The 57671-nt window shown below is 63.2% G+C and carries 50 protein-coding genes, 1 tRNA gene and 1 pseudogene (2 of these 52 cut by a window edge); 26 read left to right on the top strand and 26 right to left on the bottom strand.

Annotated elements, in window-relative coordinates:
- Both X730_RS146055 and X730_RS146060 read right to left on the bottom strand, forming a co-directional pair.
- Nucleotides 1–694, bottom strand: partial view of a peptidoglycan-binding protein gene (locus tag X730_RS146055; RefSeq protein WP_023826777.1) — the 5' portion only. It extends 95 nt beyond the left edge of the window; 694 of the gene's 789 nt are visible here — the first part of the coding sequence; it begins with the start codon at nucleotides 692–694; its stop codon lies off the left edge, out of view.
- Nucleotides 669–2414, bottom strand: a complete 1746-nt coding sequence (locus X730_RS146060) for a HAMP domain-containing sensor histidine kinase (RefSeq protein WP_023709816.1) — start codon at nucleotides 2412–2414, stop codon at nucleotides 669–671. Before X730_RS146060 ends, X730_RS146055 begins: the two co-directional genes overlap by 26 nt.
- A 532-nt stretch (nucleotides 2415–2946) precedes the next feature.
- Here X730_RS146060 and X730_RS146065 point away from each other — a divergent pair.
- Entirely contained in the window at nucleotides 2947–3315 is a 369-nt protein-coding gene (locus X730_RS146065; protein ID WP_023684546.1) for a DUF5330 domain-containing protein, read from the top strand.
- Nucleotides 3316–3431: 116 nt separating this feature from the next.
- A complete protein-coding gene (locus X730_RS146070) occupies nucleotides 3432–3860 on the top strand; it encodes a SufE family protein (protein WP_023673679.1) in 429 nt (142 codons plus the stop codon).
- A 126-nt stretch (nucleotides 3861–3986) separates the two neighbouring features.
- Here the strand turns inward: X730_RS146070 and X730_RS146075 are convergent, their stop codons facing one another.
- Nucleotides 3987–4412, bottom strand: a complete 426-nt coding sequence (locus X730_RS146075; RefSeq protein WP_023673680.1) for a MucR family transcriptional regulator — start codon at nucleotides 4410–4412, stop codon at nucleotides 3987–3989.
- Nucleotides 4413–4824: 412 nt separating this feature from the next.
- Nucleotides 4825–5199, bottom strand: a complete 375-nt coding sequence (locus X730_RS146080) for an SH3 domain-containing protein (RefSeq protein ID WP_023702200.1) — start codon at nucleotides 5197–5199, stop codon at nucleotides 4825–4827.
- Nucleotides 5200–5313: 114 nt separating this feature from the next.
- On the opposite strand from X730_RS146080, the gene X730_RS146085 reads away from it, so the two are divergent.
- From X730_RS146085 to X730_RS146095, 3 genes are all read left to right on the top strand, one after another.
- Nucleotides 5314–7461, top strand: a complete 2148-nt coding sequence (locus tag X730_RS146085; protein ID WP_023826776.1) for a S9 family peptidase — start codon at nucleotides 5314–5316, stop codon at nucleotides 7459–7461.
- Nucleotides 7458–8084: a LysE family translocator gene (locus X730_RS146090; protein WP_023702202.1), complete on the top strand. Its 627-nt coding sequence runs from the start codon at nucleotides 7458–7460 to the stop codon at nucleotides 8082–8084. Before X730_RS146085 ends, X730_RS146090 begins: the two co-directional genes overlap by 4 nt.
- 146 nt (nucleotides 8085–8230) lie before the next feature.
- Nucleotides 8231–8620, top strand: a complete 390-nt coding sequence (locus X730_RS146095) for an SET domain-containing protein-lysine N-methyltransferase (RefSeq protein ID WP_023673684.1) — start codon at nucleotides 8231–8233, stop codon at nucleotides 8618–8620.
- A gap of 6 nt (nucleotides 8621–8626) precedes the next feature.
- On the opposite strand, the gene X730_RS146100 is transcribed toward X730_RS146095, so the two are convergent.
- From X730_RS146100 to X730_RS146115, 4 genes are all read right to left on the bottom strand, one after another.
- A complete protein-coding gene (locus X730_RS146100) occupies nucleotides 8627–9577 on the bottom strand; it encodes a cytochrome c (protein WP_023705447.1) in 951 nt (316 codons plus the stop codon).
- A 9-nt stretch (nucleotides 9578–9586) separates the two neighbouring features.
- A complete protein-coding gene (locus X730_RS146105; RefSeq protein WP_023684552.1) occupies nucleotides 9587–10024 on the bottom strand; it encodes a cytochrome c in 438 nt (145 codons plus the stop codon).
- Between the two features lie 159 nt (nucleotides 10025–10183).
- The gene (locus X730_RS146110) at nucleotides 10184–10786 is read right to left on the bottom strand and encodes a superoxide dismutase (RefSeq protein ID WP_023673687.1); all 603 of its coding nucleotides are present in this window, start codon (nucleotides 10784–10786) and stop codon (nucleotides 10184–10186) included.
- 105 nt (nucleotides 10787–10891) lie between these two features.
- Nucleotides 10892–11770 carry a branched-chain amino acid aminotransferase gene (locus X730_RS146115; protein WP_023732041.1) on the bottom strand — a complete coding sequence of 293 codons (879 nt, stop codon included), beginning with the start codon at nucleotides 11768–11770 and terminating at the stop codon, nucleotides 10892–10894.
- A 168-nt stretch (nucleotides 11771–11938) separates the two neighbouring features.
- Here X730_RS146115 and X730_RS146120 point away from each other — a divergent pair, with 168 nt between their 5' ends.
- The 9 genes and pseudogenes from X730_RS146120 to X730_RS146150 all read left to right on the top strand — a co-directional run bounded on the left by X730_RS146120 (nucleotide 11939) and on the right by X730_RS146150 (nucleotide 23238).
- On the top strand, nucleotides 11939–12601 hold the full coding sequence (locus tag X730_RS146120; RefSeq protein WP_023743721.1) for a haloacid dehalogenase type II: 663 nt from the start codon (nucleotides 11939–11941) through the stop codon (nucleotides 12599–12601).
- 175 nt (nucleotides 12602–12776) lie between these two features.
- Nucleotides 12777–13586, top strand: a complete 810-nt coding sequence (locus X730_RS146125; protein ID WP_023692792.1) for a L,D-transpeptidase — start codon at nucleotides 12777–12779, stop codon at nucleotides 13584–13586.
- A 289-nt stretch (nucleotides 13587–13875) separates the two neighbouring features.
- Nucleotides 13876–14076 carry a hypothetical protein gene (locus X730_RS146130; protein ID WP_023684556.1) on the top strand — a complete coding sequence of 67 codons (201 nt, stop codon included), beginning with the start codon at nucleotides 13876–13878 and terminating at the stop codon, nucleotides 14074–14076.
- An 809-nt stretch (nucleotides 14077–14885) separates the two neighbouring features.
- Nucleotides 14886–15821: an AraC family transcriptional regulator gene (locus tag X730_RS01000000164600; RefSeq protein ID WP_023826775.1), complete on the top strand. Its 936-nt coding sequence runs from the start codon at nucleotides 14886–14888 to the stop codon at nucleotides 15819–15821.
- Between the two features lie 233 nt (nucleotides 15822–16054).
- Nucleotides 16055–16474, top strand: a complete 420-nt coding sequence (locus tag X730_RS146135) for a hypothetical protein (protein ID WP_023687221.1) — start codon at nucleotides 16055–16057, stop codon at nucleotides 16472–16474.
- A gap of 1 nt (nucleotide 16475) precedes the next feature.
- A pseudogene (locus X730_RS1000000169240) lies at nucleotides 16476–21471 on the top strand (YadA-like family protein).
- 9 nt (nucleotides 21472–21480) lie between these two features.
- A complete protein-coding gene (locus tag X730_RS146140) occupies nucleotides 21481–22056 on the top strand; it encodes an invasion associated locus B family protein (RefSeq protein WP_023670757.1) in 576 nt (191 codons plus the stop codon).
- Nucleotides 22057–22069: 13 nt separating this feature from the next.
- The gene (locus X730_RS146145) at nucleotides 22070–22765 is read left to right on the top strand and encodes a hypothetical protein (protein WP_023826772.1); all 696 of its coding nucleotides are present in this window, start codon (nucleotides 22070–22072) and stop codon (nucleotides 22763–22765) included.
- Nucleotides 22762–23238: a DUF4189 domain-containing protein gene (locus tag X730_RS146150; protein ID WP_023687219.1), complete on the top strand. Its 477-nt coding sequence runs from the start codon at nucleotides 22762–22764 to the stop codon at nucleotides 23236–23238. Before X730_RS146145 ends, X730_RS146150 begins: the two co-directional genes overlap by 4 nt.
- A gap of 4 nt (nucleotides 23239–23242) precedes the next feature.
- Here the strand turns inward: X730_RS146150 and X730_RS146155 are convergent, their stop codons facing one another.
- The 7 genes from X730_RS146155 to X730_RS146185 form a co-directional block, all read right to left on the bottom strand.
- Nucleotides 23243–24112, bottom strand: a complete 870-nt coding sequence (locus X730_RS146155; RefSeq protein ID WP_023702211.1) for an aldose 1-epimerase — start codon at nucleotides 24110–24112, stop codon at nucleotides 23243–23245.
- A gap of 3 nt (nucleotides 24113–24115) precedes the next feature.
- Nucleotides 24116–24871 carry an SDR family oxidoreductase gene (locus X730_RS146160; RefSeq protein WP_023747504.1) on the bottom strand — a complete coding sequence of 252 codons (756 nt, stop codon included), beginning with the start codon at nucleotides 24869–24871 and terminating at the stop codon, nucleotides 24116–24118.
- A 12-nt stretch (nucleotides 24872–24883) separates the two neighbouring features.
- Complete coding sequence (locus X730_RS146165) at nucleotides 24884–25615, bottom strand: ATP-binding cassette domain-containing protein (RefSeq protein ID WP_023702212.1); 732 nt, start codon at nucleotides 25613–25615, stop codon at nucleotides 24884–24886.
- Nucleotides 25616–25618: 3 nt separating this feature from the next.
- Nucleotides 25619–26596 carry an ABC transporter permease gene (locus tag X730_RS146170; protein ID WP_023702213.1) on the bottom strand — a complete coding sequence of 326 codons (978 nt, stop codon included), beginning with the start codon at nucleotides 26594–26596 and terminating at the stop codon, nucleotides 25619–25621.
- Between the two features lie 87 nt (nucleotides 26597–26683).
- Nucleotides 26684–27661, bottom strand: coding sequence for a sugar ABC transporter substrate-binding protein (locus X730_RS146175; protein ID WP_023692778.1), 978 nt, complete (start codon nucleotides 27659–27661; stop codon nucleotides 26684–26686).
- Nucleotides 27662–27684: 23 nt separating this feature from the next.
- Complete coding sequence (locus tag X730_RS146180) at nucleotides 27685–28887, bottom strand: mandelate racemase/muconate lactonizing enzyme family protein (RefSeq protein ID WP_023702214.1); 1203 nt, start codon at nucleotides 28885–28887, stop codon at nucleotides 27685–27687.
- Nucleotide 28888: 1 nt separating this feature from the next.
- The gene (locus tag X730_RS146185; RefSeq protein ID WP_023747506.1) at nucleotides 28889–29608 is read right to left on the bottom strand and encodes a FadR/GntR family transcriptional regulator; all 720 of its coding nucleotides are present in this window, start codon (nucleotides 29606–29608) and stop codon (nucleotides 28889–28891) included.
- 104 nt (nucleotides 29609–29712) lie between these two features.
- Between X730_RS146185 and X730_RS146190 the strand changes: the two genes are divergently transcribed.
- Nucleotides 29713–30612 carry an SMP-30/gluconolactonase/LRE family protein gene (locus tag X730_RS146190; protein WP_023702216.1) on the top strand — a complete coding sequence of 300 codons (900 nt, stop codon included), beginning with the start codon at nucleotides 29713–29715 and terminating at the stop codon, nucleotides 30610–30612.
- Between the two features lie 37 nt (nucleotides 30613–30649).
- Here X730_RS146190 and X730_RS146195 read toward each other — a convergent pair whose 3' ends face one another.
- Nucleotides 30650–32194: a helicase HerA-like C-terminal domain-containing protein gene (locus X730_RS146195; protein ID WP_023702217.1), complete on the bottom strand. Its 1545-nt coding sequence runs from the start codon at nucleotides 32192–32194 to the stop codon at nucleotides 30650–30652.
- Nucleotides 32195–32543: 349 nt separating this feature from the next.
- Here X730_RS146195 and X730_RS146200 point away from each other — a divergent pair, with 349 nt between their 5' ends.
- The 3 genes from X730_RS146200 to X730_RS146210 all read left to right on the top strand — a co-directional run bounded on the left by X730_RS146200 (nucleotide 32544) and on the right by X730_RS146210 (nucleotide 36404).
- Nucleotides 32544–33986, top strand: a complete 1443-nt coding sequence (locus X730_RS146200; RefSeq protein ID WP_023709822.1) for a methylmalonyl-CoA mutase subunit beta — start codon at nucleotides 32544–32546, stop codon at nucleotides 33984–33986.
- Nucleotides 33983–36103 (top strand): methylmalonyl-CoA mutase, encoded by a 2121-nt coding sequence (scpA, locus tag X730_RS146205; RefSeq protein ID WP_023684565.1) that lies wholly within the window; start codon nucleotides 33983–33985, stop codon nucleotides 36101–36103. The genes X730_RS146200 and scpA overlap by 4 nt, the downstream gene beginning before the upstream one ends.
- Nucleotides 36104–36167: 64 nt before the next feature.
- Entirely contained in the window at nucleotides 36168–36404 is a 237-nt protein-coding gene (locus X730_RS146210; RefSeq protein WP_023702219.1) for an AbrB/MazE/SpoVT family DNA-binding domain-containing protein, read from the top strand.
- Nucleotides 36405–36411: 7 nt separating this feature from the next.
- On the opposite strand, the gene greA is transcribed toward X730_RS146210, so the two are convergent.
- Nucleotides 36412–36885 (bottom strand): transcription elongation factor GreA, encoded by a 474-nt coding sequence (gene greA, locus X730_RS146215; RefSeq protein ID WP_023702220.1) that lies wholly within the window; start codon nucleotides 36883–36885, stop codon nucleotides 36412–36414.
- 138 nt (nucleotides 36886–37023) lie between these two features.
- Here greA and X730_RS146220 point away from each other — a divergent pair, with 138 nt between their 5' ends.
- Nucleotides 37024–38379 (top strand): TIGR03808 family TAT-translocated repetitive protein, encoded by a 1356-nt coding sequence (locus tag X730_RS146220; RefSeq protein WP_023826771.1) that lies wholly within the window; start codon nucleotides 37024–37026, stop codon nucleotides 38377–38379.
- On the opposite strand, the gene X730_RS146225 is transcribed toward X730_RS146220, so the two are convergent.
- On the bottom strand, nucleotides 38372–39376 hold the full coding sequence (locus tag X730_RS146225; protein WP_023826770.1) for an asparaginase: 1005 nt from the start codon (nucleotides 39374–39376) through the stop codon (nucleotides 38372–38374). The genes X730_RS146220 and X730_RS146225 overlap by 8 nt on opposite strands.
- Before the next feature lie 28 nt (nucleotides 39377–39404).
- Nucleotides 39405–40571, bottom strand: coding sequence for an acetyl-CoA acetyltransferase (locus X730_RS146230; RefSeq protein ID WP_023698158.1), 1167 nt, complete (start codon nucleotides 40569–40571; stop codon nucleotides 39405–39407).
- A 189-nt stretch (nucleotides 40572–40760) separates the two neighbouring features.
- Between X730_RS146230 and betI the strand changes: the two genes are divergently transcribed.
- From betI to betB, 5 genes are read left to right on the top strand one after another with little or no spacing between them, the layout of a single operon-like run.
- On the top strand, nucleotides 40761–41351 hold the full coding sequence (gene betI, locus X730_RS146235; RefSeq protein ID WP_023670745.1) for a transcriptional regulator BetI: 591 nt from the start codon (nucleotides 40761–40763) through the stop codon (nucleotides 41349–41351).
- Between the two features lie 8 nt (nucleotides 41352–41359).
- Nucleotides 41360–42889: a choline-sulfatase gene (gene betC, locus X730_RS146240; protein WP_023826769.1), complete on the top strand. Its 1530-nt coding sequence runs from the start codon at nucleotides 41360–41362 to the stop codon at nucleotides 42887–42889.
- Nucleotides 42886–43890 carry a threonine/serine dehydratase gene (locus tag X730_RS146245; protein ID WP_023754820.1) on the top strand — a complete coding sequence of 335 codons (1005 nt, stop codon included), beginning with the start codon at nucleotides 42886–42888 and terminating at the stop codon, nucleotides 43888–43890. Before betC ends, X730_RS146245 begins: the two co-directional genes overlap by 4 nt.
- 3 nt (nucleotides 43891–43893) lie before the next feature.
- Nucleotides 43894–45546 (top strand): choline dehydrogenase, encoded by a 1653-nt coding sequence (gene betA / locus X730_RS146250; protein ID WP_023826768.1) that lies wholly within the window; start codon nucleotides 43894–43896, stop codon nucleotides 45544–45546.
- Nucleotides 45547–45580: 34 nt separating this feature from the next.
- Nucleotides 45581–47044: a betaine-aldehyde dehydrogenase gene (betB, locus tag X730_RS146255; protein WP_023826767.1), complete on the top strand. Its 1464-nt coding sequence runs from the start codon at nucleotides 45581–45583 to the stop codon at nucleotides 47042–47044.
- 73 nt (nucleotides 47045–47117) lie between these two features.
- Here the strand turns inward: betB and X730_RS146260 are convergent, their stop codons facing one another.
- Nucleotides 47118–49355: a mannose-1-phosphate guanylyltransferase/mannose-6-phosphate isomerase gene (locus X730_RS146260; protein WP_023742685.1), complete on the bottom strand. Its 2238-nt coding sequence runs from the start codon at nucleotides 49353–49355 to the stop codon at nucleotides 47118–47120.
- A gap of 11 nt (nucleotides 49356–49366) precedes the next feature.
- Nucleotides 49367–50887, bottom strand: coding sequence for a phosphomannomutase/phosphoglucomutase (locus tag X730_RS146265; RefSeq protein WP_023826766.1), 1521 nt, complete (start codon nucleotides 50885–50887; stop codon nucleotides 49367–49369).
- Nucleotides 50888–51087: 200 nt separating this feature from the next.
- Here X730_RS146265 and X730_RS146270 point away from each other — a divergent pair.
- Together X730_RS146270 and X730_RS146275 are read left to right on the top strand one after the other, a co-directional pair.
- Nucleotides 51088–51164 (top strand) — tRNA-Pro (locus tag X730_RS146270).
- A 168-nt stretch (nucleotides 51165–51332) separates the two neighbouring features.
- Nucleotides 51333–51671, top strand: coding sequence for a hypothetical protein (locus X730_RS146275; protein ID WP_023684572.1), 339 nt, complete (start codon nucleotides 51333–51335; stop codon nucleotides 51669–51671).
- A 41-nt stretch (nucleotides 51672–51712) separates the two neighbouring features.
- Here the strand turns inward: X730_RS146275 and X730_RS146280 are convergent, their stop codons facing one another.
- From X730_RS146280 to X730_RS146300, 5 genes are all read right to left on the bottom strand, one after another.
- Nucleotides 51713–53332 carry an ABC transporter ATP-binding protein gene (locus X730_RS146280; protein WP_023754824.1) on the bottom strand — a complete coding sequence of 540 codons (1620 nt, stop codon included), beginning with the start codon at nucleotides 53330–53332 and terminating at the stop codon, nucleotides 51713–51715.
- A 32-nt stretch (nucleotides 53333–53364) separates the two neighbouring features.
- Nucleotides 53365–54492: an ABC transporter permease subunit gene (locus X730_RS146285; RefSeq protein ID WP_023670736.1), complete on the bottom strand. Its 1128-nt coding sequence runs from the start codon at nucleotides 54490–54492 to the stop codon at nucleotides 53365–53367.
- A gap of 9 nt (nucleotides 54493–54501) precedes the next feature.
- Entirely contained in the window at nucleotides 54502–55425 is a 924-nt protein-coding gene (locus X730_RS146290) for an ABC transporter permease subunit (RefSeq protein WP_023684574.1), read from the bottom strand.
- A 174-nt stretch (nucleotides 55426–55599) separates the two neighbouring features.
- Nucleotides 55600–57192, bottom strand: coding sequence for a peptide ABC transporter substrate-binding protein (locus tag X730_RS146295; RefSeq protein ID WP_023670734.1), 1593 nt, complete (start codon nucleotides 57190–57192; stop codon nucleotides 55600–55602).
- 447 nt (nucleotides 57193–57639) lie between these two features.
- Nucleotides 57640–57671 carry the 3' end of an alpha-glucosidase family protein gene (locus X730_RS146300; RefSeq protein WP_023754825.1) on the bottom strand. The gene runs 1618 nt beyond the window's last position, so only the last 32 of its 1650 coding nucleotides appear in the window; the start codon falls outside the window, past its right edge; the stop codon is at nucleotides 57640–57642.

Genomic DNA, 57671 nt, shown 5'->3' with positions numbered 1-57671 from the left:
TCGCCGCCTTGGTGCGGGCGCCGACGACGCCGTCGAGCTGCATGTCGTCATTGCCGAATGCCTTCAGGCCGGCCTGGATCTTGACGATGCGGGCATCGGGCGCCTGGGCGGATACCGGCGCGGAAACCGGGATGGGCGCAGGCGCGGCCTCGGGCGCGGCGACGGGAGCAGCGGCCATATCCACGGGCCTCGGCACAGGATGCGGGATGCCAGCCGTGGTCTGCTTGGCGCCGAGCTGGTCGAGCAGCACAGCATCGATCTCACCGGAGGCCGGCAGGCCAACTTTCTGCTGGTATGCCTGGATCGCCTTTTGGGTATTCGGCCCGGAAATGCCGTCGACCGTTCCCGTGTAGAAATCGAGATCCTTCAGGATGCCCTGGACCTGCTCGACGGTCGGATCGCTTTTGACCGGAGCCGGGCCGGGCCGCAGGATGTTGATGGTGGTTTCGGGTTCGTCCGCGCCGGGGTGCGGAAAACCCTCGATGCTGCGGGTGGCGAAGAAGGCGCCGGCATGCGGAAACGGCTGGTACCACAGCGCGTTGGCGGAAACGTAGAACAGCGTCACCAGGAAGGCGGTCGAGCCGCCGACCAGGACCGGATTGCGCGAGATCGCGCCGCCCAGCGCAATCGCGCCGGCCTCGAACGCGCCGCTGCGGCGCTTGACCGCCTTAGGCTGTTTTGCGGAGCGAGCCATTCCTGTCCCCTTTCGCGTCGCCTTTCGTCCTGGTCGCGGGCATCGGCAGCACCCCGTTCCTGTCGGTCGCGCTCCTCTTCGGCCCGTTCACCGGCAGGCTGATCGTGACCGTCGTCCCCTCGCCCGGCATGCTTTCGATCGACATCGTGCCGTCGTGCAGCGCCACCAGGCCCTTGACCAGCGACAGGCCGAGCCCGGTGCCCTCGAAGCGGCGCGTATAGTCGTTCTGGATCTGCATGAACGGCTTGCCGAGATTGACAAAATCTTCCTCGGCGATGCCGATGCCGGTGTCCCTGACCCAGAAATGCAGCCGCGAGCCGATCCGCTTGGCGCCGACGACGACATTGCCGCCATCGGGCGTGAACTTGACCGCATTGGAGACGAGGTTGATCAGGATCTGCTGCACGGCACGACGGTCGGCATTGATCTCCCCGGCGTCCGGCGCAATCTGCGCCTGGAGATCGATGTTCTTGGCATTCGCCTGCAGCTGCATCATCGACTGGCACATCTCGACCGCTTCGATGAATCGGAACGGTTCGGGCTCGGTCGCGTAGGCGCCGGCCTCGATCCTCGAGACATCAAGGATGGAGGTGACGACGGCAAGCAGATGCTGGCCCGACTCCTTCACCAGGCTGACATACTCCTTCTGGCGCGGGTCCTTGAAGCCGCCGAACATCTCATGCAGCAGCATGTCGGAAAAACCGATGATGGCGTTGAGCGGCGTCCGAAGCTCATGGCTGACGACCGCCAGGAAGCGGCCCTTTGCCACCTCGGCCGACGCTGCGGCCTCATTGGCGGCAGCAAGCTCGTCGCGCAATTCGGCAGTCTCGTCGTTCTCGCGCAGCAGCAGAGTGAAGGTCTCCTGCTGCTCTTCGGCGCGCATCAGTTCGAGCTGAAATGGCCGGTAATTGTCGGCCGTCGAGGCGCTGCCGTCCTGCGGCAGCCTTACCCGAAGATCGAGCCGGCGCGCCAGGGCGCCATCGCGCATGTCGGCAAGCGCGCTGAGATAAGCGACGCGATCGGACAGGTGGATGCGGTCGAACAGCCCGGCGCCGAAAAGCAGTTCCGGCGGCAGCTTCAGGATGGTGCGCGCCTTGGCCGAGGCATCCAGGACCTCGCCATGCCGGGCGACATGCAGGACAACGGCGTCGATCATGTCTTCAAGGCGGTCGTTTGGAAGCAGCGCGGGCTGCGCGCGTGCGGCATCGCCTAGGGCTGCGAGCCGGGGAACCAGCGTCAGGCCCCAGGCGAGCGGCAGCAGCCAGTGCCACGCCGCGACTTGCGCCCCGCCGAGCGGGACGACAGAGGCGACAAAGGGCTGCAGCAGCATTGCGGCCAAGGCCGAGAGGCCGCCCCAAAGTGCCGCGCGCTTTGAACCGCCGATCCACCAGGCCTCGAATGGCAGTGCCAGGGCCAGCAGCGCAACCGGCGACGCCAGGCCGCCTGCTGCCGCGACGGCGCCGGCAAGCGCAAGACCGCCGGCGGCAAGGGCAACCTGGGCTGCCAGCGCCATCTTGCCTGACGCCGCCACCAGCAAGGCGGCGAACCAGCAAAGACCGAAGGCGGCGAAAATGGCTGCGACGGTGACGGCGGCGCCCATGCCCGAGGTGACCAGTGTCACCGCCGCACCGGCGGCGAAGAACGGAGCGGCAAGCATGATGCCGATGAACCGGCGCTGGCGCAGGCGATCGCCCTGGCCGATGATGGCCGGATGGACCATGCGTTCGCAACCGGCCGCCAGCGCGCCAGGCAGTTCAATATATCTGGCAGTTGTCAAACTCAACGCACTCGCACCCGGTCGTGACTGCCCCTGCTTTGCAGGTCGCTTTTGCTTGTTTGAAACTCGCATCCAGCGTTTAAGGAATGAATAAGGCTGACCGGAACAACGAGCGCGCTGCGGCAAAAATTGGAGCGCCGGCACCGGAATGCACCGCCATTTGTGGCCATAGTAAACGGAGCGTTATGTGCAAAGGGCGTGCCCGTGGCTGCGAAACCCTGAGCCGGCATGCCTGCTCTTCTGAAGATATCCATGCGCAACAATCGCTTAGATGGTTACTGCAAGGTTAAGAAAATTGCCGGCATTTGAGGCTAATGCACTGCAAAACGCCTCGCTTCGAATTTGCCTAAAATTTGAGGAAAATTTTCACTGAGCAGGAAAGCCGTCCTTTGCGCCTCATGTGCCATTGTCGCTGATATAAAGAGGTCATTGCGCATGGACGCATGATCCGGTCATTGGACGAGAGGGCAGATCGATGGGCTTTTTGATAAGAATGGCGTTCTGGTTTTCGCTGGTGTTGCTGGCGCTGCCGCTGACCGTCGGCCCCGACGAGGATGGCCGCGAGAGCGTCGGGCCGTTCCAGGCGCTTTTTGCGGCGCGCGAAGCGGTCGGCGACATCGCCGGCATTTGCGAGCGTAAGCCGGACGTCTGCGAAACCGGCAAGTCGGCGATGCATACGATCAGCGCCCGGGCCAAGGAAACCGCCAAGATCGCCGCCGCCATGCTGGACGACAAGAGCGCCGAGACCTCGCCCGATACATCGCTGGCCACCGGCAGCGTCGCCAAGGACATCGTGCTGCCGGCGACAGTCAACATACCTGCCAAGCTGGTGGCGAAGAACTAAACACCGTTTCAGCTGTATCTACAGCGACACCGCAGGCCGGTCGGACCTCTCGATGCCTGCGGTGCTTTTCTTCTTTTTCCGTGACGCCGCAGCCGCGGATGACTATATCCCGAGCAATGGCCACGACGATCCAGACGATCCGCGACGACTTCTCCCTGCTCGACGAGTGGGAAGACCGCTATCGCTATGTCATCGAGCTCGGCGAAGCGCTGCCGCCATTTCCCGACGCCGAACGCAACGCCGCCAACAAGGTGCCGGGCTGCGTCAGCCAGGTCTGGCTGACCACGAGCCGAGCGCCGGGCGCCGATCCGGTCATCACCTTCACAGGCGATTCAGACGCTCATATCGTGCGCGGTCTGGTCGCCATCATGCTGGCGCTGTTTTCGGGACGGACTGCCAGCCAGATCCTTGAAACGGACGCAGAGGCGACGCTGAGGTCGCTTGGCCTCGACGAACATCTGTCGCCGCAGCGGGCCAATGGCCTGCGCTCGATGGTCAAGCGCGTCAAGCGGGACGCCGAGATGGCTCTCAAGCAGACTGCTTGATTGCTCTATCTTCTCTTCTTTCGACGCAATTCCAAGGGAAAGCGCTCGGCAGTTTTCCTGGAATTGTTCTAGAAACAAAAACGGCGCCGTAAGGGGCGCCGTTGATCTTGTCCATTGGAGCCGGTGTTACCGCCCCTTGCGCTTGCGGCCGAGGCCCATCTTCTTGGCCAGCTGCGAACGGGCAGCGGCATAGTTAGGGGCAACCATCGGATAGCTGGCGTCGAGATTCCACTTCTCGCGGTATTCATCGGGCGTCAGACCGTAATGGGTCATCAGGTGGCGCTTCAGCGACTTGAACTTCTTGCCATCTTCAAGGCAGACGATGTAATCGTCATGAACAGAGCGCTTCGGGTTTACCGCAGGCTTCTGCTTGTCGGCCGGAGGCTGTTCGCTTGCTCCGCCCACGCGCCCGAGAGCGGCATGGACATCAGCGATAAGGTTCGGCAATTCGCCGACCGGCACGGGATTGTTGCTGACATAGGCTGCCACCACATCGGCGGTCAGCTCGATCAGCGCATCGCTATTTCTGGAAGGTGTTTCGACGATATCCATGGTTTAGGCCCCAACGAAGGATGTTTCTGTTTGCGCCCTTTTTGGAAGATCGGGCATGGCGCGAATTTCACGCGGGAAGAGCTTCATGGATTCGCGTCCGGGCATCTTAATGAGCCCACAGACAAAGTAAGTCAATTCGCATCTTGCGCTATATTCAACGATATTCATCGAATAGTCGCTCTTCAGCTTCAATCTTTCGTGCACTCTGTAACTTCGCGATATTTTCTGGTCGGACCAGGACTAGCATGACGTAAGGTCACGCCATCGCTAAATCAGCAGGGACTCATAAAGTGGGCAGCGATGCTTGATCTATGCTTCAAGGTTTGGGCAGCTGATTGTCGGATTCGTACCAAACCGCAAGTTGCAAAGCGTTGGCGAAACCCGCCGAAGAAGATCTTCGGTCTGACCGGATTCAATACGGCGTGAGGTATTTTCCATAGACCCAGCCACTAACAAAACCACCATTTTGCGCCGGGTCGTGCCAAACTTGACACCATTGATAGCGAATTGCCTGTTTCTGTTTCCAGTGCGGCTGGCCGGCGATCTCCAGAAGATTCAAGCCGCCGGTGCACTTGCCGGTCATCTGCAGGATCGTCCCGTTGGGATAGGCGGCCTGCTTCTGCGAGGTGCCGGACGGATATTTGCGAACGTTGAGCGTGTCGCCGAACGGCACGCCAGCCACTTGCCAAGCGGCGAACGCGGTTGCATGAGACTGGCCGGTGAAAGCCAGAACGGTCGAAGCGACGACGGCGAGAGCCGCAGCGGTGTTGATATGGAAATTCATCATCCTCTCCTTTTGGCTCATCTCCCGAGCCCGCCGCAACCAATACATCCCGGCCCTTGAACCCGCGCTGATCGGCGTGTTCATTTGCCATTCAAGTAATTTCTTCAGTGAGACGCAATGACCAAGACCTCAGCTTTTCCGTCCGCCAGCCCGCCGATCCCCGAGAAACACCCCGTCTTCGACACGCATCACGGCATTACCCGCACAGATGACTATGCCTGGCTGAGGGCCGAGAACTGGCAGGCGATGTTCAGGGACCCTTCCCTGCTTGAGGGCCGCATCCGCGCCCATCTCGAAGCCGAAAACGCCTATCAAGCAGTGCTTATGGCCGATACGCTAGAGCTTCGGAAGCAGCTGTTCGGCGAGATGAAGGGGCGCATCAAGGAAGATGATTCGACGGTGCCGATGAAGGATGGCCCCTATGCTTACGGCTCATCCTTCAAGCTTGGCGGCGAACAGCCCCGCTATTTCCGCATGCCGCGCGATGGCGGCGATGAGCAGATCCTGCTCGATGGCGACGCGGAAGCCGAGGGCAAGCCCTATTTCCGCCTCGGCGGCGTCGACCATTCGGCCGATCACCGCAAGCTGTTGTGGGCGTTCGACGACAAGGGCTCTGAATTCTTCACACTTCGCGTGCGCGATCTCACCAGCGGCAAGGAACTGAGCGACCAGATCGAGGCCACCAGTGGTGGCGGCGTCTGGAATGCCGCCGATGACGGTTTCTTCTACACAAGGCTCGACGACAATCATCGCCCGTCCAAGGTGCTGTTCCACGCGCTCGGCGGCAGCCCCCTTAATGACCGGCTGATTTATGAGGAAACCGATCCCGGCTTCTTCATGGATGTCGGCGGCACGCGCTCCAACGAATGGATCATGATCGGGATCAACGATCACGAAACCTCGGAATATCACCTGATGCGCGCCGATGAGCCTTTCGCCGAGCCAAAGCTGGTGGCAAAGCGCGAGACTGGCCTGCAATATGATCTGGAAGAAGGCGGCGACATCTTCTTCATCCTCACCAATGCCGACGGCGCCAAGGACTTCAAGATCATGACGGCGCCGGCTGATGACCCGGTTCGCGCCAACTGGGAAGAGCTGGTGGCGCACGAGCCAGGCCGGCTGATCCTGTCGGTGGTCGGCTTCAGGGATCATATGGTCAGGCTCGAACGCAAGGAAGGGCTGCCGCGCATCGTCGTTCGCGATCGCCGCAGCGGCGAGGAGCATCTGATCTCGTTCGACGAAGAGGCGTTCTCGCTCGGCCTGTCGGGGTCCTATGAATACGACACCGAGATCATGCGCTTCACCTATTCGTCGATGACGACCCCGGCGCAGGTCTTCGACTACAATATGCGCAGCCGCGAGCGTGTGCTGCTGAAGACCCAGGAAGTGCCGTCCGGTCACAATCCGGATCATTATGTCACGCGCCGGCTGATGGCGCCGGCCGCCGATGGCGAACTGGTGCCGGTCTCGCTGCTGCACCACCGCGACACGCCGCTCGATGGCTCCGCACCGTGCCTGCTTTACGGCTACGGCTCTTACGGCATTGCCATTCCGGCGGCGTTCAACACCAACTGGTTCTCGCTGGTCGACCGTGGCTTTGTCTTTGCCATCGCCCATGTCCGCGGCGGCAAGGACAAGGGCTATGGCTGGTATGACGACGGCAAGCGGGCGCACAAGATGAACACGTTCACCGATTTCATCGCCGTCGCGCAGCATCTCGTCGCCGAGCGTTACACCCAACACGACCGCATCGTCGCGCAAGGCGGCTCGGCCGGCGGCATGCTGATGGGTGCGATCGCCAACATGGCGCCGCATAGTTTCGGCGCCATCGTTGCCGAGGTTCCCTTTGTCGACGTGCTGACCACGATGCTCGACGCAAGCTTGCCGCTGACGCCACCGGAGTGGCCGGAATGGGGCAACCCGATCGCGTCGGCGGAAGATTACCAAACGATCGCCGCCTACTCACCCTATGACAATGTCGCCGATCACGACTACCCGCCGATACTGGCGCTGGCCGGCCTCACCGATCCGCGCGTCACCTATTGGGAGCCGGCCAAATGGGTGGCGCGGCTGCGCGAGCGCAAGAGCGGCGACAATCCGGTGCTGTTCAAGATCAACATGGATTCCGGCCATGCCGGCGCCTCCGGCCGCTTTTCAAGGCTGGAGGAGATCGCCTATACCTACTCCTTCGCGCTCAAGGTTACGGCCAAGCCCGAACCCGAGGTTACGGGCAAGGCTGAGAATGCAACGGAGGCGTCGCAATGATCGATCTATCCACCTTGACGGCTTACATAGCGGTTGTGCTTGGCTTTGTGTTTATTCCAGGCCCAGCCACGCTTTTGACGGTCACGCGAGCGACGAGTTCCGGAACCAGGGTCGGCGTCGCGACGGGCGCGGGCGTCGCGGCTGGCGATGTGTTCCATACCATCATGGCGATGGTCGGCATTTCGGCGATCATCGCCACTTCGGCAACGCTGTTCAGCGTCGTAAAATATATCGGCGCGGCGTATCTCGTTTACCTCGGCATCCGCGCAATCATCGAGAGAATACCGGCCGACCCTACTGCCGGCGCACTCGCGATCTCCGCCAGCAAGGCGTTTCGTCAAGCTGTCCTGACCGAAGTGCTTAACCCAAAGACGGCGCTTTTCTTCCTCGCCTTCCTGCCCCAGTTCGTGCGGCCTGAAAACGGATCGGTGATGCTCCAGCTGATGACGCTGGGCATAATCTTTGTTCTGCTCGGCCTTTTCAGCACAGTCGTCTTTGCCGTGAGTGCGGGCCGGCTGGGCACGTTCCTGCGCCGCAATCCGTCGGTGGTGAAATGGCAAGGCAAGGTGGTTGGCGGCATCTACTGCGCGTTAGGCGTCCGTCTGGCCTTGCAGCAGCGCTGATGTCGATGCGAAAGGCGCGCCCGTCGAGGCGCGCCGGTCGTCACTTTTTGAATTCCAGGCTGCTCATTTTCACTCGCATTTGCAATGGCTGCGCGCTACCCAATGCGCGCCACCTTCCAGACCATGACATACGCAAAGGGGCCACTATGTTGCTCGTCGACACCTATCTCGAGAAATCACCGATCCAGGGCATCGGGGTTTTCGCCAGGAACCACATTGCCAAGGGCACGCTGGTCTGGAAGCTCGACCCCAGATTCGACCGGATCATCGACGTCGAGACCTATGAAGGCGAGAGCGGCCCGGTGAAGAACTATCTCGACCGTTATTCCTATCCAGACCGCCGGGATCCGAACTACATCGTCTTCGAAGCCGACGACGCCCGCTACATGAACCATGACGACGAACCGAATTGCGATGTCTCCTCGCCCGAGGAAACCTATGCCTTGCGCGACATCGCACCCGGCGAGGAACTGACCTGCAATTACAGCCATTTCTTCGAGACGGGCTTCGACTTCCTCGGCGATCGCCACCTGTAGCCGGGATCACTTGGCCGGCTTGCTGCGCACCGGGTAGCCGTTGGGATGCGGCGGCACCGCCTTGAGATAGGCGGCTATTGCCGCGCGATCTTCCGGCGGCAGTTCGGCCATGTTGCGCTGCACGTCGACCATGGCGCCGCCGACCGAATCGAAATCAGGGGTAAAACCGGTTTCGAGATAGTTGGCGATGTCGGCTTCCGACCAGTCACCGAGCCCGCCTTCGCCCGATGTGATGTTCGGCACGATGCCGCTGCCTTCGGCGGCCGCCGCGCCAGCCAGCCATTGGCTCTTCCTGGTGCCGCCGGTGATGTCGCGCGGCGTGTGGCATTCGCCGCAATGGCCGGGCCCCTCGACCAGATAGCGGCCGGCGAGTACCAGATCAGGCGTGCCATCGGCAAAGGCAATCACCGGCTCTTTGCTGAGATGGAGCCGCTTCCACAGGCCGAGGCCGCGGCGGATGTTGAAGGGGAAAGTCAGGGAATTGTCGGGCGCCTTGCCGGCGACCGCCGGCAGCGTCTTCAGGAACGCATAGAGATCGGCAATATCAGCCGGCTTCATCCGGGCGTAGGACGCGTAGGGAAAGGCCGGATAGAAATGCTCGCCCGACGGCGACACGCCCTTCAGCATGGCGTTGGCAAGGTCCTCGACCGTCCAGGCGCCGATGCCGTCCTTGGGATCCTGTGAGATGTTGGGCGGCACGAAGGTGCCGAACGGCGTCTTGAGCTCGAGGCCGCCGACCAGTTGCAAACGGCCGTCGCCTTGCGAGCCCGGCTTGGCGTGACAGGAGGTGCAGCCGCCGGCATTGAAAATGCGCTTGCCCCTGGCGGCGTCGCCGGGGCCGAGCTGCGCCAGGGTGTCAGTGTCGAGCTTGACCGGCGCCGACAACAGCCAGCCGGCGCCGGCACCGACGACGCCCAGGACAAGGGCGGCGCCGACAAATTTTTTCCACAAGGGCATTGCCCGGGATCAGCTCTTCTTCACCCGATAGGTCTTGTGGCAGGTGCCGCAATCACTGCCGAGCGTATCGATCTGCGCCTTCAGCGCATCGACATCGGCGGGTGCGGCGGCGACTGCGGCCTTGACGTCGGCGAGGTACTTGTCTTCGGTCGATTTGAAGCCCGCCATGTCTTTCCAGATTTTGGGCGAGGCGGTGGTATCACCGCTGTCGCTGCCGGCCGGGAACAGCGTGTCGACATCGAACTTCTCGGCATTGACTTGCAGCGCCTGCAGCGCCGTCAGCACGGCGGCGGCATCGAAGTCTGCCTCGCCCTTGGCGATTTTTGACAGGCCGCCGACGATCTTGCCTCGTTCCTTCATCAGTCCCTGTCGGTCGAGGATCGGGTCGGCAAAAGCCGCCGAGGCGGCGAGGCTGAGCATAGAGATGGCGATAACAAGCTTTCTCATTCAATTGGCTCCAGGATGATGAGGGGTCGCGACCTACCGTTAACGGAGGGCGGGCCGGGATTATTCCCTGTCCGCCGGCCGGATTCCGCCGAATTTTGTGTGCCTGCTGCTTCAGCTGAGAAAGAAAAGCCCCGGAGTACCGGGGCTTCTCTGGGTCGATCAGGCTTTCGCCTCTTCGTACATTTCAAGGACATGGTCCCAGTTGATGAGGCTGTCGACGAAGGCCTCGAGATATTTCGGCCGCGCGTTGCGGTAGTCGATGTAATAGGAATGTTCCCAGACATCGACGCCGAGGATCGGCGATGCGCCATGGACGAGCGGGTTCTCGCCGTTCGGCGTCTTGGATATCGCCAGCTTGCCGTCCTTGACCGAGACCCAGGCCCAGCCCGAACCGAACTGCGTGGTGCCGGCGGCGATGAAGTCGGCCTTGAACTTGTCGTAGCCGCCGAGGTCGGCGTCGAAAGCCTTCTGCAGGGCGCCCGGAAGCTTGTTGCCGCCGCCGCCCTTCTTCATCCACTTCCAGAAATGGATGTGGTTGTAGTGCTGGGCTGCGTTGTTGAAGAGGCCGGCATTCTTGCCGAACGACTGTTTGACCACCTCTTCGACCGACAGATCGCCAAGGCCCGCTTCGGCGGCCAGCTTGTTGCCGTTGTCGACATAAGCCTTGTGGTGCTTGTCGTGGTGATACTCCAGCGTCTCCTTCGACATGTAAGGCTGCAAGGCCTCGTAGTCGTAGGGCAAGGCGGGCAATTCAAAAGCCATCGGTCATACTCCTCATGGAAAAATCCGGTGCGGATACCGGATTAAGATAGGGCTGCATTGATCTGGAACAACTCCGGAATGAAGCGCCAATTGCCTTTTAGCGGCTCAACCGGCGGAAGTCGAATGCGCCCATTCCCAATAAAGGTCGCGCGCTTTCTTGGCCACCGGCCCGGGCTGCAGATCGCGGTCCTCGATGCGGGTGATCGGCACGACCTTGGAATGATTTCCGGTCGAAAATATCTCGTCGGCTTCAAGAAAGTCGCGCACCGACAGCATCTTCTCCGTGGTCTTGAAGCCGTAATCGCCAAGCAGCGTCATGGTGCGCGAGCGGGTGATGCCGGACAGGAAGGTGCCGTTGGGCGCCGGCGTCAACACGTGGCTGTCCTTGACCAGGAAGATGTTCGAGGTTCCGGTCTCGGCGACATTGCCCAGCATGTCCAGCACCAGCGCATTGTCGAAGCCGCGTCCCTTGGCTTCGAGAATGGCGCGGCCATTGTTGGGATAGAGGCAGCCGGCCTTGGCATTGGTCGGCATGGTCTCGATGGTCGGCCGCCGGAACGGCGACACGGTGATCGAAAAGCCGGTCGGCGAGATCATCGGCGATTCGTAAAGGCAGAGGCAGAAACGGGTCGAGGCCGGATCGGCCGGCACGCCCATATAGCCGCCATGCTCGGCCCAGTACATCGGCCTGATGTAGACCGCTGTCTTGCCGTCGAACTTCTTCAGCCCGTCCCAGGTCAGGCCGACGATCTGGTCGACGTTCATCGATGGCGTGAGGCCGAGCGCGATCGCCGAGGCGTTCACTCTGGCGGCATGCAGTTCGAGATCGGGGGCGACGCCTTCGAACCAGCGGGCGCCGTCGAAGACGCTGGTGCCGAGCCACATGGCATGGCTGCGCGGCCCAAGGATGGCGACGTTGCCTTCGTACCAGTCGCCGTCGACGAAGGTCCATGTCGCCGATAGCGCCGCAGTCGCCAGTGTCATTGTTCGGTTCCGCTTCAAAGCTGCCTGTGCCAAGCATTGGAAGATGCTTTGACCGGCGCCGTCAACCGGCATGGAGCGGTTTTTGTTGAGGCCAGAGCGCCCCAAGAAAGCGATCAAGACTACAATCGATGCTTGCACCTTGCGCCGCCTGCCCTCAAAACTGTCGCCATGCATTACGCGGCTTACGTTTTCGACGCCTATGGCACGTTGTTCGACGTGCACGCCGCCGTGCGCCGTCACGACGGCGAGATCGGCCCCGACGGCCCGCTGCTTTCGGAAATCTGGCGCGCCAAGCAGCTGGAATATTCCTGGGTGCGCACGCTGATGGGCGGCTATGCCGATTTCTGGCAGCTCACCGAACAGGCGCTCGATTTCGCCCTGCGCAAGGTTCCCTCCGCCGACAAGGGACTGAAGGCCAAGCTGCTCGAAGCCTATTGGCGGCTCGACTGCTATCCGGAAGTGCCGGCCGTGCTCAAGGCGCTGAAAGCATCCGGCGCCAAGCTCGCAATCCTGTCCAACGGCTCGCCCGAGATGCTGGAAGCGGCGGTCAAGTCGGCCGCCCTCGACCAGGTGCTGGACGATATCTTTTCGGTCGACGCCGTCAGGCGCTTCAAGACCGACCCGTCGACCTACGACATGGTGGCGACGGGCTGGCGGCTCTATCCGGGCGCCGTCTCGTTCCAGTCGTCCAACCGCTGGGACATCGCCGGCGCCACCAAATTCGGCTTTCGCACCGTATGGATCAACCGCGCCAACCAGCCCGAGGAATACCGGGATTTCCCGCCGGCGCTGATCCTGCCGTCGCTTGAAGGCCTGCTGACCGGCGGCTGATCACTCTGTTGCCTTCGAGCAACAGTGGCAGGGCGGTCACAGCTTCGCCTTTGTTTGTCCACCCTCAGGCCAGAATCGGAACCGCCTATCGCGTCAGGCATTGGGGGAGGCCGACCACTGCGCCGCTTGAAGGCATTCACGCTTTCTTGCGATTCGAGACTTAAAAAAGGCAACCATGTTGAAGACCGAAATCGACCCCTATCGCCTGAGCCGTCGCGGCTTTCTGAATGCTGCAGCCCTTGGCGCCGCTTCGATTGCGGTCTCCGCCTGCACCACCACCGGACCGGCGCCGGCGCCGGTCGAACCGCCACCGCCGACCTATGACGAGCCGCCGCTCGGCGACTATGCGACGATGTACGGCCCGATTTCCGACAGCGGGTTCGAACTCCCGGCCATCCCGATCAAGAAGATGGACCCGCAGTTCCTGCGCCAGATCGTTCCCGATCCGACCGGCCAGCGGCCAGGCACCATCATCGTCGATACGACCAACCATTTCCTCTATCTGGTGCGCGAAGGCGGCCAGGCGATCCGTTACGGCGTCGGCCTCGGCCGCGCCGGCTTCGAATGGTCGGGAGACGCCGTCGTCCAGTGGAAGCAGAAATGGCCGAAATGGACGCCGCCCGATGAGATGGTTGCCCGCCAGCCTGAACTGGAAGAATACAGCGCCAAGAACGGCGGCATGCCCGGCGGCCTCAAGAACCCGCTCGGCGCCCGCGCGCTCTACCTGTTCCACGACAACGTCGACACGCTCTACCGCCTGCATGGCTCGCCGGAATGGAACTCGATCGGCAAATCCGTCTCGTCAGGCTGCGTGCGCCTGATAAATCAGGACATCATCGACCTCTACGACCGCGTGCCGTCGAAGAGCCCGGTCATCGTGACGTCCGACATCGGCCAGCCGATGGCGGCGAGCGCAAACCGCAGAGCCATCCCGATCGATGGCGGGGTGCCGGATGGCTCGGTCCTGCTCGGCCCGGTGACCTGATCGACTTCATCGATGCCATGAAGCGGCAGGTTCCGCTCCATGCGGCAAAGCTCGCCAGGATCCCGATAGCTTTACGCGAATGCCTGGGGTTCGCATCCAAGATATGCAATGCCGGCAACAGGAGGCCAAAAAAGACGTCCAGACGAACCATGGAGCCGCTGCAATCGGGGCGGCCATGCCCTGTCAATCTCGACGCTGCTGTGTTTCGTTACCGATTGATGTATATTAGACGGGAGTATGATTGCAGAGACATACATTTCATTAGATCATTGATGGCGGGGGAACGCCGATGGTGGGATTTGATTTCGATAGTCCGCCTGCCGACGGCGCCGAGGCCAACCTGTCGGCCGAATGCGAGCGCCAATTGCTGCCGCTCGTCCGCGGAATTGTCGAGGCGGCGGTTGCCGCCGGGTGGAGCCAGGAAGACGTTCTTCTGGCCATGGTCGAGCTGTCCTGGGATCTGTACGAGAAACGCCGAGGCGATCTTTAGCAGGCCTGCGTGAGCCGGATAATTCCGTAGCGCTGGCCAAACCAGGCCATGTTTTTCTCGCGCGAATTTTTTTCTTCACTTACAATGTTTTTTCTATCCGCGGGATGCGCTACGCTGCCTTTGGGCAGGACTATGGGGGATACAAATTACCGTCCGGTTTTCCGGGTTGGCTGTTTGCACGGCACGGAATTTCGATGGGCTGGCAAAGCGGCTGAGGCAAGGCTGAATGAAAAATGCGGGCGAGGTTCAGGAAACGCAGCGCAGGCGCCGATCGGGTCAATCGGCACGCCCTCGACACAATCCCCGAAAATGCCAATCCCAGAAGAGCAACCATGCGGGGGAGCGGGATATGCTCTGTCCGCAGCCCTGGATCGCTCCCGGAGGGTCGCCATCGCCGAAGTCGCTTACCTCGCGGGATTTTCGGATCAAGGCCATTTGGCCACCGCCATGAAGAAGCACAAGGGAAAGAAGCCATGGTTCGGGCGATAACTGCTGCTGGATCGTCCGTGGCAATGACAGATAGTCGACCAGCTCCGTCAATGGCCGCGCGATCTATATTCAGAATACAACGCTGGATTGTGATGGCGCACTGTGCACAATAACTAGGCACAAATGGTAAGATAAAGACGGAAAATGGTCAGAAAGCTTTGGCTAAAAATTCAAACCTGTAAATTTATAGTCAAAATCCTGGTAAAATTTTCATTTGAGCTCAAATTCTTCTTTCAATATAATGCAGCATCTGTAGGATTCGAAGGGACGCCCAGGAGCAAACGTGAATTCTGGGCGCCTCCATACAGCACAGGATTGGATTGATCGACGCAGCAGTGGCAGAGACGAAGATGCAACATAGAGGCAACGTCCAGGAAAGCGCCGGGACAGAGCGGCGGCGCGCGGATCGTCGCATCTTCGACGGAATTCCGGAAAGCGCGGGGCGGTACCTGGTCACGTTTCGAGGCGGCGCGGCTCATGTCGTTCATCGGCCGGGATCACACACATTCAAAGCGGCGGAACATTTCGCTTCGGTTCTGCTTGCACCCTCACCAGGGATAGCGGCATCGCTGGGCAGCGACAAAGTCCACGAATACGACGGCGACGTCGGTATGATCATGATCGTCCCAGCCGATCTCGGCGGCAAGGTGACCCGGTCATCCACCACGGAAAGCGTAATCGTGGCGCTCACCCCCGAGAGTCTCTTCGAGCTGGCAACGCGTGAATTCGACACCGGCCATGCCGAGCTTCAACCGCCGCCGTTCGGGACCGTCGACTTCCAGGCGCTGCAACTCGCGCAGTTGCTGAAGGCGGAACTGACGGATCGGGAAACTCCAAACGACTTCTATGTCGATTCGTTGGTCACCATGTTCGCCGTCCATTTGCTTCGGAACTACGCAGGAGCGCGAAAGTTGCCACAAGCCCCAAAGGGCGGTCTGTCGAACCGCAGCGCCCGGCGGGTGCGGGAATTCCTGGAGGTAAATTTTTCCAGCAAGATCGCGGTGGCCGAGTTGGCCGCACTCTGTGGCCTTTCGCCGAGCCATTTCATCCTGGCATTCACCAAGACTTTTGGCGAGCCGCCGCACAAATATCTGCTGCGGCTGCGTCTCGATTTCGCCGAAAAACTTCTCATCGAGAGCGACCTGTCGATTGCGGAAGTCGCTCATCTCAGTGGATTCTCGGACCAGAGCCACTTGACAGTCACCATGTCCAGATACCGGAACAGAACCCCCAGGCAGGTGAAGCTGCAACGTTAACGCTTGTTGCGGCGCGCATGATTGTCCGCGGCGATACCTCGATTGATCTTCAGTATAGTCGAAGGTTGTGTGGCAGAGCAGTCACAGTCGTCGCGCAGGGACCAAATACCGGATTTTCCTACAAAGATTCCGGATTATTCCAAAATACCTGCACCGCGAATGTGCTCATGGTCGCGATGGAAGTCATTTGGGGCGGGGGAGCAACCAGATGATACAGCATGTCGGATTGTCCCATGGACATTCAATTCGCGGAAATCGAGGTCTTCGCGCCTAAGGCCGAAGCGGCCTGGGCTGCACTGCAACGCCAATACGCCAGCCGGATCAGCGCTGCGGAACTCGACCATCTCCTGGCCTGTTTCGTGCTTGGACTGACCTCTCCGGCTTGTGGTGAAGGCGATCCGGGATTTCATTTCGATCTCTGCCGCGCGCTGGTGGCGGTAAGCCTGCCGCCGGAACGGACGGAGGCTGCACTGCATACGGTTCCAGAGCCGACGCAGCCATGGGTCGCGAGCGCCTATCAGCTGATTGAAAAACAAGGCGCGAAGGTCGGTCTCTCGTTGCGGGAGAAGACGCGCAATTTCGAAGATTTTTTGGCCACCGAGGCGAATGGTGCGGCACATCAGAGCGCCTCGGCAATTGCGAGGAAAAACTAGCATGACCAAACGCGTCGAGGGGCGGAGAAGGATCGAACTTTCTTCAAGCTTTGTCGGAAACTGGATCGCGGGCGCGGCCGACAGCCGCTCGGTGCGGCGCCGCCTGATGGCGGTGCTGCGCATGGCTCACCGGGTTCTTGGATTCGGTCGCAAGAATATGGGTCTGGGAACATTGAGAAGCGGCACCAGCGTGCGTTCGGCTCTGGCCTGTGGCGTCAGCCCGGCCAGCGTGCTCGGCGGCCTGGCCGCGATCGCCGCGCTCGGCCTCGCCACACCGGCCCAGGCACAATATCAGGCTGGCGGCGGTTCGGCGACCGGCGGCAACGCCGTCGCCATCGGTAACGGCGCCGCGACGAATGGCAATAACAGCGTGGCGTTGGGCAGTTCCAACAGTGCAACGGGCGACGGCACGATCGCCATCGGCTATGCGATGGGTGTCAATGGCCTCAATTCCATAGGCATAGGTGTCTTCGCAGGCGCAACCGGCGTCAATGCCCTCGCCGTGGGCGGGAACGCCAAGGCCAACGGGGACGCAGCAAGCGCTATTGGCGTCAATTCGGTTGCAACCACAAGCGCGGCCGCTTTTGGCAATAATGCGCGTGCCGACGGAGTCAACTCGACCGCGATCGGCCCTGTTACCCGGGCGACCGGATTGCGCGCCACCGCGCTCGGGTTCGGGGCAACGGCATCCGGCGTGGATTCGATTGCCCAAGGTAACAGCGCCGTCGCAAGCAACCAGAATGCCGTCGCCATTGGATTCCAGGCGACCGCGACCAGCATCAACTCCATCAACATTGGCGGGCGCACCCTCGCGGGATCAGGCGCGCTCTCGCAGGGCGCCATCGCCCTTGGTACGGATGTCACGGCAAATCAGCAAAACACCGTTGCCATAGGCGTCCTGACCAAAGCGACCGGAACGAGCGCAACGGCGATGGGCAACACCGCCAGTGCCTGGGGCAACCAGTCCATCGCATTCGGCGTCGGCGCACTGGCGGGTGTTCAGGCCAACACCGCACTGCCCAACAGCATCGCGATCGGCACGAATTCGGTCTCTTCCGGCGCTTCTGCCGTCGCGCTCGGCACCGCCGCGAAAGCATCTTCCGCCGATGCCGTTGCGATGGGAAGCAACGCCAGTGCGTCGACCCAATACGGCGTCGCAATCGGCCTGAATGCGACAGCCTCCGGTACAGGCGGAGCGATGGCACTTGGCCAAGGTACGATCTCGAGCGGTGTCAATTCCGTTGCCCTCGGCGTCCAGGCCAGTGCCACCGGGGCAGGCGCCAATGCCTTGGGCACCTTGTCCGTTGCTTCGGGAGGCAATTCCACAGCCCTCGGCACCAGTTCCACGGCCAGCAACAACTATGCGACAGCCGCAGGCTGGGGATCTGTCGCCAGCGGCGCCGATTCCGCTGCCGTAGGACGTGAGGCCGTCGCGTCGGCGCTTGACGCAACGGCGATGGGGTACATATCCAAGGCCTCGGGCCAATACAGCACCGCAGTCGGCGCCAACGCAAACGCCACCGTCACGTCCAGCACGGCGATCGGCCAGAACGCGTTTGCAACCGGCGTTCAAGCATCCGCTTTCGGCGTAGGAGCGAATGCCGGCGCCCAGAATGCGGTTGCGCTGGGCGCCCTCTCCACCGCCAGCGCCACGAGCGCCATCGCCGTGGGCAACAACGCCAAGGCGGATTCGGCCGAAGCGGTCGCCATGGGCACCAATGCGGTGGCAACCGGCGGCAAGGCTGTCTCCATCGGTTCGGGCAACACGGCTTACGGCAACGGCGCGGTCTCCATCGGCGATCCGAGCTATGCCAGCGGCACCGGCGCCTTCACCGGCGGCGCCAACAACATCGCCAACAGCGACGGCACGGCAACCGCCACAGCCGCAAACCAGGCCGCANAACAGCGCCGGCACGGAACCCGCCACAGCCGCAAACCAGGCCGCAGGCGCGGTTGCCATCGGCAACAACAACAAGGCCGTCGGGCAAGGCTCCGTGGCGCTGGGCAATGGCTCGACGGCGGGTGCAGCCGGCCTTGCCGGCAATGTCGCGCTGGGCAACGGCGCGACGGCGACGGCAAGCTCCGGCGACGTAGCGCTCGGTTCGGGCTCGGTGACCGCGACGGCGGTCGGCACCAGCGGCGCGACGATCGGCGGCACGGCCTACAGCTTCGCCGGCACGACGCCGACGAGCACTGTCAGCGTCGGCGCGCTCGGCGCGGAGCGGACCATCACCAATGTCGCGGCGGGCCGGCTCAGCAATTCGTCGACCGACGCCATCAATGGCTCGCAGCTCTTCGCCACCAACCAGCAGGTGACGCAGAACACGACGGCCATCGCCGCCAACACCGCCGACATCACCAATCTCGGCAACACGATCAACAGCATCAGCACCGGCGGCGGCATCAAGTATTTCCACGCCAATTCGACGGCGGCGGACTCGTCTGCAACGGGCACGGACTCCGTCGCCATCGGACCGGTCTCCACCGCGACGGGGACGAACGCCATCGCGGCCGGCACCAATTCGAGCGCCTCCGACGCCAACGCCTCGGCCTTCGGCAGCGGCGCCGTCGCATCGGCGCTTGACGCAACGGCGATGGGATACATCTCCAAGGCCTCGGGCCAATACAGCACCGCCGTCGGCGCCAACGCCAATGCCACAGCCACGTCCAGCACCGCGATCGGCCAGAACGCGTTTGCAACCGCCTTTCAAGCGACCGCTCTCGGCGTAGGAGCGAATGCCGGCGCCCAGAATGCAATCGCGCTGGGCGCCCTCGCCAACGCCAGCAACGCCGGCGACGTGGCGCTCGGCTCGGGCTCGGTAACCGCCGCGGCGGTCGGCACCGCCGGCACGACGATCGGCGGCGTCGCCTACAACTTCGCCGGCACGACGCCGGCAAGCACCGTCAGCGTCGGCGCGGTCGGCGCGGAACGCACCATCACCAATGTCGCGGCGGGCCGGCTCAGCAATTCGTCGACCGACGCGATCAACGGCTCGCAGCTCTTCGCCACCAACCAGCAGGTGACGCAGAATACGACCGACATCGCCGCCAACACCGCCGACATCACCAATCTCGGCAACACGATCAACAGCATCAGCACGGGCGGCGGCATCAAGTATTTCCACGCCAATTCGACGCTGGCGGATTCGCAGGCGCTGGGGACGGATTCCGTTGCCATCGGCCCGAATGCCGTGGCCAACAATGCCGGCGACGTGGCGATCGGCGCGAATGCGGTGTCGACCGCGACCACGGCGGTCGGCGGCACCACGATCGGCGGCGTTGCCTACACCTTCGCCGGAACCACGCCGGCGGGAGCGTTTTCGGTCGGCTCGGTGGGCGCGGAACGCCAGATCCAGAATGTCGCGGCCGGGCAGTTGAGCGGCTCCTCGACCGATGCGGTCAACGGCTCGCAGCTGTTTGCGACCAACCAACAGGTGACGCAGAACACCACCGATATCGCCGCCAATACTGCTGACATCACCAATCTCGGCAATTCGATCAGCACTATTACCGGCGACACCTCGCTGGCCTACACCGACGCCAATGGCGACGGCATCCGCTATGTGCGCACCAACGACAGGACGCTTGCCGTCGCGGACTCCTTCGCGCAAGGGATCGGCTCTTCCGCCCTGGGCTACCAGGCGACCGCGAGCGCCGACAATGCGCTGGCGCTCGGCCGCGACACCCAGGCCAGCGTCATCGGCGGCGTGGCGCTCGGCGCCGGCTCGGTTTCGGATCGGGCGGTCGCGCCCGTATCGGGATCGATCCTCTCCGGCACCGGCCTCATTCCCTACAACACCGCGGACATGAGCCTGCTCGGCGCCGTCTCGGTCGGCACCTCCACCTCCTATCGCCAGATCATCAACGTGGCCGACGGGACGCAGGACCAGGACGCGGTCACGCTTCGCCAGTTGAAGGGCGCGCTGAGCTCGTTCGCGGTGACGGGGAGCCTGTACTTCCACGCCAATTCGACGGCCGCGGATTCGCTTGCGGTCGGCGTCGATTCGGTTGCGGTCGGTCCGCGCACCACCGTCAATGGCGACAACGGCATCGGCATCGGCAATGGCGCCATCGTGCAGCAGACGGCGCCGGGAGGCATCGCGATCGGCCAGAATTCGACGGTCAACCAGGCCGACAGCATCGCCCTCGGCACCAACGCGACCACCAACGGAGCGCAGGCGGTGGCGCTCGGCGCCGGCGCAAAGGCCAACGAGCCGGGCAGCGTCGCGCTCGGCGCGGGCTCGACGACGGCGGCGGCGGTCGCCACCACCGGCACAACGATCAACGGCGTTGCCTATACCTTCGCCGGAACAGCTCCGACGAGCACGGTCAGCGTCGGCACCGTCGGCAACGAGCGCACCGTCACCAATGTCGCGGCGGGCCGGATCAGCGGCACCTCCACCGACGCCATCAACGGCAGCCAGCTCTTCGCCACCAACCAGGCGGTCGAAGCCATGCAGGGTAGCGTCGGCGACCTGAATCAGTTCGCCGTCCAGTACGACAAGGATGGGAACGGCAACAAGTCCAACTCGATTACCCTTGCCGGCGGCGACCCGAACACGCCGGTGGTCATCCACAATGTCGGGCCGGGCGTTGCCAACACCGATGCGGTCAATGTTCAGCAGTTCAACAGCGGGTTAGCACTCAACCTGGACAATTCGAAGAACTACACCAACCAGGTGGCGGCCACCACGCTGCAGCAAGCCAATGCGTATGCGGACTCCAAACTCAGCCAGCTCAACATGGACATGGGAGAGGTCAGGGGCGAGGCGCGCCAGGCTGCGGCAATCGGCTTGGCGGCCGGCTCGCTGCGCTACGACGATCGTCCCGGCAAGCTGAGCGTGGCCGCCGGCGGAGGCTATTGGCGCGGTGAAGGCGCCCTGGCCTTCGGCGCCGGCTACACCAGCGAGGAAGGACGTGTTCGAGCGAACCTGTCCGGTACGACGGCAGGCGGACACTGGGGTGTCGGCGCGGGCGTCAGCCTTACGCTGAACTAGAGCCCGGCCATGATCAGGCAGGCAGTCCTTGCTGTCGCGATATCCATGACGTCAATGCTCCTGTCCGGCCCGTTAGCGGCCGGGCAGGAAGCAATCCCTTCCGGCTACAGGGTAAAACCTTCCGACGTAGCGATCCCTGCGGATGCGAAGCTTGGCGAATATCAACGGACCACCCGTCCGTTCGAGAACTGGACGCTGATCTGCGACGAGAACCTGAAGGCGCGCCAAAAGGTCTGCAATGTCACCCAGATCATCGAGGACCAGGCAGGACAGGTTGCGTTCAGCTGGTCGCTTGCCGCCACCAAGGAAGGCAACCCCTACATGATCTTGCGCGCCCCGCCGATCGCCAAGAGCGACGCTCCTGTCTCGCTGACGTTCGAGGGGCGCAAGGAGCCGATAAAAATTCAACTCGACGGATGCAATCAGGCCGTCTGCGTCGGCATGCTGCCGGTTGGTCCGATCATGCGCGAACAGATTTCGAAGGCCGCGGCATCCGTCATCTCCTTCCCGACCACGGATGGCAGGACGATCAACGTAACCGCGACCCTCAAGGGCTTGGCCGCGGCCGTTGCGGCGATCAATTGACGAGGCAATCGCGATGAACCAGCAATCGATCCATGACCGGATAATGTCCCGCAACCAGGGAAAGGATGCTGTCCGGGTCGGCATCGAAGACCGGAGCAGACCGCAACGAAACCGCGCGAGGACCGCTGTCTTCTCGTTGCTCGCCATTGCCGTCGTCGCCACGTCCGGCTTCGCGGCCATGCGCTACGACCTGCTCCACAATTTATTGCCGCAGCCGGCGGTCGCGGAGACCAACCAGCCCAATCCGGCCCTGGCCGAGACACCATTTCTGCAACACGCCAAAGAGGCAGGCTTGCAGTCTTGTTCCAACATTTTCCCAGCCCTTGGGCAGATGCTGACAACCGGCACGACGTACAGCGTCCAGTCGATCTGGAACAACGAGGCCCCCGACAAACACCTCGTGGAAGCCCTGGTCGGCATGAACTACGCCACACAGGGCTACAGCGGCCCGGCGGCAGGCCTGGTGTTCGCGGCACCCACCGCATCCGTTTGCGAAGGTACGATGGTCAGGGTGGCGCCATTCGCGGCCAATTGCGCCGATGTTCCGGCCCTGCTTCCGAAAGACAGCAAGCTCGCCAACAATCTTGGACAAATCAGCGTCTATGAACTGGCCAATGGAGGGGGCAACGCGATACTGCTGCCAACCGGCAACAGCTGCGTCGTCATTTCCGTGGCCTCGGCAGCAGGTAAACAAGGAGGCGTACAATGAGGGTGAATTCCGCCATTGCGGCGATCGGTATGCTGTTGCTTTGCGCCGGACGGCTGGGCGCGGCGGACCTCGCCCCGGCGGCGGACGTGCCCGAGCCGCCGGCCCAGGAGGAGAGAGGCATCTGGGCGGCGATCGCCTATTCGAGCCCCGACGAGAAGCACGGCTTCTTTTGGGGCGCCGACAAGCGGCAGGAGGCGATGGACATCGCGCTGAAGCATTGCCAGAACGCCGGCGGCGGCAGCTGCGCCGTGGTCAGCGTATTCCGCAATCATCGCCATTGGGACGATGACGACAATACCGGCTTTCCCTACAAGCATTGCGGCGCCCTCGCCGTAGGCGAGAAGCCGGAAGGGCGGCTGACCAGTTGGGGCGCCGAGACGGCGCAAACACGCCGGGATGCCGAAGACCTGACACTGCAGGCGTGCGAGCGGAACGGACAAAAATGCAAGATCCGCGAGTGGGTGTGCACATGACGCATCAGAGCGAAGCAGCGGAACGCCAATCGAGGCGCATGTTTGCACTCAGTGTAGCGCCGTGCTCAAGCGGGGTCAGCCCTTTGCCGTGATGCGCATCGACGGTATGCGACACCGGCTCGAAGCAGAAGAAATCGGCATCCTGCGACGGCGAATAGAGGATGAAGACGTCGAGCAATGGCGAGGCGGTGAGCGAGATGGCGATCCTGTCCTCGGGCCGGGTGATCCTGGCGCGGCGGTCCCAGCCGTCGAAGGCGTTGTTGACCCAGCTTCGCGGCAACAGGGAGGCGTTCGAGAAATTCCACGCGGGGTAATCGGCCACCGGCGCCACGCCGACCGGCAGATGATGCTTGTCCTCCAGCCAGACCCGCGCCGCCTTCGCCTCGAGCGTCGTTCCGGCGCTGCGCGGGAACCACGGATGAAAGCCGAGCCCGTAAGGCAGGCGAATGCCGGTGCGATTCTCCACCGTGAGCGTGGCATCCAAGGCCCCGTCATGCAGCGCATAGGCGACCCGCGCCGTATATCGGTAGGGGCCGATTTCACCGGCGTCGAGGACCAGTTCTGCCTCGGTGGCGCTGTGGCTGGCAATCCGCCACTCCCTCTGGAAGCCGTCGCCATGGATTGGAAAGGCCTCCCCCGGCACGTTCGGCTCGATCGCATGGAAGCGGCCGTCGAAGGCGAAACCGCCGCCTGAGATGCGGTTCGACCAGGGAACCAGAAGCTGGCAGCCGGAGGCGCCGGTGCCATCGTCGGGGCGGAGCAGCGGCACCGTTGCGCCGCCGACCAGTGCATCGAAGCGGGCGATCGCCGCGCCCTTTTGCGGCGCCAGGACCAGACGGGCGCGGTCGTCGCGCAGTTCCAGGAGGCCGGCCATCCCTTACCAACCGCCGTCGATGGCGATATTTTGGCCGCTGATCATGTCCGAGGCGGGCGATGCGAGGAACAGTACGAGATCGGCAACGTGATGCGGCTCGATGCGCATCTTGAGCCCCTGGTTCTCCAGGATCCACTCGTTGTATTGCGCCAGCCGGTCGCCGAACACCCGCGCCTCGGCCTCCGAAACAACCGCGCCCGGGGACACGGCGTTGACCCGGACGCCGTGCGGCCCAAGCTCCCGCGCCAGCGATTTGGTCAGACCCAGCATCGCGCCCTTGGACGCGACATAGGGCACGTAGCCGTCCCAGCGGCCGTTGAGCGTGATGGAGCAGAAATTGACGATCTTGCCATAGGCCTTCGCCTTCATCGCCGGCGCGCAGGCCCGCGCCAAGGCGAAGGCGGCCGAAGAGTTGACACGGATCTGATCCTCATACTCGGTCAGCGAGAATTCTTCGAACGGCCGGTTGATGATCAGGGCAGCGTTGTTGATCAAGACGTCGATGCCCCCTTCCCTCGCCGCCAGCGCCGCCACCGTAGCCTCCGCCTCCGCAAGCCGGTTGAGGTCGCAGCCGACAAAGGCGACGTTGCCGCCTGTCTGCACGGCCATTTCCGAGGCAATCCCTGGCCCGTCTTCGCTATCGGGGCGATCGAGCACCAGCACGCGCGCGCCGGCCCGCGCCAGCGTCACCGCCTGGGCACGGCCGAGCGAGCCAAGGCCGCCGGTCAGAAGCACGACGCGATCGGCAAGGGCTTTCATTGCCGCCACCTCTTACAGAACGCCGTGGACTTCACCGATCGAGGTCTCCGCGACCCGCTTGTCCAGCACGATTTCGCCGCGCGCCATCGCCACGACGCGGTCGCAGCATTCGAAGACATGATGCATGTTGTGGCTGATGAAGACGCCGGTGATGCCTTGCTCTTTCAGGCCACGCACGAAGCCGATCACCTTCCTCGTCTCCTTGACGGAGAGATGGTTGGTCGGCTCGTCGAGGATCATCACCTTCGACTTGAAATGCATGGCCCGGGCGATGGCGACGCCCTGCCGCTGGCCGCCGGAAAGCTCGCCGACAAGGGCATCCGGCGAGCGCAGGTGCAGATCGACATTGGCAATCGCGCGGATGCTTTCGCTGGCCATCTTCTTCTGATCGAGCAAGCCGACGCCGAAGACCGAAAACCGGGTCGGCTCGCGGCCGATGAACAGGTTCCTGGCGATCGACATGGTCGGTACCATGGAATTGTACTGGTAGATCGTCTCGATGCCGAGATCCATCGCATCGCGCGGCTTGGCGATGCGGACAGTCCTGCCCTCGACCTTGATCTCGCCCTGGTCCGCCGTGTGGACGCCGGAGAGGATGTTGATGAGGGTCGATTTGCCGGCGCCATTGTCCCCGACCAGGCCAAGCGCCTCGCCCCGGGTGAAGTCGAGCGTCACCCCTTTCAGCGCATGGACGCCGGAATACCATTTGTGAAGGTTGTGCACGGAGATGATCGCGTCGGCCATCGCTCAATCCTCCATCTTGATGGCCTTGGCGCGCTTGCGCATCCAAGCATTGGCGACGACGGCGAATATGGTCAGGAAGCCGATGGCAAACTTGAACCAATTGGCGTCGACATGGCTGAGCACGAGGCCGTTGTCGATGACGCGGATAAGCGTCGTGCCGATGATGCCGCCCATCACGGTGCCGATACCGCCGGCGAGCGAAGCGCCGCCAATGACGGCGGACGCCACCGCCTGCAGTTCCATGCCCTCGCCGATCGAAGGCAAGGGCGAGCCCAGCCGCAGCACTTGCAGCATGCCGGCGAAGCCGGAGAGCATCGAACAGAGCATGAAACAGATGATCTTGACCCTGGTGGTCGGGATCCCCATCGCGGCGGCGGCCGGCGGGAAGCCGCCGGTGGCCTTGATCCAGTTGCCGAAATTGGTGCGCGAAAGCATCAGCGAGGTCAGCACCGCAATGCCGGCAAACCAGAGGAAGGACATGCGGAACATGTTGCCGGGGCCCACGAAGGATGTGAACAGCCAGTTCGGCAGGTCGGCAGGCAGCAGCGGCGGGAAGCCGCCCGAAACGACGACGGTGAGCGAGCGCGCCATGAACAGCATGCCGAGCGTGGTGATGAAGCTCGGTATGGCGAAGCGGATGGTGATGTAGCCGTTGATGAAGCCGATGGCGGCTGCGACAAGCAGTCCGGCGAGCAGCGCCAGCGGGAACGGGGCGTCGTGCACCATCAGCACCGCCATCGTCATCGGCATCAGCGCGAACACCGAGCCGACGGAGAGGTCGAACTCGCCACTGATCATCAGGATGGTGACGCCGATGGCAACAAGGCCGGCCTCCGGCAGGATGCCGAGAATGCCGCGAAGATTGTCCTGGTTGAGGAACACGCCATGCGAGCGGATCTGGAACACGATGATCAGCAGCAAGAGCAGGATCAGACCGGCCAGCTCCGGCTTTTCGAGATAGGTCTTGAACAGACGCTTCACGTCAGGCTCCAGGAATTCGAACTTCTGTTGAGGCATCGGCGGCGCGCGGGCGCCGCCGATGCAAAACCGCTCATCGGCGCTGCGCTGTCAGCGCATTCCCTGGGCGGAAAGCGCCATGATCGCATCGGCTTCGTTCGGCCGCACGATGCCCTGGCCGGTGTCGATGTCGGAAGGCGCCAGGCCGATCTTCTTGTTGAGATAGGCCTCCATCACCGGCATGAAGCCCTGCATGTAGGGCTGCTGGTCGACCAGCGCCTGCACGTAGCCCTTCTGCATCTGCTGCAGCACTTCGGGCACCAGGTCGAAACCGCCGAGCAGGACCTTGCCCGGCGCTACGCCGCGATCCTGCAGCACGCGGGCGACACCGGCGCACCAGAATCCGGTGTCGAAATAGGCGGTGGTGTCCGCATGGGCGTTGAGATAGGCGCCGACGCGGTCGGAGGTGACGGCAAGGTCGGTGCCGCTGTCGATGCGCTCCCACGACACATCGCGGTCGGCATGCGCGGCCTTGTATTCCTCAAGGAACTGCATCACGCCGGCGCCACGGCTCTCGGACCAGTTCTGGCCGGGCGCCGAGATGCCAACCAGCACCTTGATCGGGCCATCCTTCGGGAAGCTTTCGGATATAGCCTTGGCGAGCGAATAGCCCGCCGGCTTGAAGCCCTGCCCGACGAAGGCCTGGCGCGCATTGCCCTTGGCGCCTTCGGTGTCGTCGACATTGACGGCGATCACGAGCACGCCGGCATCGCGCGCCTCCTTGATTACGTCATCGAAAGCATGGTCGTCGACGATCGAGGTCAGCAGCGCGTCGGGCTTGGCGGCAAGGGCCGCGCGCATGTTGGCGACCTGCTGTTCGATCGAACCCTCGGTCTGGGTGAAGACCATGTTGCAGCTGGCCTCGACCTTGGCGCAGCCGTCGTCAAAACCCTTCTTCACCGCCTGCCAGAAGGTGTTCGATGCCGACGAATGGTGGGTGAAGACGATGTTCAACCCGTTGGCACGCGCGGCGGTCTGGGCGCCGAAGATAGCGACGCCAAGCAGAAGTGTTGCAGTCAGTTTTCTCATTTCAATTCCTCCCTTTGGATTTCCTAGATGTCGGTCTTGTCGGAGACGCGGCGCTGGACGGTGTAGGCCTTGCCGAGGTCGGGGTTGAGCGCCAGCCCCAGGCCCGGTCCAGGCGGCACGGTGATCATGCCGTTCTTCACTTCCGGCAGCGCCGTCACCAGGTCCCGGTACCAGGTGCGGTAGAAGGCGCGCACGCTCTCCTGCACCAGCGCATTGGGCGCATTGAGCGACAGATGCGTCGAGGCGGCGAGCACGACCGGACCGGTGCAGTCATGTGGCGCGACCGGCAGTCGCCAGGCCTCCGCCATCGCGGCGATCTTGCGCGCCTCCGACAGGCCGCCGCACCAGGAGATGTCGAGCATGACGATGCCGGCAGCCCCGGTTTCGAGCAGGTCGCGGAAGGCCCAGCGGCTGCCCAGTGTCTCGGAGGCCGAGATCGGCGCCGGGCTCACCGCCTCGTAGCGTTTCAAGTCACCGAGGCTGTCCATGCGGATCGGGTCCTCGTGCCAATAAGTGGCATAAGGTTTCAGCGCGCCGGCGATCTTCATGGCCGGCAAAAGCTGCCACATCGAATGGAACTCGACCATGATGTCGATCTTGTCGCCGACGGCGCGGCGGATCTTCTCGAACGGCTGCAGCGCCGATTTCAGGTCGGCCGCCGAGATGTCATTGCCACGCGTCTTTTCGGCGGCGTGATCGAACGGCCAGATCTTCATGGCAGTGATGCCGTCCTCGAGCAGTTCCTCGGCCAACTCGCCGGCGCGGTTGAGGAAGCCGTTGAGATCGTCGTAGTCGCGCCCGGCGCCGATGCCGTAATTGGCCGTCGTCTGGCCCTTGGCGTCCTTGATGTATTCGGTGCCGGCGCAGGTGTTGTAGGTGCGGATGGAGCGACGGCTGAAGCCACCCAGAAGCTGAGCGATCGGCTGGCCTGTGACCTTGCCGAAAATGTCCCACAGCGCGATGTCGAAGGCCGAATTTCCGCGCACCTCCGCGCCGCTGGAGCGGAAGCCGAGATAGCCGACAAGGTCGGCGGATAAAAGGTCGATCTCGAGCGGATCGCGGCCGATCACGCGTGGCGCGACATATTCGTGCAGATACGCTTCGACGGTGCGCGACAGGAAGAAGGTCTCGCCGAGCCCGGTGATGCCCTCGTCGGTATGGACCTCGACCCAGAGAAGGTTGGGCCGCTCCTCGATGCGAATGGTCTCGATCGCGGTGATCTTCATGTCAGGCGATTCCCGCGTCGAGGAGCGCCTTGACGCTCTTGTCGAAATGTTGCGCCATGTGCTCGACGGCGAGCCGCGGATCGCCCTTGAGGATCGCCTCGGCTATGTCCTCGTGCCCCTTGATCATCTTGAGCTGGTCTTCGCTGGAGGGGCGTGTCCGCCAGCCGATCACCCAGGTGCGGCGCGTGACCCCGCTGAAGGCGGTGACGATCAGCGAGAAGACCGGGTTGTGCGAGGCCGCCGCGATCGCCTCGTGAAAGGCGATGTCGTGCTCCATGACGATCTCAGGGTGCTGGAAATTCTCACGCATCAGCCTGGCGGATTGCGCGATTGCCGCGGCTTCCGCCTCGGTGCGGCGGAGCGCCGCCAGCGCCACGGTGCGCATCTCGATCGTGCGTCTGACATCATAGACCTGATGCACGCTGATCTGCTGCGTGGTGATGCCGTGCTCGATCACCATCGACATGGCGCCGGTGTCGAGCTTGGCGACGGTGGCGCGGCGCCCGGCGCTCATGTCGATCAGGCGCATTGCAGAAAGCGACCGGAACGCTTCGCGCACGACGGTTCGCGAGACATTGAGCTGGCGCGTCATGGCCGCTTCGCTGGGCAGCGGATCGCCGGCCGCAAGGCCCTCCGAGCGAATGTGCTGGGTGATCGCCTGGATCGCCGTGCTCACAAGGCCGGGATTCGGCTCAGCCGCTGTCTCCGTCGGATCCTGCATGTCTCTCCCTAAACCTGTATGACAGGTTGTTATTCAGTTGCTGATAATTCATCCGAAAGATATATGTCAAGCGTGTTCTGGATGCGCTGGTCTGGAGGAACCGCATGGACGATATGAACGCTGGCCTGCTCTTCGATGCGCGTGATGTCGTCGGCGAGAGCCTGATCTGGGACGACCGCTGCGACCGGCTGGTCTGGATCGACATTATCGGCCGCAGGATCCACAGACTGGATCCGCTGACCTCAGTTCACGAGTCCTGGGAGACACCCGATCTGGTCACCTCGATCGGCCTGCGCACCGATGGCGGCGCCATTGTCGGCCTCAGGAACGAGATTGCCTTGTGGGACTTCGGCGGGAAGTTCCGAACGATTGCGACGATCGAGCCGGACAGACCCGACATCCGGCTGAATGAAGGCGTCATCGCGCCCGATGGGTCATTCTGGGTCGGCACGATGGCCAACAACATCGGACCGGATGATGCGCCCGTCGCCATCACGCAGGAGGCCGGGCAGCTGTTTCGGGTTGCTCCCGACGGCCGCGTGACGCGCCTGTCCGACGACCGCTTTGGCATCACCAACACCATGGCATGGACACCGGACGGTCGCTTCATCACCGCCGACACAATGAAGAACGAACTCTACAGCTATGCTTGGGACAGGACCGCATCGCGGCTTGAACACCGGCGCCGGTTTTTCGGGGCCTTCGAGCGGGGCCTGCCCGACGGCTCCTGCATGGACGCCGAAGGCTACATCTGGAACTGCCGGGTCGTCGGCGGCAGCTGCCTTGCTCGCATCGCGCAGGACGGCCGACTGGATCGGATCGTCGAACTACCCTGCTCCTGGCCGACAAGCTGCGCCTTTGGCGGCGCCAAACTCGATACGCTGTTCGTCACCTCGGCGCGCTTCACGATGACGGCGGAGCACCTTGACGCGCATCCGAACGAGGGCGGCGTTTTTGCGCTCCGGCCGGGAGAACGAGGCCGACCGAGCAACCGTTTTGGTTAGGTGCCCGCCATGCGGCATTCTTGCGGGCTGATGCCTTTTACCGCCCCCTGGACAGGCTGCCCAGAATCCCGCGCACGATCGCGCGGCCGACCGACGAGCCGACCGAGCGCACCACCGCTTTGATCGCGGCTTCGGCCACCGTCTGGCGGTTGGACGGCCGTGGTGCAGGGGCGCGGCGACCGCCTGATTGCTGCGGCGGCGGATCGTCATTGCCGAAGCCCGGAATGGTCCAGCGCGAGCGCCCGCTGTCGGCCTGCTGCGCCTGCTCGTCCTGCGCATCCCTGGCTTTCTTCTGCAGCATCTCGAAGGCCGATTCGCGGTCGATGGTCTGGTCGTACTGGCCGGCGACCGGGCTCTGGTCGATCAGCTTGCGGCGCTCGTCCGCTGTGATCGGGCCAAGCCTAGACGATGGCGGCCGGATCAATGTCCGCTGCACCATGGACGGCACGCCCTTGACCTCCAGCGTCGAGACCAGCGCCTCGCCGGTGCCGAGCTGGGTGATGGCGGTGGCGCAGTCGAAATCGGGATTGGGCCGGAAGGTGTCGGCGGCGGTCTTGACCGCCTGCTGCTCACGCGGCGTATAGGCGCGCAGCGCGTGCTGCACACGGTTGCCGAGCTGGGCGAGAACCTTTTCAGGGATGTCCAAAGGGTTCTGCGTGACGAAATAGACACCGACGCCTTTCGAACGGATCAAGCGAACCACCTGCTCGACGCGGTCGATCAGCACCTTCGGCGCATCGTCGAAAAGCAGATGCGCCTCGTCGAAGAAGAACACCAGCTTCGGCCTTTCGGGATCGCCGACCTCGGGCAATTCCTCGAACAGCTCCGACATCAGCCAGAGCAGGAAGGTGGCGTAGAGCCTGGGGTTCATCATCAATCTGTCGGCAGCGAGCACGCTGATGGCGCCGCGGCCGTCGCGGGTGGTGCGCATGATGTCGGCGATGCGCAAAGCCGGTTCGCCGAAGAAATGCGCCGCGCCCTGCTGTTCCAGCACCAGAAGCGTGCGCTGGATTGCGCCGACCGACGGCTTGGTGACATTGCCGTAGCGCGAGCTGATCTCGTCGGCGCGCGCTGCGATGTTGGCCAGCAGTGCTTGCAGATCCTTCATGTCGAGCAGCAGCAGGCCATCCTCATCGGCGATGCGGAAGGCGATGTTCATGATGCCTTCCTGCGCTTCGGAGAGGTTCATCAGCCGCGACAGAAGCAGCGGCCCCATTTCCGAGACGGTGGCGCGGATCGGATGGCCCTGCTCGCCGAACAGGTCCCAGAAGATGACCGGGAATTCCTGGAAGTCGTAAGGGTCGAGCTTGACCTGCTCGGCCCGCTTGACCAGGAAATCCTGCGCCTTGCCCATCATGGCAATGCCGGACAGGTCGCCCTTGATATCGGCGCAGAACACAGGCACGCCGGCATTGGAAAACCCCTCGGCCAGGATCTGCAGGCTGACTGTCTTGCCGGTGCCGGTGGCGCCGGTGATCAGGCCATGGCGGTTCCCATATTGCAGCAAGAGCTGTTCGGCGCGCTGATAGCTGTCGTCGGGCTTGCGGCTGGCGCCGAGGAAAATGCTGGTGTCGTCAGCCATATGACCATGTCTCCGCAAACTGATGTGTTAAAAGCCTGTGGCCGTGCCGCAGGGTATAGTCAGGCCATTGCGCAGCGACAATGCTATTCTCCAATTGGGCTATCCATCCAGTTGGCTATTCATCCAGATTGGGCCAATCGTCTAAATTGAACCAATCCTCCAAATCGGTTTTTGGAACTTGCGGATTTTGCCGCTGTTTGGCAATCGTTCCATGGTTCGTCCACGCAGGCTGCCCTATGTCAGGGAAGCGAATCCCAACCGCGCAAGCGCATTGCATTGCGATATCTGGCAGGGAACCGTAGACTGGACGGCTGACGCTGGTGCGGCCGCATAAAAACGAGGAACATGGATGGGCGCCGGAGCCTTGACCAGGAGCATCGAACCCGCTGACGTCGAGCGCCAGCGTTGGCTGGCCTTGGCCGAAAAGGCGCTCGCCGGCGCCTCCTTCGAGGAAAAACTGGTCTCACATACCGACGATCAGATTCGCATCGAACCGCTCTACGATCGCGCCGCCGGCGCCGAGCCGCTTGTGCGCGCCAACCCCAAATTGCCCTGGATCGTCAGCCAGCGCATTGACGATCCCGATATCGGCCGCGCCAAGGCGCAGGCCCTGGACGATGTGGCACAAGGCGCGACGGGATTGTCGCTTGTCTTCGAGGGTGCTCCGAATGCGTTCGGCTATGGCCTGCCAAGGACGGCGCAGGCGCTGGAAACGGTGCTGGATGGCGTACCGCTCAACCGCACGCAGATCCGCATCGACGCCCATCCCTGGAGCCGTGCCGTCGCCGACTGGCTGGTGGCGTTCCTGAGCAAGCGCCGCTCCGACCCGGCAAAGCTGAACCTCTCCTTCGGCATCGACCCGGCGGCAATCTTTGCCGGAACCGGCCGGCTGCGCATGTCGATCGAGGCGTTGCAGGCATCGATGCCGCAATCGCTGGCGCATTTCTTCTCGCTGGGCGTGCCGGGTGTGCTGCTGGAGGCCGACGGGCGGGTGTTCCACAATGCCGGCGCCACGGAAGCGCAGGAACTCGGCACCATGCTCGCTTCCGCCGTGTCATACCTCAGGATGTTCGAGGATGCGCGCCAGCCGCTTGTCTATGCCGCTCCCCATATCGGCTTTGCGCTGAGCGTCGACCAGGACCAGTTCCTGTCGATGGCCAAGGTCCGGGCCTTGCGCAGGCTGTGGGCGCGCATCCAGGAAACCTGTTCCATCCCGGCATCGACAGCCAACATCCATGCCGAGACGTCGTTCCGCATGATGACGGCGGCGGATCCCGAAACCAACATCCTGCGCACCACCATCGCCAGCTTTGCAGCGGCAGCAGGCGGCGCGGACTCGATCTCCATCCTGCCACACACCGTCGCCCTCGGGCTGCCGGCCGGCTTTGCCCGCCGCATCGCCCGCAATGCGCAGTTGATCATGGCCAATGAAAGCCATATCGACCATGTCGCCGACCCAGCATTTGGGTCGGGCGCAGTCGAGGCGCTGACCCTGGGCCTGTGCGAAGCGGCGTGGGAAGAGTTCCAGCGGATCGAAGCGGAAGGCGGCGTTCTGGCAAGCCTGCAGCAAGGGCATATCCAGAAGCGCGTCAAGGCAGCATCCGAGCGCCGCGCCGAGGCCTACCGGTCGGGTGAACGGGCAATCATCGGCACCACGCTTTACCCGCTGAAAAACGATGCCCCGGTCGAGACGCTGGCGGCTGAGCGGCGGCCGCCTTTCACAGAGGGCGTGGCGGTGTGCGAGGCGCTGTTTCCGGTCCGCATCGACCAGGCAATCGGAGCCGCACAGTGATCCCGGATTTCAGCCACATTGGCTGGTCGGCGCCACGGCGCGCGCCGGTCGAGGTCAAGGGCCAGCGGCTGACGCCGGAAGGTATTGCCGTCAAGCATCTCTACAGCCAGGGCGATCTCAAGGGGCTGCCGCATCTCGACACCTATCCGGGAATGCCGCCCTTCGTGCGCGGTCCCTACCCGACCATGTATGTCCAGCAGCCGTGGACGATCCGGCAATATGCCGGCTTCTCGACGGCCGAGGAATCCAACGCCTTCTACCGGCGCAATCTCGCCGCCGGCCAAAAGGGCCTTTCGGTCGCTTTCGATCTGCCCACCCATCGCGGCTATGACAGCGACCATCCGCGCGTTGCCGGCGATGTCGGCATGGCGGGCGTGGCCATCGATTCCATCCTCGACATGCGGCAATTGTTCGACGGCATTCCGCTGGGCGAGATGACGGTGTCGATGACCATGAACGGCGCGGTGCTGCCGATCATGGCGCTCTATATCGTCGCGGCCGAAGAACAGGGCGTTGCTCAGAAGGATCTCGCCGGCACCATTCAGAACGACATTCTGAAGGAGTTCATGGTCCGCAACACCTACATCTATCCGCCGAAGCCCTCGATGCGGATCGTGTCTGACATCTTCTCCTATACCTCCCAGCACATGCCGAAGTTCAATTCGATCTCGATCTCCGGCTATCACATGCAGGAGGCCGGCGCGACCGCGGACCTGGAGCTCGCCTACACCATCGCCGACGGCATCGAATATGCCCGCGCCGGCGTCGCCGCCGGGCTCGACATCGACCGTTTCGCCCCGCGGCTTTCCTTCTTCTGGGCGATCGGCATGAACTTCTTCATGGAGATCGCCAAGCTCCGCGCGGCGCGCCTGTTGTGGGCGACCCTGATGCAGAAGAATTTTGCACCGAACGACGAACGCTCGCTGTCGCTGCGCACCCATTGCCAGACCTCCGGCTGGTCGCTGACGGCGCAGGACCCCTACAACAACATCACCCGCACCATGATCGAGGCGATGGCGGCGACGCAGGGACATACCCAGTCGCTGCACACCAACTCCTTCGACGAGGCGATGGCGCTGCCGACCGACCACTCGGCGCGCATCGCCCGCAACACGCAGTTGATCCTGCAGAAGGAATCCGGCACCACCTGCATCATCGATCCGTGGGGCGGCTCGGCCTATATCGAACGGCTGACGCACGATCTGGCGGCGCGTGCGCTCGCCCATATCGAAGAGGTCGAGGCGCTTGGCGGCATGGCGGCAGCAACCGAACAGGGCATTCCAAAACTTCGCATCGAGGAAGCGGCGGCGCGCACGCAGGCGCGTATCGATTCCGGCGAGCAGATACTGGTTGGCGTAAACGCGCATCGCCCCGAGAACGAAATCGACGTCGACGTGCTGAAGATCGACAATGCCGAGGTCAAGGCCCGGCAATTGTCGAAGCTGCAGAACCTGAAAGGCACGCGCAATGTCGGCGCGGTCGAGAGCGCGCTCGATGCGCTGACCCGCGCTGCGCAGGGTAACGAAAACCTGCTGGAATTTGCCATCCGCGCCGCGCGCGCCAATGCCACGGTCGGCGAGATCTCGCTGGCGCTCGAAAAGGTCTTTGGCCGTCACGTCGCCTCGGTGCAAACGATCTCCGGCGTTTATCGCAATGCGCTTGGCGACAATCTGACGGTCGACCGATTGCTGGAGAAGCTCGAAGCTTTCGAGAAGAAGTCCGGCGGCAAGCCGCGCATCCTGGTCGCAAAGATGGGACAGGACGGCCACGACCGTGGCCAGAAGGTGATCGCCACGGCCTTCGCCGATCTCGGCTTCGACGTGACGGTCGGCGCGATGTTCCAGACACCCGACGAGATCGCCAGGCTGGCGGTGGCGCAGGACGTCCATGTCATCGGCGCCTCATCGCTGGCGGCGGGGCACCTGACGCTGATCCCCGAACTACGCGACGCGCTGAAGAAGCTCGGCCGCAGCGACATGCTGATCGTCGCCGGCGGCGTCATCCCGCCGCAGGATTACGGCGCAGTGCTGGAAGCGGGTGCCGCGGAAATCTTCCCGCCAGGGACGGTTATCCCGGAGGCTGCGGATCGGTTGCTGGACCGGCTGCTGGCGGGCTGATTGAAACAGTTGCACTGCTTATCAAAGTTGCGTTGCAATATCGGGCGCAACCTATGGTATAGCTATGAACACCATCATTCACGGACTTGAGGACGGATCGGGCGTTGTAATCCTGCCGCGGGAAACGCTCGACAGCTTGAGCCTGCAAGTGGGCGATGAACTCCAGATCATCGAAACCGACGACGGCATCATCCTAAGGCCGGTGCCGTGTGACGACGTCGAACGGCAAATACGTGCTGCTCGCGATGTCATGGCCAAGTATGAGCCCGCGTTGCGAAAGCTGGCTGTGCAAATAGGGTGAGCTGGCGTCAGGCGTCCGACAGCTTGAGGATTTCCCATTCTTTGCCGTTGACGCTTGCGACGTCGCCGACCTTCTTGCCGAACAGCGCCACGGCCATTGGCGAGACGTGTGAGATGCTGCCCTTTGAGGGGTCGGCCTCGTCCTCGCCGACTATCTTCCAGTGCACTCTCTTGCCGTCATCGCCTTCCAGCGTGACACCCATGCCGAAGCGCACCTGGTCGCTGCCCGGTTCCGGCACGGAAAGCTCGGCGCTTTCGCGGCGCGCTGTCCAGTAGCGCAGGTCGCGCGAGACAACGGCAATGCGCTCGCGATCGGCTTTTCGCTCGGCTTTCGCCAAAATGTCGCGCAGATCGGCCAGATTGTCCTCGATCATCGCCAGGCCGCGCTCCGTCACCAGATTGCGGTGTTGGCTGATCGGCCGCTCGCCGATGCCGGCAATGGCGTTTTCGCTGTCTTCCTCGCGGGTAAAAGCTCTGCTCATCGGATAAACTTAGGCCCGCTTCCGTGACTGCACAAGCCACTTGCCGGACCAGGTCATTGGCCGGACTATGGCCGAGCGGAGACCTATGCGGCTGGCCCAATTCCTGCGATCAGCCGGATGATCGCAAGGGATGTGCCGATGTTGAACAGACGAACGCTTCTGAAGGGGACGGCCGGCTTTGCCGTGCTCGGCCTTTCGGTGGGCAACGCCTTGACGAAAACGGCGGTGCGCGGCTCGATCAACGCCGCCGAGCTTGGCGTGGAGCCGGACGCACCGGACGACCAGAGCAAGGCCTTCGCCAGGATGCTAGCCGAGGCCAGCGACCGCAACGCGCCGGTGTTCCTGCCGCCGGGCACTTATGTCGTGTCCAACCTGACCCTGCCCGCCCGCGTCAGGCTTTCGGGCGTGCCGGGCGCCTCGCGCATCCTCTATGGCGGCAATGGCCATTTGCTGACGGCCGAACAGGCCGAGCTAATAGAGTTCACCGCATTGGTCTTCGACGGCGCCAACGGCGGGTTGGCCGACGATGCGCAAGGCCTGCTCGACCTGCGCCGCGTCGCCCATCTCGTCATCGACAATTGCACGATCACCGGCAGCGGCAAGCATGGGCTGGCGCTGGAGCATGCGTCGGGCCGCGTCGAGCGCTCCGAGATTTCGGGGGCTGCGGACGCCGGCATCTACTCCGTCGAGGCCGCTGGCCTGGCGATATCCGACAACACCGTATCCGACTGTGGCAATGGCGGCATTCTTGTGCATCGCTGGCAGCAGGCCGAGGACGGCACGATCGTCAGCGGCAACCGCGTGCAGCGGATCGGCGCGCGCAGCGGCGGCACCGGGCAGAACGGCAATGGCATCAACGCATTCCGTGCCGGCAATGTCTCCGTCACCGGCAACATCGTCTCGGACTGCGCCTTCTCGGCGATCCGCGCCAACAGTTCCAGCAATCTGCAGATGACCGGCAACACCTGCTCGCGGTCGGGCGAAACGGCGCTCTATTCCGAATTCTCCTTCGAAGGCGCCATCATCGGCAACAACATCGTCGATGGTGCCGCTAACGGCATCTCGATCGTCAATTTCAACGACGGCGGCCGTATGGGTGTCTGCTCGAACAACATCGTGCGCAACCTCTCGGCCACCGGCCCCTACCCCGCCGACGCGCCGGGCTTCGGCGTCGGTGTCAGCGTCGAGGCCGACACCACCGTCTCGGGCAATGTCATCGAGAACGCGCCGCTCTACGGCATGCAGATCGGCTGGGGCGCTTATATGCGCAATGTTGTGGCGACGGGAAACATCATCCGTCAGGCCGGAACCGGCATCGCCGTCACTGTGGTAGAAGGCGCTGGAAACGCCATCATTTCCGACAACGTCATCGACGGCGCCAAGAACGGCGCCATCATCGGCCAGCGCTGGGCCGAACCGGCAACCGGCGACCTCGCGCGGTCAAGCGTAAGCGGCTATGCGCATCTGACGGTCGAGCGAAACAGGGTCAGCTGAGCGTCGTCGTCGGCCGCAGCGAGCCGACCTTGGCGCCAATGCGGCTTTCGATCGGAGGATTGGCCCGCTCCAGAAGGTTCGCCGCCAGTGCGCCGTCGGCGCTGAGAAGTTTTGCCAGCACAGTGGCAATCATCACCTCGGCGGCGCGGCCGGCGCCGTCATCGCATTTTAGCGCGATGCCGAGGCCAAGCTCCGGAACGGCAGCGCAATAGACACCCTCGGCGCCCGTCTTGACGAATATGCGGCCGGGCGCGGCCTGCATCAGCGCCACATCCACTTTGCCGGTGCCGGCGACCAGGAAAGGCTCGGCCATACAGGCAGACAGCAGGCGTTTGGCCGCCTTGGCGCGCTCAGGGCCAAAGCTCCTGCCCGTCGCCATGCGGGCAAAGCCAAGGGCAAAACTTTTCAGCGGCACGGCATAGGTGGGAATCGAGCAGCCATCGGTTGCCCGGTGATCCGCATCGTGGGCAGCGCCGGTCACCGCCTGCATGGCGTCGCGCACCATCTCCTGCAAACCATGGCCTGCCTTGACGTAGCCTTGGTGGGCAATCCCTGAGTGCACGCAGGTGCAGAGAAATCCGGAATGCTTGCCCGAGCAATTGTTGTGCAGTGCGTTCGGCGAGACGCCTGTGCGGGCCAGTGCGATCGTCGCGTCGTGGCTCGACGGCCAATGCGCGCCGCATTCCAGCGCCGACTTGTCGAGCCCGGCCTTGGCCAGCATCGCCTGCGCCAGTTCGACATGCGCGGGTTCGCCCGAATGCGAAGCGCAGGCCAGCGCCAGTTCGCGGTCGCCCAAGCCGTACGCATCGGCAGCACCCGTTTCAACCAGCGGCAGCGCCTGGATCGCCTTGACCGCCGAGCGCGGAAACACCGGCCGCGCCGTATCGCCGATCTCCAGGACAGGCTTGCCGTCACCGTCAAAGATTGCGACAGCGCCGCGATGGGCGCTCTCGACGATCGCGCCGCGCAAGACTTCGACCAGAACCGGATTTGTCATCACCACGCCCCAAAAATACGGGCCGCTTCTACCTGATCCGGTCGAGAATGGAAACGTAGTTGGCGACGGCAGCGCCACCCATGTTGAAGATGCCGCCGAGCTTTGCGCCCGGCACCTGGATGCCGCCGGCCTCGCCCGTCAACTGCATGGCAGATAAGACGTGCATCGACACGCCGGTGGCGCCGATCGGATGGCCCTTGGCCTTCAGGCCGCCCGAAGGATTGACCGGCAGCCTGCCGTCCTTGGCCGTCGTGCCGTCCAGCGCCAGCCTGGCGCCTTCGCCGGGCTTGGCCAGGCCCATCGCCTCATATTCGATCAATTCGGCGATGGTGAAGCAGTCATGTGTTTCGACGAAGGAGAGATCGTCGAGCGTCACGCCGGCCTTTTTCAGCGCCTGGTTCCAGGCCTGTTCGCAGCCTTCGAAGGACAGGATGTCGCGCTTCGACATCGGCAGGAAATCCTGGACATGCTCGTTGGCGCGGAAGGCGACGGCGCGGCGCATCTTCAGCGCCGTCGAGGTGTCGGTCAGCACAAGGGCGGCTGCACCATCGGAGACCAGCGAGCAGTCGGTGCGCTTCAGCGGACCGGCGACGAAGGGGTTCTTCTCGCTTTCCTGGCGGCAGAATTCGTAGCCGAAATCCTTGCGCATCTGCGCGTACGGATTGTCGACGCCGTTCTTGTGGTTCTTGGCGGCAATCATCGCCAGCGCGTCCGACTGGTCGCCATAACGCTGGAAATAGGCCTGCGCGATCTTGCCGAAGACGCCGGCAAAGCCGGCCGGCGTGTCGCCCTCCTCCGGCAGATAGGAAGCTTTCAGCAGGTTCTTCCCGATCTCAGGCCCGGGCGTCGTCGTCATCTGCTCGGCGCCGACCACCAGCACGATGCGGGCAGCGTTTGCGTCGATGGCGCGGATGCCTTGCCGGACCGCGGCCGAACCGGTGGCGCAAGCATTCTCGACCCGCGTCGCCGGCTTGAAGCGCAGTCGGTCGTCGGCCTGCAACACGAGGCTGGCGGTAAAATCCTGTGGGGAAAAGCCGGCATTGAAGTGGCCGAGCACGATCTCGTCGACCTCATCCGGGCCGATGCCGGCATGGTCGAGCGCGTCGACCGCGACCTTGGTGATCAGGCCTTCCAGCGTCTCGCCTTCCAGCTTGCCGAAGCGCGAATGCGCCCATCCGACGATGCATGCGGTCATGGCAACCTCCGTTTGCCGCAAGCCTAACATGTCTAAGCGCGGCATTAGCCTCTAATATTGTTCAACAGTGAACTGTTTTCCAGTCCAAGGGATGGGCCAGAGCGACATGATCGGTTGATCCGAGCGCGAGTTTTTTATTGATTGATCCGTCAATAAAAAATAATCTCTGTTTTGATCTGGATCTCCCCAATGCCGAAAGTCGGAATGGAACCGTTGCGCCGCAAGGCGCTCATCGACGCGACGATCTCGGCGATCGGCGAGCGCGGCTCGCTTGATGTGACCATGTCGGAGATCGCCGGACGTGCCGGTGTATCCTCAGCCCTCGCCCATCATTATTTCGGCGCCAAGGACGAGCTCCTTCTGGCGACAATGCGGCACATTCTGGCCGAACTGACCATCGACATGCGGCGTGCCCTGCAATCCGCCGGCTCGCCGCGCGAACGCGTCTCGGCGGTGGTCGCCGTCAACTTCTCCGACATCCAGTTCCGGCCGGAAACCATCGCGGCCTGGCTCGCCTTTTATGTCGAGGCGCAGAAATCATCGGCCTTGCGCCGGCTGCTCAGGGTCTATGCGCGGCGGCTGCATTCCAACCTGATGAGCGGACTGATCGGCATACTGCCGCGCAACGAAGCCGACCGCGCGGCGGAAGCGGTCGCGGCGATGATCGACGGGCTGTACATCAGGCGCGCGCTGAAGGACGGCGTGCCGGATGCTCAAACCGCGATCGCGCTGGTCGAAGATTATCTCGAAATCAAACTCGGCGGGCGACAGACACAGTGACAGCCTCAGTGATATCAAGGCGACCCAACATCCTGATCGTCATGGTCGATCAGCTCAACGGCACGCTGTTTGCGGACGGGCCGGCGGACTTCCTGCATGTGCCGCATCTCAAGGCGCTGGCCGCACGCTCGGCGCGCTTCGGCAACAACTACACGGCCTCGCCGCTTTGCGCGCCGGGCCGCGCCGCCTTCATGAGCGGGCAATTGCCGTCGCGCATCCAGGTCTATGACAACGCCGCCGAATTCGCTTCCTCGATCCCGACCTATGCGCATCATCTGCGCGGCGCCGGCTACTACACTTGCCTATCGGGCAAGATGCATTTCGTCGGCCCTGACCAGTTGCACGGTTTCGAGGAGCGGCTGACCACCGACATCTATCCCGCCGATTTCGGCTGGACGCCGGATTACCGCAAGCCCGGCGAGCGTATCGACTGGTGGTATCACAATCTGGGCTCTGTCACCGGCGCCGGCGTTGCCGAGATCACCAACCAGATGGAGTATGACGACGAGGTCGCCTTCCACGCGGTGCAAAAACTTTACGATCTTGCCCGCACCTCCGAGGACGAGGCCAGCCGGCCCTGGTGCCTGACGGTTTCCTTCACCCACCCGCACGACCCCTATGTCGCACGGCGGCAATATTGGGATCTCTATGAAGACTGTCCGGCGCTTGAGCCGGAGGTGGGATTCATCCCCTATGCCAATCAGGACCCGCATTCGCAGCGGCTCTACCGGGCCAGCGACTACGACAGTTTCAACATCACACCCGAGCAGATCCGCCGCTCGCGGCGCGGCTACTACGCCAACATCTCCTATCTCGACGACAAGGTCGGCGAGATGGTGTCGGTGCTGGAACGCACGCGCATGCTGGACGACACGGTCGTCCTGTTCTGCTCCGACCATGGCGACATGCTTGGCGAGCGCGGCCTGTGGTTCAAAATGAACTTCTTCGAAGGTTCGGCGCGGGTGCCGCTGATGATCGCCGGCAAGGGTATTCCTGCCGGGCTGGTCGAGGCGCCGGTCTCCAACCTCGACGTGACGCCGACACTGTGCGATCTCGCCGGCATCGACATCTCTGCCATCGCGCCGTGGACCGATGGCCAGTCGCTGCTGCCGTTGCTTGATGGCGGACAGCGCACCGCGCCGGTGCTGATGGAATATGCCGCCGAGGGCTCCAACGCGCCGTTGGTGGCGATCCGCGACGGCCGCTACAAATTCATCCATTGCGAGATCGACCCGCCGCTTCTGTTCGATCTCGAAGCCGATCCGCAAGAACGCACCAATCTTGCCGCCGATCCGGCGCATGCCGATCTGGTGGCCGCCTTCACAGGAGCCGTGCGAGCGCGCTGGGACATGGCGGCCTTCGATGCCGCGGTGCGCGTCAGCCAGGCGCGGCGCTGGGTGGTTTATCCCGCGCTGCGCAACGGCACGCATTACCCCTGGGAGTTCCAGCCACTGCAGAAGGCGTCGGAACGCTACATGCGCAACCACATGAACCTCGACAATCTCGAGGAACAGAAACGCTTTCCGCGAGGCGAATGATGACAATTGTCCCCTCCCTCGAGCACCTCAGACAGGCCTATGCCGTGACGTCGAAGGCGACGCAGATCACGCCTTTGCTGGAATCGACAGCCTTGGCCAAGGAGACGGGTGCGGCCCGCGTCTTCATCAAACCGGAATCGCTGCAATGGGCGGGATCGTTCAAGGTGCGCGGGGCCTATTGGCGGTTGAAGCGGCTGTCGCCGGATGAGGCCAGAAAAGGCGTCGTCGCCTACTCCTCCGGCAATTTCGCGCAAGGGTTGGCGGCTGCCGGCCAGGCGCTCGGCATTCCCGTCACCATCGTCATGCCGATCGACGCGCCGGCCGCCAAGCGCGATGCGACCGCAGGTTATGGCGCGCGCGTCGTGCTGACCGATCATGGCGAGCGCGCCCGTGAAGAGGTCGCAGCCGCCAAGGCCCGCGAGATTGCCGAGACCGAAGGGCTGGCGTTGCTGCATCCATTCGACGATCCGGAGATCGTTGCCGGCCAGGCCGGCGCCGGGCTCGAAGCGCTCGAACAACTCGAGGCAAAGGACGCCAGTGCCGACCTTCTGTTCTGCTCCGTCGGCGGCGGCGGACTGATCGGCGGCATGTCGCTCGCCTTCCACTATCTGTCGCCGGCAACCGAGATCATCGGCGTCGAGCCGGAAGGCTTCAACGGCATGGGTGCATCGCTAGCGCATGGCGCTATCGAGACCATGCCGATCGCGCCGAAATCGATTTGCGACGGGCTGATGTCGCGGCGGCCGGGCGACGCGCCGTTCGCGGCGGTCAAGACCGCCGGGGTGCGCGGCATCACCGTCGACGACCAATCGGTTAGGCGAGCGATGAAGATCGCCTTCGAACGGATGAAGCTGGTGCTCGAGCCGTCAGGCGCCGCCTCTCTGGCGGCGCTGCTCGGCGGCAAGGTGGATGTGGCGGGTAAAACGGTCCTGGTCATGGCTACCGGCGGCAATGTCTCTCTCGCCGATTTTATTTCGCATATGAACGATGGGCGCATGTGAACCATGCTTGAAGCAGACTTCGTCATCATCGGCTCCGGCTCGGCCGGCTCGGCCATGGCCTACCGGCTGTCGGAAGACGGCAAGCATTCGGTGATCGTCATCGAGTTCGGCGGCACCGATATCGGGCCGCTGATCCAGATGCCGTCGGCGCTGTCGATCCCGCTCAACATGAGCCTTTACGACTGGGGCTTTGCCAGCGAACCGGAGCCGCATCTCGGCGGCCGCGTGCTGGCGACGCCACGCGGCAAGGTGATCGGCGGCTCGTCCTCGATCAACGGCATGGTCTATGTCAGGGGCCACGCACGCGACTTCGACCACTGGGCCGAACAGGGGGCCGCCGGCTGGGGCTTCGCCGACGTGCTGCCCTATTTCAAGCGCATGGAGGACAGTGACGGCGGCGAGGACGGCTGGCGCGGCCACGGCGGCCCGCTGCACGTCCAGCGCGGCCTGCGAAAGAATCCGCTCTACGGCGCCTTTGTCGAAGCCGGCCGTCAGGCGGGTTTTGAATTGACCGACGACTATAACGGTTCGAAGCAGGAAGGCTTCGGACCGATGGAGCAAACCATTCGCGGCGGCCGCCGCTGGTCGGCGGCGTCAGCCTATCTGAAGCCGGCGCTCAAGCGGCAAAATGTCAGCGTGATCAGAGGCTTCGCCCGCCGGGTGATCATCGAGAATCAGCGTGCCGTCGGAGTCGAGATCGAAGCTCACAAACAGATTCAGGTCGTTAAGGCGCGACGTGAGGTGATCGTTGCCGCATCATCGATCAATTCGCCCAAGATCCTGATGCTGTCCGGTATCGGCCCGGCCGCGCATCTCAAGGAGAACGGCATCCAGGTCGTGGCCGACCGGCCCGGTGTCGGCCGCAATCTGCAGGATCATATGGAGCTCTACATCCAGCAGGAATCGACCCAGCCGATCACGCTGAATTCGGTTCTCAACCCATTCTCCAAGGCGCTGATCGGGGCGCAGTGGCTGTTCTTCAAGACCGGCCTCGGCGCCACCAACCATTTCGAGGCCGCGGCCTTCGTGCGCTCGCAGGCCGGCGTCGACTACCCCGACATCCAGTATCACTTCATCCCGGCTGCGGTGCGCTATGACGGCAAGGCGGCGGCGAAGGCCCATGGCTTCCAGGCCCATGTCGGGCCGATGCGGTCGAAGTCGCGCGGCTCGGTGACGCTGCGCTCTCCCGACCCGAAAGCGACGCCGGTCATCCGCTTCAATTACATGTCGCATCCAGACGACTGGACCGAGTTCCGCCACTGCATCAGGCTGACTCGCGAGATCTTCGGCCAGAAGGCTTTTGACGGCTTCCGCGGCAAGGAAATCTCGCCAGGTTCGCATGTCCAGTCGGACGAGGATCTCGACGCCTTCATCCGCGATCATGCCGAGAGCGCCTATCACCCGTGCGGCACCTGCAAGATGGGTCGGGCCGATGACATCACGAGCGTCGTCGATCCGGAGTGCCGCGTCATCGGCGTCGACGGCCTGCGCGTCGCCGACTCCTCGATCTTTCCGCGCGTCACCAATGGCAATCTCAACGCGCCCTCGATCATGACCGGCGAAAAGGCCTCCGACCACATTCTCGGCCGCACGCCGCTGGCGCCCTCCAACCAGGAACCCTGGATCAATCCGCGCTGGCAGGTGGCGGATCGATAGGGCATTGTCCGGCGAAGACCATTGGAGAATTCATATGCGCGCCCAGCCAACGGCATCGCACTATGTCAACGGCCGCTACATCGAGGACGAAGGCGGCGCGCCGCTGCCGGTGATCTATCCGGCGACCGGTGAGGTCATCGCCACTTTGCATTCGGCGACTCCGAACGTGCTGGAGCTCGCCATCGAAGCCGCGCGGGCCGCACAACCGGCCTGGGCGAGGATGAAGCCGGTCGAGCGTGGCCGCATCCTGCGCCGCGCCGCCGACATTTTGCGCGCGCGCAACGCCGATCTGGCGCGGATCGAGACGCTCGACACCGGCAAAGCGATCCAGGAGACGCTGGTGGCGGATGCACTATCGGCAGCCGACTGCCTCGAATATTTCGGCGGCGCGGTTGCCGCCTTCAACGGCGATGCGATCGATCTTGGTGGACCTTTTGCCTATACGCGCCGCGAGGCGCTCGGTGTGTGCGTCGGCATCGGCGCCTGGAACTATCCGATCCAGATCGCCGGCTGGAAATCCGCCCCCGCGCTCGCCATGGGCAACGCCATGGTGTTCAAGCCCTCGGAGAACACGCCGCTGTCGGCGCTGGCGCTGGCCGAGATCTACTCAGAGGCGGGCCTGCCCGACGGGCTGTTCAACGTCGTGCAAGGCTATGGCGATGTCGGCGCCGGCCTGGTCGGCCATGATGTCGTTGCCAAGGTTTCGGTGACCGGCTCGGTGCCGACCGGCCGCAAGGTGCTGTCGCTCGCCGGCTCGAAGATGAAGCATGCGACGATGGAACTCGGCGGCAAGTCGCCGCTGATCGTGTTCGACGATGCCGATCTCGAAAACGCCATCGGCGGCGCCATGCTCGGCAATTTCTATTCGACCGGGCAGATCTGCTCCAACGGCACGCGTGTTTTCGTACAAAACGGCATCCATGACCGCTTCGTCGACCGGCTTGTCGAGCGGACGAAAAAGATCCGCATCGGCGATCCGCTCGATCCTGAAACGCAGATGGGGCCGCTGGTCAACAAGGCGCAGCAGGAGAAGGTCGTTTCCTACATCGCGGCCGGCAGGCAGGATGGAGCAACGCTCGCCTGCGGTGGCAACGTGCCGTCGCTGCAAGGGTTCGATGGCGGCTTCTTTGTCGAGCCGACGGTGTTCACCGGTGTCACCGATACGATGCGCATTGCGCGCGAGGAGATTTTCGGGCCGGTGATGAGCGTGCTGAAGTTCGACGGCGAGGACGAGGTGATCGACCGCGCCAACGACACCGAATTCGGCCTCGCCGCCGGCGTCTTCACCCGCGACCTGCAGCGCGCTCATAGGGTGATCGCCGAACTGCAGGCCGGCACCTGCTGGATAAACGCCTACAATCTGACGCCGGTGGAAATTCCGTTTGGCGGGGTGAAGCAATCCGGCATTGGGCGCGAGAACTCGCTGGCGGCTTTAGCGCTCTATTCGCAGCTGAAGGCGGTGTATGTCGAGACCGGGGATGTAGCGAGCCCGTATTGAGGGGTTGGCGCGAGGCACCCCCCTCTGCCCTGCACGGCAGAGGGGGGTGCCTCGCACCGGCCTCTCAACAACCTCACCCCTTCTGCGCTGTCCCATCAAGATACTGCGTCAGCGCGCAGACCAGATGATAGAAGATGCTGGCCGGCACGTCCGATGCCAAGGAGCGGCCGCGTTCGTCGATGCGGTCGATCCACAGGCCGAGCGGCGCCGGGTCGATGTGCCAGCGGAATAGCCGGCCGACGCGCGCCTCGATTTCGGGCTTGAGGTCGGGACCACCCGAGCCATCCAGCGCAATCGCCGCCTTGATCGCTTCGGCCTGTGGCCAGCTCCGCGACACAAGGTCGAGCGGCAGGCCCTGTCTGGAGACCGCGCCGTAGGCAAGGCCGGTGGCGCGGTTGAGGCCGTTGGCGATGGCCGAGGCGTAGAGCTTGCGGGCAAAATTGCTCAACTCGCCCTGGCCGCTGCGGGCGACGAAATCGGTGAGCAGCGAGGCCCATTCGAAATGATGGCCGGGCTCGGTCCATGTGCCCTTCTCGCCGGCGGCCGGCTTCCACCCGGCGTCGAAATATTCGCCCAGCGTCCAGCTCTCGGCATCGAAGAAATGACTGCGGAAAAGGTCGATGATGCGCGCGGCGCGGCGCAGATAGGTGCGGTCGCCGGTCGCCTCATACCAGGCGAGGAAGGCCTCGAGCAGATGCATATGCGGGTTGGAGCGCCGCTCGCCCTCCCCGTCCGACGTCTCGAGGAAACCGGTCATGCGGCTGTCCTCGAGATGCGCGTCGAGGAACACGAAGGTCTCCTGGCCCAGCCGCAGCGCATCCGGATCGCCGCACATATGCGCATGCGCCAGCGCCAGCAGCACGCAGGAATGGTCGTAGGCATCCTCGGTTGGGTCGGCGACGGAGCCGTCGACATTGAGCGTGCGCACCCAGCCGCCCCGGTCCGTGCGGCCCTTGCCGGCCATGAAGGCGATGCCATGGGAGATCAGGCGATCGGCTGGACCGTCCCAGCCGCGGGCCTTGGCAACGGCGAAGGCGTAGACTTGCCTCGCCGTCGTGCGCATGCGCTTGGGCTTCAACAGCGCCTCGCCGTCGAAGCCGAGCGCCTCGTGGAAACCGCCATGACGCTCATCGACGCCTGAAGTCGACCACAGCGGCAAGGTCTCCTCGAACAGCCAGTGATGCACGCGCCGACGCCAGGCGCCGCTCTCGATGACGCGGTCGTGTGCCGGCGTGAACCTGGTTTCCAGCCGGCCCGACTTTTCCAGCTGCTCGACGATTTTCTTGACGTGCTGGCTGTGGCTGACCGGGGCGACGAAGGTGGCGTCCGCCGTCGAGACGATGGCGACATCCTTCATACCGATCGCCGACAAAAGCCGGCCGTCGCTTCTGATGTAGGAGTTTTCGCAATCGATGGCGACGACATCGCCGACGACGACATTGCCCTTGGCGTCGGCAGGGCCGACATCAAGCAGCGACTGCCAGGAGCCGAGGTCGTTCCAGCGGAAGCCGGCCGGCACCATGGCGATGTCCTTGGCCCGTTCCATGATGGCGTAGTCGATCGAGTTCGACGGGATCGCGGCGTAGAGGTCGAGCGGCATATAGAGGCCGGACAGGTCGCTCGTTGCCGCCTTGTAGGCGGTTTCGGTGGCCTGCCAGATGTCGGGTTGGAAGGTGGCGAAGGCGTCGCGCATGGCGCCGGCGCGAAACAGGAAAATGCCGGTGTTCCAGTAGAAGGTGCCCGCACTGAGATAGCTCTGCGCAGTGGCGAGGTCGGGCTTTTCGACGAAGCGCGACACGTCGAAGACGCCGCCGCTTTCGGCTGCGACTTCGATATACCCATAGCCGGTCTCGGGCTGCGCCGGCTTGATGCCGAACACCACCAGACGGCCGGCAAGCGCTGCCTGGCTGCCCGCCTCGACGCTCTGCCAGAACTGCTTGGGCGTGGCGATTTCGTGGTCTGACGGCACCACCAGCACCAGGCTGTCGCCGAACTCCGACAATGTGCGCAGCGCGGCCAGCGCCACGGCGGCAGCCGTGTTGCGCCCGGTGGGCTCGAACAGCGGGCCACCGCCGGCGAGGTCGAGTCCGGCAAGGTCGGCATGGACACGCTCGGCATGGCGCTCGGCGGCGATCAGGAAGATCGGCGTCTCACCTTCCGGCCGCGCCGTCAGCCGGCGCAAGGTCTTGGCCAGCATCGAGCCGTCGCCGGAGAGATCGTGGAACTGTTTCGGGTTGTCCTCGCGTGACAGCGGCCACAGCCGCGAGCCGACACCGCCGCTCATGACAAAACTGACGATGCGCTCGCTCATGAAAGGTCCAATCAGAACGTCTGGTTGTAAGCGCCGACTTCGGGGCTGCGGCGCAGCACGGCGTCGACCGCCTCGAACATCTGCCGGCGGCGCTCGGACGATACCGGGCTTTCGACAACCACGACAAGCTCCGGCTTGTTCGACGACGCCCGCACCAGCCCCCAGGTGCCATCCTCGGCCACGACGCGCACGCCGTTGACGGTGATCAGCTCGGCGATCTTCTGGCCGGCAAAAGTCTTGCCGGCGCGCTGCATCGCCTGGAAGTCCGCCACCACCCGATCGACCACGCCGTATTTCACATCGTCGGCGCAATGCGGCGACATGGTCGGCGTGCCGAAGGTCAGCGGCAGCGCGCGATAGAGATCGGCCATCGAACTTGTGGGGTTGCGGACGAGCATCTCACATATGGCTATTGCCGTGATGAGACCGTCATCATAGCCGCGGCCGATCGGCGGATTGAAGAAGAAATGGCCCGACTTCTCGAAGCCGGCGACGGCGCCAAGCTCGGCGACGCGGCGCTTGATGTAGGAATGGCCGGTCTTCCAGTAATCTGTCTTCGCGCCGTTGCCACGCAAAACGCTGTCGGTGTTGAACAGGCCGGTCGATTTGACATCGACGACGAAGGTCGAGCCGGGATGCTGGCTGGAGATATCGCGCGCGAGCATGACGCCGACCTTGTCGGCGAAGATCTCGTTGCCCTCATTGTCGACCACGCCGCAACGGTCGCCGTCGCCGTCGAAGCCCAGCCCGACATCGGCGCCGGTCTCCAGAACCTTGTCGCGGATGGCATGCAGCATCTGCATGTCTTCCGGGTTCGGGTTATAGCGCGGAAAACTGTGGTCGAGCTCGACATCGAGCGGGATTACCTCGCAGCCGATGCGCTCCAGCGCCTGCGGCGCGAAGGCGCCGGCGGTGCCGTTGCCGCAAGCCGCCACAACCCTGATCTTGCGCGCGATGCGCTTGTCCTGAGTCAGGTCGTCGAGATAGGTCTCGCGAAAACCGGCGACGAAATCGTAGCAGCCGCCGCCGGCGAGATCGAAGTCGCTCGACAGCACGATCTGTTTCAGTGCGCTCATCTCCTCTGGTCCGAAGGTCAGCGGCCTCGCCGCACCCATCTTGACTCCGGTCCAGCCATTCTCGTTGTGCGATGCCGTGACCATGGCGACGGAAGGCGCGTCGAGCGCGAACTGGGCGAAATAGGCCATGGGCGACAGCGCCAGGCCAATGTCTTTCACCTTTGCGCCCGCAGCCATCAGGCCGGAAACCAGCGCCAGCTTGATGGCAAGCGAATAGGAACGGAAATCATGCCCGGTGACGATGTCGGGACCCGCGCCAAGACGGCGGATCAAAGTGCCCAGGCCCATGCCCAACGCTTGGACGCCGATCAGGTTCAGGTCCGGCGGTTGCGTCGAACCGGCATGGCCAAACCACCAGCGCGCGTCGTATTCGCGAAAGCCGGACGCCTTGATCAGCGCTTCGGTTTCGAATTCGAAGCTGTTGGGCCGGGCGTCGCCTACGATTTTCAGGGGCAAGGCAGCAAAGCTCCAGATGGCGAAAACACGATCTATCGAGGCTGCGACTTAGCACACAAGGCTTTAAGCCGGGTTTATCCCGGGAGGGAAAGCCAAGCTTTGCGGCAATGCCCAACGAAAGCCAACGAAATGCGACAGAAGCGCTGCCATTGCCGCTTGCAGGAACGGTATGCGGCAGCTATAAGCCCGCGGTCTGGTCACGGAGTGTAGCGCAGCCTGGTAGCGCACCTCGTTCGGGACGAGGGGGTCGCAGGTTCAAATCCTGCCACTCCGACCAGAAAAAACAGACACTTAGGTGTTTGTTCTCCCGACCCACAAGATAGCTTGATGCAAACCGGCTGCGTCGGCGTCGCTGTCGGCATGGTGTTTTGACGCGACAACCTTCCGCGCTACCTCGATAATAGGAATGCCGCCGAGACAGCGGCCGGAACGAGGTTTGCGGAAGATGAATTTGTTGATTTCAAGCCGGCTGTCAGCGCTGCTCGCTTTGTCCCTGGCGGCAGGCTGCTCATCGCTGGGCAGCGCGGTGAACCCGGCGAAATACGACAGCATGACATGCGCCGAGCTCAACACCGCCGTAGGCGATACCGCGCGCGACATCTCGCAAACCGCCATCACCCGCGGCAAGGTCGCCAACACCAGCGTGCCGAACTGGCTGCTCGGCGGCACGCGCGTGAAGAGCGCAGTGGCCAAGCGTGAGACGGCCAGAATCGAACTGCTGAAGCAGCGGCAAGAGGCCATTGTCGCGACAAGGGCCAACAGATGCCCCAGGTCAGCGGGCTAAGCGAACTGGCCCTACCCTGACTATCTGCTGAACGTCACGCCTTAAGCACTCAGCCTGAAGCGCGTGACATCGATCGCCGCAGCCATCAGCGTCTGGGTGTAGGCGGCCTGCGGGTTGCTGAAGATCTCTTCCGTCGGGCCTTCCTCGACGATCTTGCCCTGCCTCATGACGATGATGTAGTCGGCCATGGCGCGCACCACGGAGAGATCGTGGCTGATGAAGAGGTAGGACAGTTCGTGGTCGGCCTGCAGCTTGCGCAGCAATTCGACGATCTGCTTCTGCACCGAGCGGTCGAGCGCCGAGGTCGGCTCGTCCAGCACCACCAGTTTGGGCTTCAGGATCACGGCACGCGCGATGGCGATGCGCTGGCGCTGGCCGCCGGAGAATTCGTGCGGGTAGCGGTTGCGTGCGTTGGGATCGAGGCCGACCTCGAGCAAGGCCTCGACGGCGCGCTGATCGCGTTGCTTGCCTGACAGGTTCGGCTCATGCACCAGAAGGCCTTCGGTGATGATCTGGCCGACGGTCATGCGCGGCGACAGCGAGCCGAACGGATCCTGGAAGACGAGTTGCATCTCACGACGCAGCGGCCGCATCGCCTGGCGGTCGGCAGTGGAGATGTCGCGGTCGCCGAAGCGGATGACACCGTCGCTGGGCAACAGGCGCAGAAGTGCGCGGCCGAGCGTCGATTTTCCCGAACCGGACTCGCCGACGATACCGATGGTCTGGTTGCGCTTCAGCCGGATCGAAATGTGATCGACGGCGCGTAGCAGCAGCCGTTCGCCCGCAAGGAAGCCGCCGCCGATCTTGAAGGTCACTTCGACATTGCGGCCCTCCAGCAGCACAGGAGCGCTGGGCGGCGGCGCCGCCTTGGTGCCGGTCGGTTCGGCGGCCAGCAGCATTTTGGTATAGGCATGCTGCGGGTTGGCGAAAAGTGCTTCCGCCTCGCCTTCCTCGACCACCTCGCCATAGCGCATGACATAGACGCGGTCGGCAAAGCGCCGGACGATGCCGAGATCGTGGGTGATAAAGACGATGGCCATGCCGAGCTTGCGCTGCAGTTCGGCGAGCAGCACCAGGATCTGCGCCTGGATGGTGACGTCGAGCGCCGTCGTCGGCTCGTCGGCGATCAGGATGTCGGGGTCGTTGGCCAATGCCATGGCGATCATGACGCGCTGGCGCTGGCCACCCGACATTTCGTGCGGATAGGATTTCATCCGCCGCTCGGGATCGGGGATATGCACCAGCCTGAGCAACTTGAGCGCCTCGTTCCGTGCCTCGGCTGCGTTCAGCCCGCGGTGCTTGCGGATCGGTTCGATAAGCTGGTTGCCGATCGAATAGAGCGGATCGAGCGAGGTCATCGGCTCCTGGAAGATCATGCTGATCTTGGCGCCGCGCACCTTGTTGAGGTCGGGCTTGCTCATGGTCAAAAGGTTGCGGCCGCGATAATCGACGTGACCCGTCGCCTCGCCGTTGGACGCCAGCAGGCTCATCGCCGCCATCATGGTCTGGCTCTTGCCGGATCCGGATTCGCCGACCACGGCAACGGTTTCACCTGCCTTGACATGGATGTTGATGCCCTTGACCGCTTCGACCGCGCCGTCGAGCGTGCGGAAACGGACGCGAAGGTCCTTGACGCTGAGGATCGTTTCGGGCGTTTCCATCGCAACGGTCCCCATTTTATTTGGTCCCCATATTATCGGTCTCTCGGATCGAGCGCATCGCGCAGGCCGTCGCCGACGAAGTTCAGCGCAAACAGCGTCGACACGAGGAAGAAGGCGGGGAACAAAAGCAGCCAGTTGGCGGTGCCGATGTTCTTGGCGCCGACGGAGATGAGCACGCCCCAGCTGGTCATCGGTTCCTGCACGCCAAGGCCGAGGAAGGACAGAAAGCTTTCCAGGATGATGACCTGCGGCACCAGCAGCGTCATGTAGATCACCACTGGTCCGAGCAGATTGGGGATGACATGGCGCAGCAGGATGCCGCGCTGGCCGACGCCCATGGCTTCGGCCGCCTGGACATACTCCTGCCGCCGGATCGACAGCGCCTGGCCGCGCACGATGCGCGCCATGTCGAGCCACAGCACCGCTCCCACCGCCAGGAACATCAGCACGAAGTTGCGGCCGAAGAACACCACCAGCATGATGACAAAGAAAATGAAGGGCAAAGAATAGAGCACGTCGACGATGCGCATCATCACCTCGTCGATCTTGCCGCCGGAAAAGCCGGCCGCCGCCCCGTAGAGGACGCCGATGACCACCGCGACAATGCCGGCAAGCAGGCCGATGGCCAGCGAGATGCGCCCTGCCATCAGCGTTCGCGAGAGAAGATCGCGACCGGTGTTGTCGGTGCCGAACAGGAAGTACTGCTGTTTGACCGACGCAGTCATAGTCAATTCGAGCCCGTCGGCCGATTTGCTCTCTATCTTGGTATCGTCGAAGGCATCGGAGCGGTCAAGATAGCGGATGTTGCGGTCGTCGATCGGTTTGGTCGAGGTGACGGTGACGGTGACGCGACTGCCGTCCAGTTTCCACTCCTTGATGTCGACGCGCATGCGCTTGATGGCATCCTTGAGCGCCGTCTCGATCATGTCGGGCTTCGGATAGGCTGAAAAGCTTGGCGGCGTGCGCACATAGTCGGCATAGATGGTGGTGTACTGATGCGGCACGAACCAGGGGCCGAAGATGCTGATGACGCCAATGAAGGCCAGGTAATAGAGGCTGAACATGGCGGCGCGGTTGGCTTTGAGGCGCGCCCATGCGTCGCCCCAGAGCGAGCGGCCGACGACGGCCGGCGGAGCGGCGGCGGCTGTGATGTCAGTCATAGCGCACCCTCAGTCATAGCGTACCCTCGGGTCGACGACCGCGTACATGACGTCGACGATCAGGTTGAAGACGATGGTGAAGAGCGCGATCACCACCACGGTCCCCATCACCAGCGTGTAGTCGCGGTTGAGCGCGGCATCGACGAAATAGCGGCCGACACCGGGAATGGAGAAGATGGTCTCGACGATGACCGAACCGGTGAGCAGCGCCGCGGCTGCGGGGCCGGTGAAGGAAACGATCGGCAGGATGGCGCCGCGCAGCGCGTGCTTGACCACCACCGACCAGTCGGAGAGGCCGAGCGCACGCGCCGTTCGGATATGATGCGAACGCAAGCTCTCGATCATCGACCCGCGCATCAGGCGGGCAACGATGGCGATCTGCGGCAAGGCCAGCGTCAGCACCGGGCCGATCTTGTTGATTAATGCGCCATCACCCCAGCCGCCGATCGGCAACAGCTTCCAGGTCAATCCGAACACCAGCTGAATCACAGGAGCGATGACGAAGGTGGGGATAGTGCTGCCGGCGGTCGCCAGCGCAATCACCGTATAGTCGCCAAGCTTGTTCTGGTTGAGCGCGGCGATGGTGCCGAGCACCGAACCAAGCAGCAGCGCCAGGATCAGCGCCGAGGTGCCGAGCTGGACCGATATCGGCAGCCCCTTGGCAAACAGTTCGGTGACGGTGAAGTCAGGCAAATTGTAGCTCGGCCCGAAATTGCCGCGCAGAAGATTGCCGAGATAGTGGGCATATTGCAGCCAGAGCGGATCGTCGAGGCCGAACTGTGCTTCCAGATTGGCCCTGATCTCGGGACTGAGGCCCCGCTCCTGATTGAAGGGGCCGCCCGGTGCGACGCGTATCAGGAAGAACGCCATGGTCACGATGACGAACAGCGTCGGAATGGCGGTCAGAAGCCGCCGTAAGATGTATCGCAGCATCGGCGCCCCGCTTCGGCCAGAGCGACATACGTCCATGCGGACGCATTGCCACGCTCCGGCGCCAAATCTTCGCACCGGGCTTGCCGAAAATCGACCACGACTTTCGGACCGGTGCGATGACCGACCAGTCCGCCGCGCCCAAATGGGGCGCGGCGGTCCAGTCAAGGATGATTATCAGTCCTTGGAGACGAAGCGGGACGGATGGATGTCCATCACATTGTCATCGAAGCCATGCAGCTTCGAGGAGACGATATCGTGGAAGCTGTAGTAGAGAAGCGGAATGTTGCCGACGTCATCGACAAGGATGCGCTCGGCCTCAGTGAGGTCCTTCATGCGCTCTTCCGGCTTGCCGCCGGCAGCCGCGGCCTTGTCCATGGCCGCCTCATATGCCGGGCTAACGTAGTTCGAATAGTTGTTGCCGCTGGCCTTGCGGGTGATGCCGAGGAAGGTCTCGGGATCCTTGTAGTCGGCGATCCAGGCGGCACGCGCCACGTCGTAGTTGCCCTTCTGCTCGAGGAAGGAATAGTGGGTCTTGGTATCGGTGTTGAGCAGCGTGATCTCGACGCCAAGCGGCTTCAACTGTTCCTGGATGGCAACCGCGGTGTTCTTGTGGTTTTCCGAGGTGTTGTAGCGGATCTCCATCTTCAGCGGATGCTCGGGCGTATAGCCGAGTTTCTCAAGGATCTTCTTGGCGGCGTCCTCGCGGTCGATCTGCGGCATGTCGGCGTATTTGGCCATTGCCGGCGTGTAGCCGGCGATGCCCGGAGGCACCATCGAATAGCCAGGCAGCATGGAATTCTGCCAGACCTTTTCGGCCAGGAAGTCGCGGTCGATCGCCATCGAGATGGCGTTGCGCAGCTCGACATTGTCCCAGGGCGCCTTGTCGGTCTTGATCGCGTAATAATAGGTGCCGAGATACGGTCCGACGCGGACCTGATCGCCGAACTTGGTCTTGAGGTCAGCGAGCTGTTCGGTCGGCAGGTCGCCGTAGCTGTCGAGTTCGCCTGCCTCGAAGCGCTTCATCGCCGAAGAGCGGTCTTCGGTCGGGATGTAGTTGACGACGTCCATCTTGACGGTCGCGGCATCCCAGAATTTCGGATTCTTGACCAGCTTCATGTGGTCGTTGGGAATCCACTCGGCCAATGTATAGGCGCCGTTCGAAACGAGATTGCCCGCCTTGATCCAGTCGGCGCCGAGCTTGTCGATCGAGGCCTTGTTGACCGGGTAGGTAGCCTGGTGGGTCAGCATCTCCAGGAAGTATGGCGTCGGCGCCTTCAGCGTCACTTCCAGGGTGTTGGCGTCGATCGCCTTGACGCCCATGTCCTCGGGCTTGCCTTTCTTGGTGTTGACTTCCTCGGCGTTCTTCACGGGATAGAGCATGGAAGCGTATTCGGCGGCGGTCGCCGGATCCTCCAGCCTACGGAAGGAATAGACGAAATCGTCAGCCGTCACCGGGCTGCCATCCGACCACAAGCCGTCCTTGCGCAGCTTGAAGGTGTAGACGGTGCCGTCATCCGATACCGTCCAGCTTTCGGCGGCGCCCGGGATGAGGTTCGTCTTCTGATCGTGCATGACCAGTCCCTGGAACAGGTCGCGTATGATATCGGCTTCGTAGACGGTCGAGGTCTTGTGCGGATCGACCGTCTCCGCTTCGGCGGCGCTGCCTCTGTTATAGACGGTCTCGGCAAGGGCCGGCGTCAGGAACGTGCCTGCGGCAAAGGTCATGGTCGCGGCGACAAGCGTCGCCTTCAGCATATTTTTCAGCATGAAGTCTCTCCCTGTGGCGCTGCCCATCGGCTGCGCCTTACGAGTGTTGACGCCCCGGAACCGATTTCTGGCCCCTTCGAGCGCGCCGCCGGTTCCCGTTCCGGCAGCTGGTGGCAGGAGACTAGACAGACGGAAATATTATTTCAACCGAGTCTTGCTTGACGCTAAGTGAGCATCCTCACCCTAAACCAGCCATAGCTAATCTATATTACCAGGTTCAATTGGGTGCAGCTTGCGGTTGTCCTGCAATTTTGCATTTTGCCCTCAGCAGTTGTCATTAGCGCAACCATCTGGAAACATTCCAGGAATGCAGTTCGTGGCGAAGCTCAACGAAAGTACCTAAGAAGCCCGAAAATGAAAAACGTGGCGCCGGTGACGTTGCGCGGATCACTCGGCACGGTTGCATGCGGACTCGATCTTTTGAAGCCGGACGGCGTCCCTGAAAGATCAGCCAACCTTGCCGACAAACCAGCCCAGGG

The organism is Mesorhizobium sp. L103C131B0 (genome assembly GCF_000502275.1).
Lineage (GTDB): Bacteria > Pseudomonadota > Alphaproteobacteria > Rhizobiales > Rhizobiaceae > Mesorhizobium.
Note: the sequence above shows the minus strand (reverse complement) of the source record. Positions and strands in the feature narration are given on the sequence as shown.

Coding starts and splice junctions, on each gene's coding strand:
- X730_RS146060 (WP_023709816.1), bottom strand. CDS start 2,414: ATGGTCCATCCGGCCATCATCGGCCAGGGCGATCGCCTGCGCCAGCGC.
- X730_RS146065 (WP_023684546.1), top strand. CDS start 2,947: ATGGGCTTTTTGATAAGAATGGCGTTCTGGTTTTCGCTGGTGTTGCTG.
- X730_RS146070 (WP_023673679.1), top strand. CDS start 3,432: ATGGCCACGACGATCCAGACGATCCGCGACGACTTCTCCCTGCTCGAC.
- X730_RS146075 (WP_023673680.1), bottom strand. CDS start 4,412: ATGGATATCGTCGAAACACCTTCCAGAAATAGCGATGCGCTGATCGAG.
- X730_RS146080 (WP_023702200.1), bottom strand. CDS start 5,199: ATGATGAATTTCCATATCAACACCGCTGCGGCTCTCGCCGTCGTCGCT.
- X730_RS146085 (WP_023826776.1), top strand. CDS start 5,314: ATGACCAAGACCTCAGCTTTTCCGTCCGCCAGCCCGCCGATCCCCGAG.
- X730_RS146090 (WP_023702202.1), top strand. CDS start 7,458: ATGATCGATCTATCCACCTTGACGGCTTACATAGCGGTTGTGCTTGGC.
- X730_RS146095 (WP_023673684.1), top strand. CDS start 8,231: ATGTTGCTCGTCGACACCTATCTCGAGAAATCACCGATCCAGGGCATC.
- X730_RS146100 (WP_023705447.1), bottom strand. CDS start 9,577: ATGCCCTTGTGGAAAAAATTTGTCGGCGCCGCCCTTGTCCTGGGCGTC.
- X730_RS146105 (WP_023684552.1), bottom strand. CDS start 10,024: ATGAGAAAGCTTGTTATCGCCATCTCTATGCTCAGCCTCGCCGCCTCG.
- X730_RS146110 (WP_023673687.1), bottom strand. CDS start 10,786: ATGGCTTTTGAATTGCCCGCCTTGCCCTACGACTACGAGGCCTTGCAG.
- X730_RS146115 (WP_023732041.1), bottom strand. CDS start 11,770: ATGACACTGGCGACTGCGGCGCTATCGGCGACATGGACCTTCGTCGAC.
- X730_RS146120 (WP_023743721.1), top strand. CDS start 11,939: ATGCATTACGCGGCTTACGTTTTCGACGCCTATGGCACGTTGTTCGAC.
- X730_RS146125 (WP_023692792.1), top strand. CDS start 12,777: ATGTTGAAGACCGAAATCGACCCCTATCGCCTGAGCCGTCGCGGCTTT.
- X730_RS146130 (WP_023684556.1), top strand. CDS start 13,876: ATGGTGGGATTTGATTTCGATAGTCCGCCTGCCGACGGCGCCGAGGCC.
- X730_RS146135 (WP_023687221.1), top strand. CDS start 16,055: ATGGACATTCAATTCGCGGAAATCGAGGTCTTCGCGCCTAAGGCCGAA.
- X730_RS146140 (WP_023670757.1), top strand. CDS start 21,481: ATGATCAGGCAGGCAGTCCTTGCTGTCGCGATATCCATGACGTCAATG.
- X730_RS146145 (WP_023826772.1), top strand. CDS start 22,070: ATGAACCAGCAATCGATCCATGACCGGATAATGTCCCGCAACCAGGGA.
- X730_RS146150 (WP_023687219.1), top strand. CDS start 22,762: ATGAGGGTGAATTCCGCCATTGCGGCGATCGGTATGCTGTTGCTTTGC.
- X730_RS146155 (WP_023702211.1), bottom strand. CDS start 24,112: ATGGCCGGCCTCCTGGAACTGCGCGACGACCGCGCCCGTCTGGTCCTG.
- X730_RS146160 (WP_023747504.1), bottom strand. CDS start 24,871: ATGAAAGCCCTTGCCGATCGCGTCGTGCTTCTGACCGGCGGCCTTGGC.
- X730_RS146165 (WP_023702212.1), bottom strand. CDS start 25,615: ATGGCCGACGCGATCATCTCCGTGCACAACCTTCACAAATGGTATTCC.
- X730_RS146175 (WP_023692778.1), bottom strand. CDS start 27,661: ATGAGAAAACTGACTGCAACACTTCTGCTTGGCGTCGCTATCTTCGGC.
- X730_RS146180 (WP_023702214.1), bottom strand. CDS start 28,887: ATGAAGATCACCGCGATCGAGACCATTCGCATCGAGGAGCGGCCCAAC.
- X730_RS146185 (WP_023747506.1), bottom strand. CDS start 29,608: ATGCAGGATCCGACGGAGACAGCGGCTGAGCCGAATCCCGGCCTTGTG.
- X730_RS146190 (WP_023702216.1), top strand. CDS start 29,713: ATGGACGATATGAACGCTGGCCTGCTCTTCGATGCGCGTGATGTCGTC.
- X730_RS146195 (WP_023702217.1), bottom strand. CDS start 32,194: ATGGCTGACGACACCAGCATTTTCCTCGGCGCCAGCCGCAAGCCCGAC.
- X730_RS146200 (WP_023709822.1), top strand. CDS start 32,544: ATGGGCGCCGGAGCCTTGACCAGGAGCATCGAACCCGCTGACGTCGAG.
- X730_RS146210 (WP_023702219.1), top strand. CDS start 36,168: ATGAACACCATCATTCACGGACTTGAGGACGGATCGGGCGTTGTAATC.
- greA (WP_023702220.1), bottom strand. CDS start 36,885: ATGAGCAGAGCTTTTACCCGCGAGGAAGACAGCGAAAACGCCATTGCC.
- X730_RS146220 (WP_023826771.1), top strand. CDS start 37,024: ATGTTGAACAGACGAACGCTTCTGAAGGGGACGGCCGGCTTTGCCGTG.
- X730_RS146225 (WP_023826770.1), bottom strand. CDS start 39,376: ATGACAAATCCGGTTCTGGTCGAAGTCTTGCGCGGCGCGATCGTCGAG.
- X730_RS146230 (WP_023698158.1), bottom strand. CDS start 40,571: ATGACCGCATGCATCGTCGGATGGGCGCATTCGCGCTTCGGCAAGCTG.
- betI (WP_023670745.1), top strand. CDS start 40,761: ATGCCGAAAGTCGGAATGGAACCGTTGCGCCGCAAGGCGCTCATCGAC.
- X730_RS146245 (WP_023754820.1), top strand. CDS start 42,886: ATGATGACAATTGTCCCCTCCCTCGAGCACCTCAGACAGGCCTATGCC.
- betA (WP_023826768.1), top strand. CDS start 43,894: ATGCTTGAAGCAGACTTCGTCATCATCGGCTCCGGCTCGGCCGGCTCG.
- betB (WP_023826767.1), top strand. CDS start 45,581: ATGCGCGCCCAGCCAACGGCATCGCACTATGTCAACGGCCGCTACATC.
- X730_RS146260 (WP_023742685.1), bottom strand. CDS start 49,355: ATGAGCGAGCGCATCGTCAGTTTTGTCATGAGCGGCGGTGTCGGCTCG.
- X730_RS146275 (WP_023684572.1), top strand. CDS start 51,333: ATGAATTTGTTGATTTCAAGCCGGCTGTCAGCGCTGCTCGCTTTGTCC.
- X730_RS146280 (WP_023754824.1), bottom strand. CDS start 53,332: ATGGAAACGCCCGAAACGATCCTCAGCGTCAAGGACCTTCGCGTCCGT.
- X730_RS146285 (WP_023670736.1), bottom strand. CDS start 54,492: ATGACTGACATCACAGCCGCCGCCGCTCCGCCGGCCGTCGTCGGCCGC.
- X730_RS146290 (WP_023684574.1), bottom strand. CDS start 55,425: ATGCTGCGATACATCTTACGGCGGCTTCTGACCGCCATTCCGACGCTG.
- X730_RS146295 (WP_023670734.1), bottom strand. CDS start 57,192: ATGCTGAAAAATATGCTGAAGGCGACGCTTGTCGCCGCGACCATGACC.